38 protein-coding genes are annotated in these 40,863 nt (G+C 41.9%); 16 read left to right on the top strand and 22 right to left on the bottom strand.

Annotated elements, in window-relative coordinates:
* Positions 1-200: 200 nt before the first annotated feature.
* The 5 genes from AC5590_RS24340 to AC5590_RS24320 form a co-directional block, all read right to left on the bottom strand.
* On the bottom strand, positions 201-2,780 hold the full coding sequence (locus AC5590_RS24340) for a WD40 repeat domain-containing protein (RefSeq protein ID WP_248277264.1): 2,580 nt from the start codon (positions 2,778-2,780) through the stop codon (positions 201-203).
* The gene (locus AC5590_RS24335; protein ID WP_169265954.1) at positions 2,780-4,240 is read right to left on the bottom strand and encodes a DUF4062 domain-containing protein; all 1,461 of its coding nucleotides are present in this window, start codon (positions 4,238-4,240) and stop codon (positions 2,780-2,782) included. The genes AC5590_RS24340 and AC5590_RS24335 overlap by 1 nt, the downstream gene beginning before the upstream one ends.
* A gap of 356 nt (positions 4,241-4,596) precedes the next feature.
* Positions 4,597-5,220 carry a DUF4231 domain-containing protein gene (locus AC5590_RS24330; RefSeq protein ID WP_169265953.1) on the bottom strand — a complete coding sequence of 208 codons (624 nt, stop codon included), beginning with the start codon at positions 5,218-5,220 and terminating at the stop codon, positions 4,597-4,599.
* Positions 5,221-5,223: 3 nt separating this feature from the next.
* Positions 5,224-6,579 (bottom strand): adenylate/guanylate cyclase domain-containing protein, encoded by a 1,356-nt coding sequence (locus tag AC5590_RS24325; RefSeq protein WP_211178510.1) that lies wholly within the window; start codon positions 6,577-6,579, stop codon positions 5,224-5,226.
* Positions 6,576-7,118, bottom strand: coding sequence for a carboxymuconolactone decarboxylase family protein (locus tag AC5590_RS24320; RefSeq protein WP_169265952.1), 543 nt, complete (start codon positions 7,116-7,118; stop codon positions 6,576-6,578). The genes AC5590_RS24325 and AC5590_RS24320 overlap by 4 nt, the downstream gene beginning before the upstream one ends.
* 425 nt (positions 7,119-7,543) lie before the next feature.
* On the opposite strand from AC5590_RS24320, the gene pepP reads away from it, so the two are divergent.
* Complete coding sequence (pepP, locus tag AC5590_RS24315) at positions 7,544-8,854, top strand: Xaa-Pro aminopeptidase (protein WP_169265957.1); 1,311 nt, start codon at positions 7,544-7,546, stop codon at positions 8,852-8,854.
* 102 nt (positions 8,855-8,956) lie between these two features.
* Here the strand turns inward: pepP and AC5590_RS24310 are convergent, their stop codons facing one another.
* From AC5590_RS24310 to AC5590_RS24300, 3 genes are all read right to left on the bottom strand, one after another.
* Positions 8,957-10,018 (bottom strand): polysaccharide deacetylase family protein, encoded by a 1,062-nt coding sequence (locus AC5590_RS24310; RefSeq protein WP_169265951.1) that lies wholly within the window; start codon positions 10,016-10,018, stop codon positions 8,957-8,959.
* Positions 10,015-11,667, bottom strand: coding sequence for a glycosyltransferase (locus AC5590_RS24305; protein WP_169265950.1), 1,653 nt, complete (start codon positions 11,665-11,667; stop codon positions 10,015-10,017). Before AC5590_RS24305 ends, AC5590_RS24310 begins: the two co-directional genes overlap by 4 nt.
* Before the next feature lie 107 nt (positions 11,668-11,774).
* Entirely contained in the window at positions 11,775-13,565 is a 1,791-nt protein-coding gene (locus tag AC5590_RS24300; RefSeq protein ID WP_169265949.1) for an ABC transporter ATP-binding protein, read from the bottom strand.
* 869 nt (positions 13,566-14,434) lie between these two features.
* Here AC5590_RS24300 and AC5590_RS24295 point away from each other — a divergent pair.
* The 5 genes from AC5590_RS24295 to rd all read left to right on the top strand — a co-directional run bounded on the left by AC5590_RS24295 (position 14,435) and on the right by rd (position 20,295).
* A complete protein-coding gene (locus tag AC5590_RS24295; protein ID WP_169265948.1) occupies positions 14,435-14,773 on the top strand; it encodes a carbon dioxide-concentrating mechanism protein CcmK in 339 nt (112 codons plus the stop codon).
* Positions 14,774-14,909: 136 nt separating this feature from the next.
* A complete protein-coding gene (locus tag AC5590_RS24290; protein WP_169265947.1) occupies positions 14,910-15,641 on the top strand; it encodes a TIGR04283 family arsenosugar biosynthesis glycosyltransferase in 732 nt (243 codons plus the stop codon).
* A gap of 673 nt (positions 15,642-16,314) precedes the next feature.
* Complete coding sequence (locus tag AC5590_RS24285) at positions 16,315-17,490, top strand: HetZ-related protein 2 (protein WP_169265946.1); 1,176 nt, start codon at positions 16,315-16,317, stop codon at positions 17,488-17,490.
* 744 nt (positions 17,491-18,234) lie between these two features.
* The gene (locus tag AC5590_RS24280; protein ID WP_169265945.1) at positions 18,235-20,019 is read left to right on the top strand and encodes a M61 family metallopeptidase; all 1,785 of its coding nucleotides are present in this window, start codon (positions 18,235-18,237) and stop codon (positions 20,017-20,019) included.
* A gap of 117 nt (positions 20,020-20,136) precedes the next feature.
* Positions 20,137-20,295: a rubredoxin gene (rd, locus tag AC5590_RS24275; protein ID WP_169265944.1), complete on the top strand. Its 159-nt coding sequence runs from the start codon at positions 20,137-20,139 to the stop codon at positions 20,293-20,295.
* Between the two features lie 7 nt (positions 20,296-20,302).
* Here the strand turns inward: rd and AC5590_RS24270 are convergent, their stop codons facing one another.
* Positions 20,303-20,611 carry an antibiotic biosynthesis monooxygenase family protein gene (locus AC5590_RS24270; RefSeq protein WP_169265943.1) on the bottom strand — a complete coding sequence of 103 codons (309 nt, stop codon included), beginning with the start codon at positions 20,609-20,611 and terminating at the stop codon, positions 20,303-20,305.
* 13 nt (positions 20,612-20,624) lie between these two features.
* Positions 20,625-21,020, bottom strand: coding sequence for a hypothetical protein (locus AC5590_RS24265; protein WP_169265942.1), 396 nt, complete (start codon positions 21,018-21,020; stop codon positions 20,625-20,627).
* Between the two features lie 439 nt (positions 21,021-21,459).
* Here AC5590_RS24265 and AC5590_RS24260 point away from each other — a divergent pair, with 439 nt between their 5' ends.
* Positions 21,460-22,503, top strand: a complete 1,044-nt coding sequence (locus tag AC5590_RS24260; protein WP_169265941.1) for a S66 peptidase family protein — start codon at positions 21,460-21,462, stop codon at positions 22,501-22,503.
* A gap of 13 nt (positions 22,504-22,516) precedes the next feature.
* Here AC5590_RS24260 and AC5590_RS24255 read toward each other — a convergent pair whose 3' ends face one another.
* Positions 22,517-22,831, bottom strand: a complete 315-nt coding sequence (locus tag AC5590_RS24255) for a BMC domain-containing protein (RefSeq protein WP_169153698.1) — start codon at positions 22,829-22,831, stop codon at positions 22,517-22,519.
* A 449-nt stretch (positions 22,832-23,280) separates the two neighbouring features.
* Here AC5590_RS24255 and AC5590_RS24250 point away from each other — a divergent pair, with 449 nt between their 5' ends.
* Positions 23,281-23,880, top strand: coding sequence for a response regulator (locus AC5590_RS24250; RefSeq protein ID WP_498824032.1), 600 nt, complete (start codon positions 23,281-23,283; stop codon positions 23,878-23,880).
* On the opposite strand, the gene AC5590_RS24245 is transcribed toward AC5590_RS24250, so the two are convergent.
* A complete protein-coding gene (locus tag AC5590_RS24245; protein ID WP_169265939.1) occupies positions 23,851-24,540 on the bottom strand; it encodes a hypothetical protein in 690 nt (229 codons plus the stop codon). The two genes, AC5590_RS24250 and AC5590_RS24245, sit on opposite strands and share 30 nt — an antisense overlap.
* 80 nt (positions 24,541-24,620) lie before the next feature.
* Positions 24,621-25,697 carry a magnesium-protoporphyrin IX monomethyl ester (oxidative) cyclase gene (gene acsF / locus AC5590_RS24240; protein WP_169265938.1) on the bottom strand — a complete coding sequence of 359 codons (1,077 nt, stop codon included), beginning with the start codon at positions 25,695-25,697 and terminating at the stop codon, positions 24,621-24,623.
* 610 nt (positions 25,698-26,307) lie between these two features.
* Between acsF and AC5590_RS24235 the strand changes: the two genes are divergently transcribed.
* On the top strand, positions 26,308-26,817 hold the full coding sequence (locus AC5590_RS24235) for a TM2 domain-containing protein (protein ID WP_169265937.1): 510 nt from the start codon (positions 26,308-26,310) through the stop codon (positions 26,815-26,817).
* Here the strand turns inward: AC5590_RS24235 and AC5590_RS24230 are convergent.
* The 3 genes from AC5590_RS24230 to thrC all read right to left on the bottom strand — a co-directional run bounded on the left by AC5590_RS24230 (position 26,814) and on the right by thrC (position 29,437).
* Complete coding sequence (locus AC5590_RS24230; RefSeq protein WP_169265936.1) at positions 26,814-27,554, bottom strand: DUF2996 domain-containing protein; 741 nt, start codon at positions 27,552-27,554, stop codon at positions 26,814-26,816. The two genes, AC5590_RS24235 and AC5590_RS24230, sit on opposite strands and share 4 nt — an antisense overlap.
* A gap of 220 nt (positions 27,555-27,774) precedes the next feature.
* Complete coding sequence (locus AC5590_RS24225) at positions 27,775-28,050, bottom strand: MoaD/ThiS family protein (protein ID WP_169265935.1); 276 nt, start codon at positions 28,048-28,050, stop codon at positions 27,775-27,777.
* Between the two features lie 82 nt (positions 28,051-28,132).
* Positions 28,133-29,437 (bottom strand): threonine synthase, encoded by a 1,305-nt coding sequence (thrC, locus tag AC5590_RS24220; protein ID WP_169265956.1) that lies wholly within the window; start codon positions 29,435-29,437, stop codon positions 28,133-28,135.
* A 691-nt stretch (positions 29,438-30,128) separates the two neighbouring features.
* Here thrC and AC5590_RS24215 point away from each other — a divergent pair.
* From AC5590_RS24215 to AC5590_RS24205, 3 genes are all read left to right on the top strand, one after another.
* Positions 30,129-30,686, top strand: a complete 558-nt coding sequence (locus tag AC5590_RS24215; RefSeq protein ID WP_169265934.1) for a helix-turn-helix domain-containing protein — start codon at positions 30,129-30,131, stop codon at positions 30,684-30,686.
* A 355-nt stretch (positions 30,687-31,041) separates the two neighbouring features.
* Positions 31,042-31,290 (top strand): hypothetical protein, encoded by a 249-nt coding sequence (locus tag AC5590_RS24210; protein ID WP_169265933.1) that lies wholly within the window; start codon positions 31,042-31,044, stop codon positions 31,288-31,290.
* Between the two features lie 169 nt (positions 31,291-31,459).
* Positions 31,460-31,990, top strand: coding sequence for a hypothetical protein (locus AC5590_RS24205; protein ID WP_169265932.1), 531 nt, complete (start codon positions 31,460-31,462; stop codon positions 31,988-31,990).
* Between the two features lie 6 nt (positions 31,991-31,996).
* Here the strand turns inward: AC5590_RS24205 and AC5590_RS24200 are convergent, their stop codons facing one another.
* The 4 genes from AC5590_RS24200 to AC5590_RS24185 form a co-directional block, all read right to left on the bottom strand.
* A complete protein-coding gene (locus tag AC5590_RS24200; RefSeq protein ID WP_169265931.1) occupies positions 31,997-32,251 on the bottom strand; it encodes a MoaD/ThiS family protein in 255 nt (84 codons plus the stop codon).
* A 177-nt stretch (positions 32,252-32,428) separates the two neighbouring features.
* Positions 32,429-33,040, bottom strand: a complete 612-nt coding sequence (locus AC5590_RS24195; RefSeq protein ID WP_169265930.1) for a J domain-containing protein — start codon at positions 33,038-33,040, stop codon at positions 32,429-32,431.
* 234 nt (positions 33,041-33,274) lie between these two features.
* Positions 33,275-33,865, bottom strand: a complete 591-nt coding sequence (locus tag AC5590_RS24190; protein WP_169265929.1) for an ATP-dependent Clp protease proteolytic subunit — start codon at positions 33,863-33,865, stop codon at positions 33,275-33,277.
* Positions 33,866-33,897: 32 nt separating this feature from the next.
* A complete protein-coding gene (locus tag AC5590_RS24185) occupies positions 33,898-34,596 on the bottom strand; it encodes an ATP-dependent Clp protease proteolytic subunit (RefSeq protein WP_169265928.1) in 699 nt (232 codons plus the stop codon).
* A 274-nt stretch (positions 34,597-34,870) separates the two neighbouring features.
* On the opposite strand from AC5590_RS24185, the gene AC5590_RS24180 reads away from it, so the two are divergent.
* Both AC5590_RS24180 and gloA2 read left to right on the top strand, forming a co-directional pair.
* The gene (locus AC5590_RS24180; protein WP_169265927.1) at positions 34,871-36,118 is read left to right on the top strand and encodes a vWA domain-containing protein; all 1,248 of its coding nucleotides are present in this window, start codon (positions 34,871-34,873) and stop codon (positions 36,116-36,118) included.
* A 129-nt stretch (positions 36,119-36,247) separates the two neighbouring features.
* Positions 36,248-36,634, top strand: a complete 387-nt coding sequence (gene gloA2, locus AC5590_RS24175; protein ID WP_169265955.1) for an SMU1112c/YaeR family gloxylase I-like metalloprotein — start codon at positions 36,248-36,250, stop codon at positions 36,632-36,634.
* A gap of 95 nt (positions 36,635-36,729) precedes the next feature.
* On the opposite strand, the gene AC5590_RS24170 is transcribed toward gloA2, so the two are convergent.
* Together AC5590_RS24170 and AC5590_RS24165 are read right to left on the bottom strand one after the other, a co-directional pair.
* The gene (locus AC5590_RS24170) at positions 36,730-36,915 is read right to left on the bottom strand and encodes a DUF8622 domain-containing protein (protein WP_169265926.1); all 186 of its coding nucleotides are present in this window, start codon (positions 36,913-36,915) and stop codon (positions 36,730-36,732) included.
* Positions 36,916-36,920: 5 nt separating this feature from the next.
* Positions 36,921-37,997: a PIN/TRAM domain-containing protein gene (locus tag AC5590_RS24165; RefSeq protein ID WP_169265925.1), complete on the bottom strand. Its 1,077-nt coding sequence runs from the start codon at positions 37,995-37,997 to the stop codon at positions 36,921-36,923.
* A gap of 251 nt (positions 37,998-38,248) precedes the next feature.
* On the opposite strand from AC5590_RS24165, the gene hemW reads away from it, so the two are divergent.
* Positions 38,249-39,433 carry a radical SAM family heme chaperone HemW gene (gene hemW / locus AC5590_RS24160; protein WP_169265924.1) on the top strand — a complete coding sequence of 395 codons (1,185 nt, stop codon included), beginning with the start codon at positions 38,249-38,251 and terminating at the stop codon, positions 39,431-39,433.
* A 48-nt stretch (positions 39,434-39,481) separates the two neighbouring features.
* Positions 39,482-40,861 carry a tetratricopeptide repeat protein gene (locus AC5590_RS24155; RefSeq protein ID WP_169265923.1) on the top strand — a complete coding sequence of 460 codons (1,380 nt, stop codon included), beginning with the start codon at positions 39,482-39,484 and terminating at the stop codon, positions 40,859-40,861.
* Positions 40,862-40,863 lie beyond the last annotated feature (2 nt).

Here is a 40,863-nt window from a genome sequence, read left to right as displayed (position 1 = left end):
GTTCCCCCCGTTGTGCGACCTGGCGTGGTTTCCCCCATGAGCGACTGGCGAACCCGGAGGGTGCAAGATAGCTGACAGAAATCCCCAGAACCAGAATCCACCGACTTCCAGTAGCGATCCCCTGGCAAACTTTATCGGTGCAGTATCTCACGGCTCGCTAGCAGCCAACTTAGACGATAACACACAGAACTTTTTTCCACCTACTTAATCCCATCACACAGATGTCTATCGCTCTCACTCACATTCGGGTTCGTCTGCAAATAATCACGCACCCAATCACAACCGCGCACCAGTAAATCGTCGAGATTCAAATTCCACAAAATCACCGTCTTGTCCCAACTTGCCGAAGCAATTGTCTTACCGTCGGGACTGAAAGCTACGCGAATGATCCCAGAGCTATGACCATTCAAGGTTTTGAGCAATTGCCCTTGCAAATTCCACAACCGTACCGTCTTGTCAGAACTTGCCGAAGCAATAGTCTTGCCGTCGGGACTGAAAGCTACGCCAATGACCTGATCGCTATGACCACTCAAGGTTTTGAGCAATTGCCCTTGCAGATTCCACAACCGTACCGTATTGTCCCAACTTGCAGAAGCAATTGTCTTGCCGTCGGGACTGAAACTGACGCCAATGACCTCAGCGCTATGACCATTGAAAGTTTTGAGCAACTGCCCTTGCAGGTTCCACAACCGTACGGTCTTGTCCGAACTGGCGGAAGCAATTGTCTTGCCGTCGGGACTGAAACTGACGCCAATGACCGCACTGCTATGACCGTTGAGGGTTTCGAGCAACTGCCCTTGTAGGTTCCACAACCGTACCGTGTTGTCCCAACTGGTAGAAACAATCGTCTTGCCGTCGGGACTGAAACTAACGGCCCGAACCGTATTGCTATGTTTTTCTAAACGATTGCGCTCCCTGATACCATAGACTGCTTGCCGTAGCGTGGGCACAACTTGTGCCAGAAGTTGGGTTTCGGCTATTCCCCAGGTTGCTTTTTGCAGTTTTGTTCCTGCTCTCAGAGCTTCCAGCAAAGCATCCAACTGTTGGTTGGAATAAAAAAACGCTTCTGAGGATGTTCTGAAAGCTTTGATTTCATTTTGTTGAGCTTGGCGGTATTGAAAGAAAGCCGCCAGCCCAAACCCAGTGGCAGCAAGAAAACCAACAAGTAGAGCAATCAGGGCTTTTCTTTGAAGTTGAATTTTCTCTTTTTGTCGCCTCAGTTGCTCTTTCTGTTGTCGCTCTTTCTCAACCTCCTCAACATCACGAGTTCTAGCACTCTCATCTAAAAACTGCATTGCCTGTTCAAACTGCGGGTTATAACGCCCAGCCCAAGCTTGATTCGGTTTATTGCGTTCTCGCCATTTCAAAGCAATCGTAAGTTCTGGATCACGCCAGAGTCCGGCTTGCTTTTCCTGGTACAGTGCTGAGGTTTCCGCCAAACGGCGATAAATTCGAGCTGACTGTGCTTCTTCTTCCACCCAGTCTTTTAACTTCTGCCAAACCCGCATGAAACTTTCATGGGAAACATCCAGTACCAAATTTTCATCCAACCTCACACCCACAGGCGGCATGAGAAATGAGCGACCAGGAGCGCGGAACTGCTCTACAATATCGATAACTGCTGCTTCTGTCGCTTCCGCAACTGCACAAATTTCACTCAGTTTTGTCGGACGGCGAATCCCGCGACTATCGGAACCTTTCTCTGTGAGACATTTAAATAATTTTTCGGCAATTTTTTTGCAGTTCTCATCTGGTAATTGGTTATAAATTTCGTCCGCATGTTGGGACAGCGCCTTATCCATCCCACCAATCGCCTCATAATGTTGCAGGTCGATTGGTTCTCCAAGTTTGTGGTAATTCCAAGTCCGCATCAGCGCGTGTTGCAAAATCGGCAACTGGTCTGGGTTATCGCCCACATCATTAATCAGCCGATTTACTAAGCGTGGCGTGATTTCCTCTTCGCCAACGCCAACCGGACCTGTAATTGCTGCTCGCAGTTGGTCGCGCGTTAAGCGTGGAATCAAGTACTGACTGTCATTCATCTTTTCCGGTAAATCCCGGAATTGCGCACAATCGCCCAAAAAATCCGAGCGCATTGTCAGCACAACATAAATTGGCAACTCCTGCTGTTGATACCGAGTTGCGTTCACAGGTATCACCTCACCCCTGCCCCTCTCCTTAGTAAGGAGAGGGGTGCCCGGAGGGCGGGGTGAGGTTTGTGAATCCAACTTAGTACGAGTTGCTTCCAAAAGCAGCTTGACAAATGCGGCGGCTTCATCCCCAGAATCTTTCCTAGGAGAGTTTTGCTTGAATCGAAACAATTCCTCAAATTGGTCAACCACAACCAGCAAATTTTCATCACTGGGTTTTCTCGCCTGCTGGACAACTTCGATTAGTCCTAAAGCACCGCGTCGTAAAACTGTTTCAGTAATAATTGTTTGAATTAGGGCATCTTCTGTATCTAAACCAAAAACATCTGGATGATTCAGCGCCTGTGCCAAATTCGCGATGGGGTCATTTCCCGGACGCATCACCGCCACCCGCCAACTTGAGCCAGCCTGTGTCATGAATCCACCCAACAGCGCCGGAAGTAACCCAGCTCTCACCAGCGAAGATTTACCACTTCCCGATGTGCCGACAACTGCTAAAAACCGATGACGCCGCAGCCTGCGGAGTAACTCATCCGTTTGCCCTTCCCGCCCAAAAAACAAATAGTTTTCATGCGCTTCAAAAGGTCGCAATCCCGGAAAAGGATTCAGGCGAGTTTGGGTTTCCAGCATCACCGTTGCCCTCCCTGGATGAGTTGGGCTACGAATAATTCCAATTCCTTGACATTTGTGATTAACTGTGCTTCGCGAGTGCGACACCACCGTTGCTTTTGTGGCGTATGCGGTTCACCCATGTAAATTCCCTTAGCCAGCATGGGTTTTGAGCGACCATAACCGTAAATTTTTCGTAAGTCTCCCAGCTTTGTTCGCAGCCAAGGTTCTTGAATATTACCACAGTAGATAATCACCACATCACACATTTGTAATTGCTCTTGATGATCTTGACGCACCTGCGCTTCATCTCCTTCAAACAAGGGTAATATGACTTCAAAGCCTTGGTTGTAGAGATAGTCATCTAATGGGGCGATCGCCTCCAAGTCCCGCTGGTCACAAATCAAGTAAACTCGTAATGGTCCATCTTCTGCAATAACCTCTTTTGGTGGCTGCGGCTTAGAATTAAGTTTATCTTTAATAATAGTCTTGAGTTCTTCCAAGCTTGTCTGTAGCAAGTTAGGTTCACTTTGCAGAGATTGAATCAGTTCTTCCTGACGCGGTTCTTGTGGTTGTAATCCCACTGGCATCCAAACCAAACGCAAAAATTCCGGAGACTTTTGACTGTGCTTAACTGCCAGTTCATTTTGTAAAACAACGACTGACTTATCTGCTCCTTCCGGCACGATACCATACTTAGCACCAATCAAATGAATCGAAAGTTTGCAGCGCTCTAAATTTTCACACACAACCTGTTCAAAATCCGGATAGTAAGGAGAGAGAGATTGTTCTGGCAAAACAACATAACCCCGTTGCTGCAACTCTCGCTTAACTTTGTTTCGTTCTTCAACAAGATCAAAAGTCGTTTCTGCTAAATAAATAGTGGTTCCAGTAGATGCAACAGGATTTTGTTTAGCCGCACCGTTGTCATCATGACTGGAAAAACTATCTAGCATTTGTTTAATGTCATAAGCCAAATCGTTGATTTTCGTCCAATAATTGCGTTCAGCTTCAACACCAAATATCTTACTATATTCAATTGGACGCCCAGACTGATCCAACTGATAAAACTCATACCCCAAAAGTTCTTGCACTTCCGGGGGATGTTCATTTCGAGCAATTGGGGTTTTGATGACTTTAAAAATCCGTGATTTCTCCGCAAGACGAACGCCACCAGTCATCGCAGCAGCCTCACAAAATTTCTGCAATTCCTTGATACACCACTCTGACTTCACATACCTGGGTGAGAGTACAGAAAGCAGCAACACCACCTTGGGAAATCGTTCTACAATCGTATCGCCAAAGTAATCATTGCCTTGCAATTTTTCATCTCGCCAAATTTTAGGTTTTTCTCCCCGTAGTTGTGCCAAACGGATTTCCAACGCGCGATGAAAATCCGAAATCCATCCTTCCTGCCCTTCACTCAGCGGCTGGTTATCAATGTGGGCGTAGCTGATAAAGATGTCATTTTCAAAACCCATCACTTTTTCGACTTATACTGCTTCTCGGCTGCGTGCAATACACGGCTGTAATGAAAGTGCATACAACATCTCTACACTAAACAATGCCCACTTTACAGAAAATAGCTGTAAATTAACAGTACTGCTTTTATTTATCAACACCCGTAGGGTGGGCATTGCCCAAAAGCAAATCAGATGAGTGCTTTAGATATTTGTAGGCAATGCCCACCAAAGCAGAAAAATGCTGTAAATTAACAGTACTGCTAATAAAATATATAGGAATCCTATTTGATTTTTGAAACACACATAGGTGGGCACTGCCAGTTAGATCCTGCCCACTATATGAGGGTTAATATGGCAGTGCCCACCCTACACTACTACTTTTTCTCCTCTGAAATGTTCTTCTCCGAAGCCTTGTTCTCTGTCGGTGATTGAGGAATGATTTGTTTAATGAACGCCTGCTGAGGATCTTCTTTTTGCTTTTCCTTGTTTTGCACAACTTCGGTAACATAGACATTAACATCACGCTGGAGGATATCTTCAACCTGAGTTGCAAAATTAGAAAAAGCTTCTTGATGAGTGTTGTAATCACTGTAGAGTCCACTCAATTGAGAGAATTGCCAGCCTTGAGTCTTCAGAGACTCCGCCGTATGCCGATAATGCCGCCAGCGTTCCCCATAGTGAAAAAACTCTTCTACAGCGGAACTGATAGCAACGACTCCGCTGAGAGCGATCGCACCCCACCGAACAGACGAAGCAACATTTTTGTCGTTAATATTTAAACCCACTAATATAGGAACAATAATACCACCTATGATTGCTGTTAGTCGCAGTCTGTAATACCAGTTACGAGACTGCTTAGCCCGCTGTGACGTCCACGAGACTTGTTCTAGCCAGCGAGAACGCAGAAACTGTTTTTGTAAATCAGACAGTTCTAGTGTTTCGATGAGTTTTTCCAAGCTTTGTTTCGAGACTTTACGGTTTAAATCCTGAGATGACATTTCTCACTCCTGATCAATAAGGCTCTCCTCAATTAATGTATCTGTATCTGGTTGGATAGTAAAATATAGATCATTAAATTCCTTATTTGGTAATAAACCTGTCGGGTCTATAGCTAAACTATCTTTAATACCTTTAACAATATACATATCAATTTCGCCTTTATTTTTGGCATTAACTTTGCCTCTAGATTCAACTAGAAAAAGATCTTTAATTAACTCAAAAGTTGAAAGAGAAATATTAATACTTCCAGTCAGACCAGATGATTCCATTCTAGAAGCGGTGTTAACAGTGTCACCCCAGACATCGTAAGCGAATTTCTTGTGTCCAATCACACCTGCTAATAATGGACCTGAATGAATACCGATACGAATATCCCAATATGGTTGATTTAAAAGCGCTTTTTCTTTTTTACGCCATTCCATAAAAGTGCGAATATTGATAGCAGCTAGCACAGCATCAATTGCATGAGTTTTATTGTGAGTTGGAATTCCCCCAACACACATGTAACTATCACCAATTGTTTTCAATTTTTCTAAGCCATGCGCTTCAGTAAACTGATCAAAACAAGAAAAACAATAATCTAGTTCATCGACCAATTCCTGTGGAGTCAACTGTTCTGATAACTTAGTAAAATTCTTAAAGTCTGTAAACAGAACAGAAGCAGATTCATAGTAGAGAGGCTTAACAGCGCCAGTCTGCTTGAGTTCAGAGGCAATATCTATTGGTAGTATATTCAAAAGCAATTTATCTGTCTTGCTTTTTTCTTTTTCTAATTCAAGATACAGCCGATTTAACTCTTCAAAGCGTTCAGCATTACGGATGGCTGCAGATAATTGCACTGCTAGTAAATAGCCAATGCGTAAATCTTCTTGAGTGTAACTTCTTGCTGCTGAGGTGGCAAAGTTGATTGTACCAAGCACGCGATTATCACATTCCAATGGAATGATGATCTGCGATTGGTACTGGCTAAGAAAACCCCTTGTAGGTTTTTCATGAATCAGTCGGGCTTGACCTGTTTTCAGACTAATGCCAACGACACCCATTTCTGTTGTATCAGAAAACTTGACTTCGACAGTAGGACCGAACAGCTTTACGATACGCCAAGAATCATTAGTATCGCTCAGGCAAACACTACAATGCTCAAAGTCTAACAACCATTTTGCTTGTTTACTAACAACTCGCAAAATCTCATCCAGCTTCAGCGAACGATTGATGGCGGTCGCAATTTCATTAACAGCTGCGATCCTACTGGAAAGCGCTTGAGCTTCAGCAAGCAGGCGACGGGAAAGGAACAACAGTTGCTGATAGTCCTGTTGTTCTAGCCGAGTACCAATAGAGACGGGGAGAGAAGAAGTCATAATGTATCAATTTCTAGCGAAATTGAATCCGTGTATTTATTAATACTTGTAAATAAATCTGCTGTGGCGACAATCTCAAATATTTCAGAATTGTCTAAACCTAAGTCATAAAGGTGTTGATAATCTTTACTCGTGAGCGTGTGCGGTTCAGTCGCGGCTTTCAAACCAAAGCTGATCACTGCTTTTTCACGTTCAGGTAGCGGACAGGCTGCAAAATCTGAAACTAGGGTTCTTAAAACTTCTTCGCTCATCCCTAATGATGATAATCCATGCAAATGCACATTCAGTGCATAGGGACTATTATTAAACTGGGAAATAGCAATTCCTAGCATTTCCTTGAGTGTGCGTGGAACATCTCCTTTGAGGATAGTACTGCGAAATTTCTTCCAATTCGCTTCCAATATCTCAGGATTGATTGTCATGGATTTGAATAAATTTGGCACTATGCCAAATCCAAGTTCAACCTGAATTTCTTCATATATTGCTTTGACGTAGGGATCACTGAGTTGGTCGTATTCGATGATGGGAAATTTAGCCATTCTTATCTATCGCTTGAGTGAGGAACTTGTTTTAAGCTATACTTTGCACGCTTCAAAACTGAGTTTTTTTGATTTGGGCAAGAGCAACACTAACTCAAGATACTAACCTTGAGTTCAAAAGCGCAATCTTTGCTCGTGCAAAACATACTTAACTTAAACAGTTTTGTACAACTTAATACAAGGCATATCTTATTCTAGAGTAACAATACTGTAGCGACCACCTCATCAGTAAATAGTATTATTTTTTACTCTATGTTTATAAATGTATCAAGCAAGTATTACCATAGTTGAGGTATAAAAACTACAAATAATTTATCAAAGAGTCTATAATGGGTCTGGATGAGAGTAAGTACAAACTAACTAAAGAAACTTATAGTTTTGAGTACTTTTGAAACAATAATTAATCAAGAAACACCATTAGAATGATGCAGGCAGAATATCAGCAGCGCCGTGAGCAATTGATGTCAAAAATTGGGAATGGAACTGCAATCTTTCGTAGCGCGCCAACAGCGGTGATGCACAATGATGTAGAATACGCTTTTCGCCAAGACAGCGACTTTTATTATCTAACTGGGTTTAACGAACCACAAGCAGTAGCAGTTTTAGCACCATCACACCCAGAACATCGGTTTGTGTTATTTGTCCAACCTAAAGATAGGGAGCGGGAAGTCTGGAGTGGTTATCGCTGTGGGGTAGAAGCCGCAAAACAAGTGTATGGTGCAGATGAGGCTTACCCGATCGCCGAACTCGATGAAAAGTTGCCACAGTATTTGGAAAAGTCTGATCGCATATATTACCATCTCGGACGCGATCGCACTTTCAACGACACAATCCTTAATCTTTGGCAACGTTTAATGCGGACTTATCCCAAGCGCGGTACAGGACCAATCGCGATTGAAGATACTGGTCCAATTCTGCACAGCATGAGATTAAGGAAAAGTCAAGCAGAATTGGACTTGATGCGTAAAGCTGCGGATATTGCAGTTGAAGCACACAATCACGCCATCAAATTTACACAACCAGGGCGGTACGAGTATGAAGTTCAAGCGGAAATTGAACACATCTTTCGCCTCCGTGGTGCACTCGGACCAGCTTACCCTTCAATAGTCGCTTCTGGAGTCAATTCCTGTATTTTGCACTACATTGAAAATGACCGACAAATGCAGGACAATGAGTTACTGCTGATTGATGCTGGTTGTGCTTATAGTTATTACAACTCTGATATTACGCGTACATTTCCGGTGGGTGGCAAATTTACGCCAGAACAAAAGAGGCTTTATGAGATTGTTTTGGAAGCACAAAAGCAGGCGATCGCCCAAGTTCAACCAGGTAATCCCTACAAACAAATTCACGATACAGCCGTACGTGTCCTGACAGAAGGCTTAGTTGAACTTGGTATACTCAAGGGTGAAATTGACAAGCTCATTGAAGAAGAAAAATACAAGCCATACTATATGCATCGTACTGGTCATTGGCTAGGTTTAGATGTTCATGATGTGGGTGTTTATCAACATGGTGAGGATAACCAACAGATTTTACAACCAGGTCAGGTGCTGACAGTAGAACCAGGACTTTATATAGTACCAGATACCAAGCTAGCAGAAGACCAGCCACAGACAGATCCACGTTGGGTTGGTATTGGTATTCGGATTGAGGACGATGTTTTGGTAACATCAACAGGTCATGAAGTGTTGACAGCTGGTGTACCTAAGGAAGTCGCTGAAGTGGAAAGTTGAAGAAGAATTCAGTCGTCAGAATTCAGTATTCAGAAAAAAGAAATAAAGAATTCTGACTTTTGACTTCTGACGACTGACGAATGATTCTCTTTGATAAACCGTTTAGCTTGCTCTCCACTCAGACAACTGTTTGGCAAACTCTTCACCATCCCAGTCCTCAACGACAACGCGAGGTAATTGAAAGCGATCGCACTGCCTCCGGACAGTACGAGGATAAGTCGTGCAAGCACTCATAAATCCCGCTTCCCGCACCAAACCTGCTGTTTCTTCAGAATAGTTGCCGTGAGGATACGCAAAACTCACCACTTTTTGTCCTATAATCTCCTCAAGATGAGTCTTGCTGTCTTGAATCTCTTCCCTCTGTCGGGCAGTAGGTAAGAAAGATAAAAATGGGTGTGTTACAGAATGTGCACCAATTGAAATTAACTCACTTCCCAGAGTAGACACTTCCTCTAAATTCAAAATGCGGTGATTTGGGCGCAGTGTTGGAACACAATCACCCCACGCCAGCATTTGATCCATAACCTTTTGTCGTGCTTCTGGCAGCAAAGGTGATAACAGCCAGTAAAGTGTGCGATAAAGAGTATGGCGAGGAGTGGGGTTATCTTCCCCTAACGCCCTCCAGTGGCGATGTCTGACGACAAGCCGCTTTGCGTCTACGCGCTGATATTCCTCCTCACTGTAATTGGCTGCTGTACCTAATTCCCAGCGATGGGTTGTACCGTTAATCTCTAAACAAAGAACTTCTGGTAAACAACCAGGTTCCAGCAACAACCTATTAAGTTCATCCCACCACAAATCACGTTTTTGTTCCATATATCCACTGGTTAAAAACATAGTGGCAGGAATATCGTAACGTTCTAACAGCGGTTTGGCGTTATAGAGATTATCTGTATAACCATCATCAAAAGTGACTGCTATCTGCCAATGAGGAGTTTTGCCTTGTTGCAATGTCTGGTTTAATTGCTGTAACGAAACAACTTCGCCAAACTTGTGTAAGACTTCCATCTGTTGGGCAAAGTGGCGAGGACTAACACAAATTGACCAGGGGTCAGATTCCACTTCTGTGATACGATGGTACATCAAAATAAGACCCCCCGGTGCTAAACGCCCCCGCAAGCGTTTAGCCATTCGCCGCAGTTTACTAACTCCAGGTATTTTCATACAGTATCTGGTTTGACTGCCCTGATAGTAATTGTGACTTGGTAATTGCGATCGCGATAATCTAATTCTTCCTGACGCAATTCTTCACTTGCGATCCCATAGAGAAAAGCATTAGCAACGAGTACATTCCCGTGAGTTTCAATTTGGAGATTTTCTGCTGGGAAGAACTCTTCAAACATACGCTTAACTGATAAAGCAGTAAAACTCCAACACCAGTAATCAGCCCACTGATAATCACCAATATGACTAATGCCAGGAACTGTCACCAAAGCGACTCCTCCAGGCTTAAGGATGCGGTGAACTGTTTTAATCGCCGCCCGTACATCGTAAATAAGCTGGATTGTATGCGTCAGAATAAAGCAGTCAAAGCTATTTGATGGAATATTGTCCCCACAAGTAAGATCTCCAACGATCGTCGCCTTGGGATTGCCTTTTGTCACATGAAGTACGTCGCTTTGGGTGATGCGTTGAACAGAGTCCTTGCTAGAGACATAGCCACCAAACTGTCTGGTATAGTTATCATCACCAATCTCTAAAACACGCCCACGAACATCCTCTTGATAATGGGCAAGGAAGTTTTCAATATAATAGCGGTCAACAGGCTGACCTCTATCATAGCCAAAGGCTTGACTCATGGGCGTAACCCGTCGCAAGCTACCAAAATCCATAGCCCCTGTAGGAGGAATATATTTATCACCAAGCAATTGCGTTCCTAAAAAGCGGTGAACAGAACCAGGAAATTTTTTGCGTGCAATTCGCGCGACTTTGTTTTTTACTCGCAATAGAAAGTACAACATAGGATGGTGATAGGGGTAAAGAGCCTTTTCTAGTGCATTCGAGAGTTCAGCGTCTTGCACTCGGTGTGTAGTGATGTACTTCTGTAGCCAGTTCAAATAAATCTGATGTGCAGGATTAGGTTTCAAAGGATGATACTTTCCTGTTTGGATTGCCTTAGAACAACTAGACTCTGAGTGTTGGCGATATCTATCCCAGCAGTTACTATCTACATATACAGGAGCATGCAAGCAAATTTTTGCTAGCAACACTTGATCCTCAAACATATGTTGAATAGTGTCATCGAATCCGGAGACAGCTTCTATAACCTCCCGTCGTATCAGCAATCCGCAGGTGCAAGGTACGATTCCAACAATTTTTAAAAACTGAGTTACTAAGCTTGGTGGATGAAACAAAGTATTCGGCTGAACTCCAAGTGGTCTAATATTGTCACGTTGGTAATCTTGTTGTTCACCGGTCCAACTATACCAATGTTGAGTTGGTCCATATACCATACCAGTCTCAGGTTGAGATTGTAAAATTGCCACCTGCTGTTCTAGTTTTTGTGGCAAGAAGACATCATCAGCGTCCAGAAAAGCAATATACTTGCCTTTTGCCTTGCTGATCCCCAAGTTTCGAGAAGTACTTTTACCAAGATTTTGGTGATCATCATGCTCAAAATAATGCACTTTTTCTAGATACAAATCTGCATAATGCTGAGCAATGACAGTACTTCCATCACTGGAACCATCATCTATTAATAATAACTCCCAATTTTGATAGGATTGGGTGAGCACACTTTCTATTGCTTCCTGGATAAACTTTTCAGTATTGAAAAAGGGAGTGATAACAGAAACGAGAGGTTGACTTTCCATGATTTTCCATAACCTAAATATTTAAACTTGAGCTTGAAACAGTGAACAGTAAACAGTGGTAACTGGTAACTGGTAACTGGTAACTGATAACTGGTAACTGTTAACTGTTAAACTTGAGTACTACCAGATTGCAGATTATAAAGCTTGGCAAATAATCCATTGAGTTTAAGTAAATACTGGAGATTGCCTTGTTCAACAATCCGTCCTTCTTCCAGGACAATAATTTGCTCTGCCTGCTTAATAGTAGATAAACGGTGGGCAATCACAATCACGGTACGATTTTGACTAAAGGAATTGAGAGCTTCCTGAATGAAATTTTCAGAAAGACTATCTAAAGCATTAGTTGCTTCATCAAGAATCAAAATCTCTGGTTCGCGAATGATCGCGCGGGCTAAGGCTATGCGTTGCTTTTGTCCTCCTGAAAGCCGAATGCCGCGATCGCCAACTATAGTATCGTAACCTTCAGGTAACTGACTAATAAATTCGTGGGCACTCGCTTTTTTAGCGGCGGCGATAATTTCGCTTTTTGTTGCATCCAAGCGACCATAGGCTATATTTTCTCCTACTGTTGTATTAAAGATATAAATATTCTGACTGACAATAGCAATGCGACTGCGCCAAGAAGATAAATTTAACTTTTGTAGAGGATGATTATCAACAGATATCTCTCCATATTCAGTTTCATAAAAGCGACAAATTAACCCAATGACTGTAGATTTACCTGCACCTGAAGGTCCAACTATTGCAGTAGTTTTACCTCGGGGTATAAAAAACGAAATATCCTGAAGTGCAGGTTTTTCGGAAGTATTGTAGTAAAAGTTAACAGCTTCAAAAGTAATTCCTCCTTGTAAACGTTGAAATTCAATATCACCGGAGCAAATATTATGTTTCTCAGTTATATCTAAAAATGACATCACATCTTCTACAGCACCCAATAAACCAATCAAATTCACACGCTCAGTATCTAACCGCCTCACGACGGGCTGGAGACGATAAAGCATAAAAATAAATGTTAATAATGTAGGAACGTTAGACTGTTGTTGCAGAGCGATCATCAAAATAAATACTAATAAAGCAACTGCTAAAACTTCCGACAGTGGTCCAGTAATTGAATAAAGCTTAGCCAAGTTCAGAGCGATAATACGTGAATGGATTGTTGCTTGTTCAAAACGTTTGAGTTCGTAAGATTCGTGACCAAAAGCGCGAATCTCCCTCATTCCGTAAAACCCTTCCATAACCCGATTAGCGAGATTATTGTGTGCCTGTACTGACTCTCTACCCAGCTTTGTTGCCCTGCGCGTTACATACTGTATAGTTAGTGAAATAAGCACCAAGGCAACAGTAACCAACAAACTTAGTTGCCAAGATGTCAGCATCAGCAGAATCACAAAAACAAAAACTGTACACAGACTGATAGCGATATTAACGAGCAGAAAAATAGCATCGCAAGTTCGCCAAGTTTCGATATCCAGTGTATTCAGCAATTTACCTGATGCATGAGAGTCCAAAAAACTATAACTCACGCTTAAAAGCTGCTGAAAAATTTTGCACAGCAAACGCTGTCCAATATGCCAGTACAGCCAATGACCAAGAAGAGTACTGATGTAGGCAAGGCAGTTTTTTAGTATAACTAACCCCAAAATACACACTGGTATTATGAACAGATGTTTATCTTGTGGGATGTTGATGAATATTTGATTAAGAAAATTAACTAGTAAATTACTAGAGCCTCTTTGTGAGTTTGTTGTATCTAGAGTCTGGAGAAAAGGTATAAACAGACTAATTCCTAATCCCTCAAATAAAGAGGAGAATATCCCTAGAATGATAATTACTGGAATGACCCAAGGATACAATCTTAGAAGTGGTAATAAAGTCTTAATTGCCTTTACTTCTTGCATTGTATTTCCTTCTGATGTAAAAATATTGATAGGAAATCATGAATATGTTTATTTGTTATTTCTTTGAGCAAGAGCTACAAAAATCGACGCTGTAAGATATCAGATACTTTAGTTTTGACATTCCCATGCCTAAAAACCGATAAGTTTGCGGTAGCCTACCCGCCAAGAGTGCCTGTTCGCAGGACTTACTAATTGGATCGCAGCACCCTACGCTGTACCAAGGCACATAAACGGTGAACGCGATACAGGTAAGCGCAAGCGGACGCCCAGAAATGGAGTCCCCTAAACCCCTATACCCTTATTCCCTTACACCCCTAGTTATTACAGCACCGCAGCTTATTTCAAAGGGTTTGCCTTTGAGATAAACTCCTGGCTGTCTCACCGCTCTTTAAGCATTTAGGACAGTTCTTTGCCGTATTAGTTTGTAACTTTTAATGCTGTATAACTTCTCTCCTAATTGTCTTTATGTGCTATACGATACTTAATTTTAAAAGATAATTGCTTTTTGAGGTGCAGTATATTCACTTATAATTCTTTAACTATTAGGCTTTATCTACAAATTTTTTAAATCTATACTCATTGAGTTAACGAGTTTTCGTTTCAGTATATACACTAGGCAAAATCTATCAAATAACAGATGCTACTTATGGTCTAGACTCATGGACACAAATACTATCCGGCGTTGCAGGTTGCCTTTCGGTTGAGTCTGGAGTCGCGCTCCGTTTTTGGTACGTGTTTGATCGCCTTCAATTCGTTCTGGATGTATGAGCGGTTGAAAACAAAGATCATGGACACCTACTATGAAATCTGTGGGAAGATTCGTACAATGATTCAGTAGCGCCACATACGTTTGACATAGGAGACAACCAATGCCACTACAGGCAGTTGGATCAATTGAAACAAAAGGTTTTCCTGCTGTGCTAGCAGCAGCGGATGCTATGGTGAAAGCAGGTCGAGTCACTCTTGTAGGATATATAAGAGTGGGTAGTGCTCGCTTTACAGTTAATATTCGTGGGGATGTATCAGAGGTAAAAACCTCGATGCAGGCTGGTATTGAGGCTATAGAACATGTTCATGGCGGAACCCTTGAATCTTGGGTGATCATTCCTCGTCCCCATGAAAACGTTGAAGCTGTCTTGCCTATAGGTTATACACAAGAAGTCGAACAATACCGACAATCAGTGGAAAATCCAATTGTACGCAGGTAGTTGGTGGTTAGTTGATAGTCGGTCGTTCACAGTCAAAAGTTTCATGTTTACTCATGAGTAGCTAACAAGCTAAGTTCATCGTAAGCAAACGGTGTTAACCAGAGTATCAGCTATCCTAGTGACTCATGACTAATCTATGTCTAGTGTCTCAATAATTATTCCTACCTTAAACGAGGCGGAGTGTCTGGCACGCACTCTCCGCCATCTTACTATATTGGTACCTCCAGTTCAGGAGGTACTAATTGTAGATGGTGGCAGTTCTGACGAAACCGTTACTATAGCTCAAAAGGCTGGAGTTTCTGTTATTGCTGCCAAAAAACGTGGACGTGCTGCACAAATGAATCAAGGCGCGGAGGTTGCAACCGGAGAAATCCTTTGTTTTTTACATGCAGACACCTTAGTTCCAGACGATCTTGTCGCAGTCATTGAGCAAACACTAGTAGACAAAACTGTTGCCGGGGGAGGTTTTATTTCTTTGATGACAGGTGATAGAACCACTCGATGGGGAGTATCACTGCACAACTTTGTAAAAAGTTACTACGCGCCATTACTTTTTCGCCCACATCTGTTTTTTCAAGGACTGCGCTTGTTGTTTGGTGATCAAGTCATATTTGCACGTCGTGCTGATTTTTGGAAATGTGGAGGTTTTGACAGCAATATTCCAATCATGGAAGAAGCTGACTTATGCCTGAAGCTGGTGCGACAGGGGAAAATCCGTCTGGTGAACCGCATTGTCCAAAGTAGCGATCGCCGTGTGGCACATTGGGGTTTTTTCAAAGCGACAGGCATATATCTTGCCATTGGCTTTCTTTGGGGTATAGGCGTCTCGCCACAATACCTAAAGCAGTTTTATGAGGATGTTCGCTGAAACTTTAGCCGATTGAACAAGCCAGTAGTTTTTAAAGGTATCCATCAGGGTACCTCTTAATTTTTCATAGCTTTTTGCTAACATTAGGTATACATTTTGACTCGTCATTTTTTGCCGATAAACGACTGCTCTTTTTTTCAAAATTATGTAAGCCTTTTAAAGATGAATACAAACTCACAATGTCTGGATTCATTTATGTTGTAAAATTCAAATGATATCCTGCTGAGTTGTTATAGATACACAATCTAGCTAATTTTTAGTATAAAAATTAGCTAGTATACTGTTTGAAACATATATTGTAAAACAACGTCTGGAGAGGTGGATCAAATTCGCCAAAATTATCGGGTGCAAAATGTTAGTTTTTCCTGATCCCTGAATCAAAATATCTTGTCACCTTATATATTTTGGGTAGATCGTTTTTCTGAGTCAAGACAACATATTCTAAGTTTACAAAAATTTAACTTTAGAAAAAGTCGTCAGAAAAGCTCAGAAAGCTTGATTTGCCGTAGTTCAAGATTGTGAGGATGCATCGAAATTTAAAACTACCTGCATAACTTTAGTGAGTCAAAACGTAATAACAGAGGAGACACATCAGATGTCATCATGGACATCATCAAATCGGGTGCAGCTGGCAGTAAAGAAATAAAGAGGGACGGAGAAAAAGGGGGTTGTGATGCAGACTTTAAAACAGGGTTTCGAGGAGCGCAATCTCACTATGGTTTTGGAGGCGGAAAAACTGACACAATATTGGCTCAAACGCCTGGATATCGAATGTCCAGAACAAAGTTTTGCCAATAGAGAAAGTATAGTCAAATGGCTTGTGGGAAATGACTTAGATCGGTTTGAGGTACTGAACTCTAAGGAACTGGAGATCGCCAAACAAGCTATGGAGTACCGCTACAAGATTTTGCGTCAGCGTTACTTAGGATTTGCAAGAGTTCGTGCTTACCGCAACCTGATCACTCGATTGGGGAGTTTGGTGACGTTACGTCATAAGATCCAAACTTGGGTTGCCTTGAGTCGCGATCGCCAACGGACAGTGCTGGATGTACTTCAAGAAGTGATCCAAGAATTACTGCAAAGCGATAGTTACATACAACAACAAATGGTTTCTATTTCAGAATTGACAACTGATGATAGACTCAAGAACGCTCTACTGTTTGCCAGTGTAGAAGAGTATTGTTTGCGACCAGTACGTAACCAACCTCTACTGGCGTACCGTTTCGTGAATTTCTTGAGAAGAACTCAACGTGGTGGTTTAACCCAAGTACCAACTCAAGACTTAGTTAGGCTTGTCTCTGCAGAAATTCTTACTGATGACAGTGATAATCGAATCAACTTGGTTGATACTCAGGCAGTAGCTGAATATCAAGAAGCTCAAGAGATAGAAGAGCAACAAGCACTGCGTAAAACAGTTCAGCAGGAATTTGAGGATTATTTATACGAAAATCTTGGTTCAGAAGCTATTGACTGGTTGCGACTCTATCTACAAGGTAAGCCTCAAGATGAAATAGCCAAAAAACTAAATAAGCCGATCAAGGAAGTCTATCGACTCAGAGAGAAAATTAGCTACCATGCTGTACGTGTATTCGCCCTCAAAGGGAAACCAGAATTGGTAGATAGCTGGCTGTCAATTTCTTTAAAAGAACATAACTTGGGATTGACACCTAAGCAATGGCAACAATTTCATGAACAATTAACCCCCATGCAGCGCCAAGTCCTAGAGTTGCGTAAAGCAGGTTATTCGATAGAAGACACAGCTTCAGCGCTAAAACTCAAAATGCATCAAGCAATGGGTGAATGGACTAAAGTTTACCTGTTAGCCCAAGCTTTGAGGAGTCAAGACTGAGGTCATCCTGAAAAGGAAATTGGTAATTGCTCAGTGATTTTAAATTTATAGTCTAGTAGGTTTTAGCTGCTGAACTATAAACTCACAATTACCTGTTTCCAATTCCTAAATAATCTTCTGATTATTTGTCATTCTTTTATTTTTATTTATATAAAAAAATTTTTGTTGACCAAATGATAATAATATTAACATAATAGTGGTAAATCTGTTATAAAAGTATAAACTAGTACTACATAGCATTGATTGCTACTTTGTATCTCCCTTGAAAATTCTCTAAATCCTTTGGTTCTCTCCTGTGTGTTCTACGGAAGTTCTGGTAAAGTAAGTCTATTGACTTGTCTGTGTATCATTGGTACTTTCATGATTACGAAAAATGGTATAGTCTATATCAGGTAAGTTGATATGGAAAACGGCAACGAAGTAAAACTCAGCATTGGAGAAGCAACTGAGGAATTGACGTTAAAGTCAAAATCCTAAGATAATGAGCTAATCCAAAAAAGATGAAATAAAAACTTTCCGAACTCAGTTACGAATGCTAGAAAAAAGTAGACAATAGCAAAATCGTGGTTTATTTCATCAATTTCAGGTCGTTCATCTACTGAAGCGATAAAGTATACAAAAGTCTCAAGTGCTGAGGCAACAGTAGTAAGCAAGTTTTTTTACTTACGACTATTGACTATTGACCATTAACTCTTAACTATTAACTAATAGTTAATAACTCAGAATTCTTACTCATAAACAAAGATGACTGAAGCAACTGCACCTCGCACTAACATTTATACCAAGGAAACTGCACCAGCAATTCACTATCAGGTGGCAATGCCCAAACCAGAAACGCACTTATTTGAAGTGAGTTTACGTCTGGTAGACTACTCGTTGCCGACTTTAGATTTGAAATTGCCAGTGTGGACTCCTGGATCTTACTTAGTCCGGGAATATGCCAAGCACTTACAAGATTTTGCGGCTTTTGCTAATGACAAGCCTTTGTCCTGGCACAAGATTAGTAAAAATCACTGGCAGGTGGAAACAAGTGATGTATCAGAAATTGTTATACATTACCGTATATTTGCAAATGAGCTATCAGTGCGAACAAATCACTTGGACTCTAGCCATGGCTATTTCAATGGTGCAGCACTGTTTTTTAGAATACGGGCTTGGGAAGGACAACCAATACAAGTCACTGTTTTAGCCCCACACAGAGAGTGGCGAGTCACTACAGCATTACCATCAGTTCCACACAAGACAAACACTTTTAGTGCTACAGATTTTGACACCCTTGTAGATAGTCCTTTTGAAATTGGTGTCCATCAGTTACATCACTTTGAGGTATTGGGAAAATCCCATGAACTGGCAATTTGGGGGAAAGGCAATTTCCAATTGCAGCAGATGATTAGTGATATTGAGAAAATTATTGAAGTAGAAGCACGGATGTTTGGTGGGTTACCATATCAGCGATATGTGTTTCTGCTGCATTTATTTGCTCAAGCTTATGGTGGTTTGGAGCATAAAAACTCCTGCACACTCATTTATCAGCGCTTAGGTTTCCGCGATCGCGACAAGTATGAACGCTTCCTGCAATTAGTCGCACACGAGTTCTTTCACTTGTGGAATGTCAAGCGCATTCGCCCAAAAGCACTAGAAGTCTTTGATTACGACCAAGAAAACTATACATCGTCACTGTGGTTTTGTGAAGGGACAACAAGTTACTACGATTTGCTCATTCCCTTACGCGCAGGAATTTATGATGCAAAGTCATTCTTGAATAATTTGAGTAAGGAAATTGCTCGGCATGAAACAACTCCAGGACGCAAGGTACAATCTCTTGCAGAATCGAGTTTTGATGCATGGATTAAACTTTACCGTCCGGATGCCAATAGCGGTAATAGTCAAAATTCCTACTATTTAAAAGGGGAAATGGTGTCGTTGTTGCTAGATTTGCTGATTCGTTCACGATCTAGAAATCAGCGATCGCTAGATGATGTCATGGTGAAAATGTGGCATCAATTTGGCACAGATGAAATTGGTTATACTCCAGAACAATTGCAATCGGTGATTGAGTTTATTGCTGGTATAGAGTTGACTGATTTCTTCAACTCCTACATTGATAAGACTGAAGATTTGCCTTTCAACGAATACCTGGAACCATTTGGCTTGCAACTGGTGGAGGAAAAGGGTGAAGAACCTTATCTAGGAGTTAAAGTTAATAGTGACAATGGACGGGAACTGATTAAGTTTGTTGACGCAGATTCACCCGCACAATTTGCAGGAATTGATCCGGGAGATGAGTTGCTGGCTATTGATGGTTTGCGTATCACAGCCAATGGGTTCGGCGATCGCCTGAAAGATTACCGACCAATGGATATCATTCAAATCACTATTTTCCATCAAGATGAACTCCGTACCTTACCTGTCACCTTGGCGTATCCTCGCGTTAGTAGGTATCAGATAAAACCAGTAAAAAATCCTTCTACGATACAGAAAGAAAACTTTGCTGGATGGTTAGGTGGGTCTTTGACGACTCTTTATTAACAATTCGTCATTGATAATTCGTAATTCGTAATTAGTCAATGAATTACGAGTTACGAACTGAATTCAATGTATATAATATTGAGGCAAAGAAGATCCTTAATTTAGAGAGAGAGAAAGATGGAAAACTATGTATGTTCTGTCTGCAATTACGTATATGATCCAGAAAAAGGCGATCCAGATGGTGGTATAGAACCGGGGACAGCGTTTGAAGACATACCAGATGACTGGGTATGTCCTGTGTGTGGAGCAGGAAAAGATTCTTTTGCTCCAAAATAATAAGCAATTATTCACTGCAGTGATACTGCAATACCCCTTCAAAATGCTCAACCGTGGGAAATGGGTCGTAGAAATGGTGGAGTAACTGCTTCCATTGATCATATTGAGGTGACCCACGAAAACCAGTAGTATGGTCTTCTAAGGTTTGCCACCGGACAAGAAGCAGATAGCGGTTTGGAGCTTCGATGCAGCGGTGGAGTTCATGCGAGATGTATCCTTTCATTGAAGCAATGATAGGAGATGCTTTGGCGAAAGCGGCTTCAAACTCGTTCTCCATACCGCTGGGAACATTGAGTATTGCAACTTCTAGAATCATAAAATCTTGTTTTTTAATACCAACCACATTCTGACGTAGTATATGGCTTATATTCGTTAGGAACGACTTGTTTTTGACCAGCAAATTTCTTTCCATTATAACCGTCATCAAAACCACGACTAAATTCTCCACCAGCAGTACGCGGCTTGTAGTTGTTTCCTCTTGTTGCACTCTGTTTTCCTTGACGGTAGCCATCAGCATAAGCTTGAGGATGATACGCAGGATCTTCGTCAACAAGCCACTGAGTGGCAGGATAGCAAGAATTTATTGGACGTCCAAAATACGGATAGTATCCATATGGGCGAAAGTGATAGTAACCGCGAGAGTGAGCTTCAACTGCTTGATTGTTAAGTAAAAATCCACCAGCAGTGGCTAAAACGACTAGACTAGCCGTAATAATCTTTTTCATAGTTTTAGTCTCAAATGTTAATTAAGTATTTATATCTTTAAGATATCGCTCCAAATCTTTAGGCAACATCACCTGATAGTATGAGCAAACCGTTTATTGATAAAGAGCTTTTCATCTGACAACTGCTACCATAAACATTTGAAGCGCAATACTAAAGGAAATTACCAATTGGACTGGACCACTTGCATGGGGTGTTTTGGCAGCAATATCAGGTTCTATAACTGGTTTATTTGGAGCTGCATGGGCATCATATTGTGACCATATTTACTCACAAAGAGAGTCTCAAACAGCTTGACTCAACGTATATGACTTGGCTAAGTTTATATGCACCAGAACTCATAAGTCAAAACAGAGATCCAAGTACCAACAGAGGTTTGTATTTGCACCTGCTGTTACATGGTGGTTTAATGGCAGTTACTCTAAGTGTAAAAAACTTTTTATGATTAACCGCCGTAATTTTCTTTTAAGTTTAGCTGCTACCCCTTCAGTATTTGCCTTTCCCTTTCAGTTGGCAAAAGCAGCAGGTAAACCACTATTGAAACCCAAGCGTTTGCAGCCAGGATCTATTGTGGGTATTGTTGCTCCTGCTAGTGCAGTTTTTGTCCGTGAAGAACTTAATATTGTCATAGATGCAGTCAAGGGATTGGGACTTGTCCCGCGACTGGGACCGCATCTACTTGAACGATATGGTTATTTAGCAGGTAAAGATAAAGACCGTGCTGCTGATATTAATCAGTTTTTTGGTGATTCCTCTATCGCCGCCATTTTACCAGTTCGCGGTGGATGGGGATGTAGCCGGATGCTACCTTATCTTGATTACCAGCGCATTCGCAAAAATCCCAAGATTCTAGTTGGTTTCAGTGACTTAACTGCTTTAATTCTCGGATTGAATGCTCAAACAAATCTGGTGACATTTCATGGTCCTAACGGATTAACCTCTTGGAAAAAGACTCAAACAGATTATTTTCGCCGCGTTTTATTTAACGGTGAAGCTGTAACTTTTCAAAACCAAAAAGATGGCGATGATTCTGATCGTCTCATGCAGGTGAAATATCGCAAACAAACTATTACTTCTGGTAAAGCAAAAGGTCGGCTGATTGGCGGAAATCTTTCTGTTTTATCCGCCATTGTAGGTTCTCCTTATTTACCCGATTTGAATGGTGCGATTCTATTTTTAGAAGACACTCGCGAAAATATTTACCGCATTGATCGCATGATGACTCACTTGAAAATTGCGGGTTTATTTAATAAACTTGCAGGTTTTGTGTTTGGACAATGTTCCGATTGTTTGCCAGACGCTGACTATGGTTCTCTCACCTTAGAAGAAGTTGTGTGGGATCACATTCAACCACTCGGCATTCCTGCTTGGTATGGTGCGATGATTGGACATGGTGTTGAAAATATGACATTACCTATTGGTTTAGAGGTAGAAATTGATGCTGATGCTGGGACAATTCGGATGTTAGAACCTGCGGTGGAATGATCAGCCTGTCCATTCACATTATTCGGAATGGTTCTGATTTTTGAGTGAAATGAATTGGCAGAATACTTTCTACATTTTCAGGGGGATTAGGAACAATGTAGTGGGTAATGACCGTACCACCGTTAGATTGGTTATTACCAGCTTCAATACCAGCTTCAACTGCTCTTTCTACCTCAGCTGTGTGTCCCCGAACAGCAACTAACATGCGAGCGCTTTCCGCTAATCCATAATAAACAATGGTAACTGCAGCAGCTTTTACCATTGCGTCCGCTGCTGCTAGCACAGCCGGAAAACCCTGAGTTTCTATGACTCCAACCGCCATTGGCATGGCTTAACACCCCTTAATGAAAGATTGGTGATCATAATTGTACAAGAAAGCACAGTGAACAGTGAACAGGGAACAGTGAACAGTGAACAGTGAACAGGGAACAGGGAACAGGGAACAGGGAACAGGGAACAGGGAACAGGGAACAGTGAACAGGGAACAGGGTTTCTTGCGCTAGTTAAATGCTCACAATTGTGAATTTAGAAGTTTTTACTCCCAACTTCAAATTCTCTTGACCTCGAAAATCTTAAGAAAGTCTTAAATTTCATTGAGCTTTACATATTCATCATTCTGTCGATAGATAAATTGATTCAATCTCATACAAAATAATAAGAAAACTCACTAAATTTCATAAAAACTTATGATTTGTTAAGCAATAATAAGTAAAATCACGATTCCCAACGTAAGCAAGCACATTCAGGCTAGAGTTCACGCATATGGATACTTCACAGTTGTTAGATGGGTTGCGGGTGCTGGTGGTAGATGATGATACCGATAATCTTGATTTGATTAAGGTTATTTTTGAAGAGTACAACGTTCAAGTGACTGCGGTGACATCAGCAGGGGAAGCCCTTGAAGCAATTACGCAGTTAAAGCCAAATATTCTGATTAGTGATGTTGCCATGCCTGATGAGGATGGCTATTCACTGATTCAAAAAGTTAGAAACCTTGCAGCCGCAGTTAGCCAGATTCCTGCAATCGCTTTGACAGCACACGCCTCTGAAGAAGCAGGCGCTCTTGCTCTGGATGCAGGATTTTCCATAAGATTAGTTAAACCATTTGACCCTGACGATTTAATTACAGTGGTTTCTAAGCTCGTTTTAATTGCTCAATACGATCTTTGTCCTGTCTGCACCAATAAACAACTATCCTTTATCGAGTGGGAATCACTCAACAAAATTAGGTTTCATTGTCGCACCTGTAAATGGAATGAGAGTTACGGGTTAGACAAAGCGAAAGTTGCTGGATTTATAAATCGATACCACTTTAAAAATAAAATGGATGGTTTAAACAAGCCTATTTTAGGGGAGCCACTCAAAAACAATGCCTAAGCGAGTCTCTTTATTTTGTTTACTATTTTGCTGTTCAATATCTGTTGATATACGGATGCTTGAGGTAAGAGCATAACCGACTGATATTGTTGTTAAACCAACTTCTTCTCCAGTACCCAAACCAACCCAACTTTGGGTTAAAGAAATATCTCCTGCACCACCGCGAGACAACACCAACAATAGTTTTGCACCAAGATTCACTCCATTTGTGGAGTAGCTGTCAATTTCCAGATGCCGATAGCCCACCACAGGTGTAATATTGATGTAGCTACCCAAAGGACGCAGATAATAATGCAAGTCCGCACCATAAATCTGGCGTTGACCATTGAACACCGCTTGATATTCACCACTGACTGTTAAACTAGTACGACCAATAAACAGGTCCTCCACACCAATATTCACCCCAAATGCTTTCTCAGAAGAAAAGTAAGAAGACCCCACTCGTATCTTGGTAGAAAAACTAGGGTCATTCTTGATATCTTCCAACACGTTAGGTACTTGACGCCGCCAACGTTGCAAAACTGGACTATTTTTAATAATTTCTGGACTAATATCTAAATCCTGGGCATTTTTTGAAGGTGTATCACACAAAACAGGAGCTGTGATCACAAACAAATTCACACCCACTCCAAAGCATAAAGCTGATAACAGCCTTCTCATTGTTTTGCGCCTCTGTAATTCATAAAAAAAGTGGCTCTGTATAATACAGAACCACTTAAGTTTTAGCAAAAGCTTACAACTTAGTGAACAGTTGCTTGGATTTTAGTAGCGTCAATTGGTTTAAGGAAATACAACCGCGAAATCTGCCAAGCGTTGGAGATGTAATAGGGCAGCTTTTGGAAGAATTGGAGGAATTTGGGAGTCTTTGAGGTAGCGATCGCCGTCAACTTCTCGTTATTCTTCACACAAACTTCTAAGCGCTGATAAAACTCAGGATGCTCAACATCCAGTATGACTGGGAACACTCTTCCCGCAGTTTCATTGGTCTTTTCAATCACGTAGATGTCATATTCTCGTGCATCTAAACCAATTGATTCATAGAAGTCTTTGCGCTGGACGTCGTTAAGGTACATCGTCGCAAACACCGACAGCAGGAAGAACCGACTCCACAACCGCGCCTTCCAATCATTTAACATTTGCGGCTGGGATCTCATGATCGCATCAAAGAAATCCCCGTGGCGGTTTTCATCCTGACACCAGTTCTCAAACCAGCGGAAAATCGGATAAACCCGGTCTTCTGGATGTGCTTCTAAGTGGCGATAAATTGTGATGTACCGCCAATAACCAATTTTTTCCGACAGATAAGTCGCGTAGAAGATGAATTTTGGCTTAAAGAAGGTGTAATTACGGCTCTTGGTCAAAAACCCTAAATCCAGCGCCAGATTGAAGTCCGACAGCGCTTTGTTCAAGAAGCCAGCATGACGCGCTTCATCCCGAGACATGAGGTTGAAACATTCCGCCAAAACAGGACTCTTGTCCTTTAAGCGACGACCGAGTTCTTTGTACAGCAAGAAGCCAGAAAACTCTGCCGTACAGGAACGCTCTAGAAATTCGACGAACAATCGGCGAGTTTCCCCGTCAATATGATCCCAGGATTGTTCAAACTCGGCATCCCGAACAAAGTGATGACGGTTGTAGTCACAACGAAACTCTTCCAGAATGGCTTTCAACTCATCTTCGTTTGGTGAGATGTCCATTTTTGCCATCTCATCAAAGTCGGTCGTGTAGAATCGGGGTGTCAGTAGGGTTTCTTTGGCTGGGATTTTAATCCCGGACCGCATTTCTTCAAAGCCTGGTTTTTTGAGGGAATCTACCATGTCTTGATTGCCACGAGTGTCTTATTATCTTGAGTGCCTGCAAAAGTCAACAGTAATACTTTTACCCTTACGGGAAAGCCTGAGCCGGCACAAGGGAAACCGTCCCTTTATGCTACCTCACCGCCTGTAGGACTGGACTCACAAGGCACGGTATAACGACAGTATTTTATTCGTTTAGTTAAGTGTACCAAGGTGTAGGGCGACAACAGACACTTCATACGTTAAGAGTTGCAACAACACTTCAATTTTTCGGGAAATCCTTAATTAAGGATGTGTAGCTTGTAATAGAAGCTCATGCGAACTCAAATCATCCAGTTGAATCAATCCACTGGGTGAAGTAAGGTACGCATAAACCAGTCATATTGTAAATATATCGGAGCCTTATTGTTTTTGTAGCAACTGTAACATTATAGACCAGTAAATATTTAGTTTAGTTATTTTAAGAATGAGAACTATCCAATCGCGCTCGTTGCTTGTAACGCGGTTGCTTTGCTCAGTTGTGGTGATATGAAAACTCAAACAACTCTGGCAGCCCATCCTGATATGAAAAAAATAAAGTAGGAAAATTGTAATTAGGGAACAAGAGTAAATTAGAGGGGATAAAAACAAGATGAAAGCAGAAAACAGTAATAATAACAAAGACCATCAAGAACGTCTTCTTGTCTCCTACATCTTGAGTGGCGGACTTTTTTTTGGATTAGGCGGATTACACCGTTTATACAACGGTAAGATCGGGACGGGTGTATTGTGGTTGTTAACTGGTGGTGTGTTTGGTATCGGACAGTTTGTAGACTTGTTCATTATCCCAAATATGGTAGATGAACAGGAAATGAGACTCAGAGCAAAAGCAGGTTTATCACCATTGGGTGTTCCTTTGAATCAGCCAGCTGTTGCTACTCAACTTTACCGCTCTCCTCAGGAAAAACTAACGATGGAATTGCTTAAAGCTGCACAAAGAAGGGGCGGTCAACTCACTGTTACTCAAGCAGTTATGGAAACAGGCGCTACTTTTGCCGAGATCGAAGCTGTTTTCAGAGAAATGTTGAAGTCAGGTTATGTAAAGATAGACAACGACCCCGAAACTGGAGCCGTTACCTACCATTTCCACGAACTAAATTAATTTCTACCCAACCACTTTTGACCGTTCAGGCGCTGCATGAGTCCATAAACTAGTAAGTCAAGAGTGACTTTGCGTTCATCAATTAAGAATGACTCAAGAGTACTGGGCTTTTTACCTTCATTGCAGGAAAAAGCCTTTTTCCCTTGAATATCTTCTTGTGTAAAATACAGGTTAAATTGACGTAAGCCGTTCTGCCAAGTACCGATAATTTGCCAGCATTCCTCAGACTTGTCAAAACCAACGATGGAAATTTTTTGCTTGGCAAAATTCAGCGCTACATCTTGCACTCCTTCTTTGGCGATCGCCTTTTGCACAGCTGGTAAGTAATCTTGCTGGATAAACTCTGCAAATGGCTTATCCTCAACAGCCGGTGCTTTCTCTTTTTTTGCCTTGGCGGCTGGTTTTTCTCCGGCTTCACCTTTAGCTGCTGGCTTATCTCCAGGTTCTTTAGCTGGTTTGTCTTTGGGTTCACCTTTAGCTGGTGGCTTATCTTCTGCTTCGGCTTTAGCTGGTTCTGCTGGCTTTTCGCCTTTGGGTGCAGCACTCGTTGTTTTTCCAGCATCCGGATTCGCTTCTGAGTTCGCCGATGCTGGTTCAGGCGCATTTGCAGAAGGAATGTCTGTCGCTTCGGGTGAGTCTGTACTGGGAGCGTGTTCTTCAGCGACACTGGGGGCCTGCTTATCTACAGTGCTGGGAGCAACTTCCCCAGCTTCATTATGATTTGTTTCTTCTGCCATTGCTCAGCTCTATCCTTTGTCTTGCTATTAGAACTCACAAGCGTGGTTAAGTCACTTTCATTTTGACACAGCCACGCCTCCCAATAGCGATGGCATTTTCTGGTAACCAAAGCCATGCTCCTACAGAGCCACAAATCCATTCAAATTCCAAAATCATTTATTCAAAATAATTCTTTTGACTTTTGACTTTTAAATTTTGAATTTTGAATTTTGAATTGTACTAGCCTCCAGCCACTGCTGGGACAATGCTTACTTCATCACCATCATTCAATGGTGTATCTTTTCCTTCCAAAAACCGGATATCTTCACTATTGACGTACAGATTCAAAAACCGCCGTGGTTGTCCAGCTTCATCGCATAAGCGCGACTTGATACCAGGACAGTTTTCTTCTAAAGAGTCAAACAGTTGTGCGATCGTGTCACCTTTACATTCTAAGGTGGCTTGGTTATTGGTGAATTTTTGCAGAGCAGTAGGAACTAAAACTTTTACAGTCATAAATCCGGAGGGAGAGTCGTGAGTTAAGAGTTGTCATTTGTGATCAGTTTAGAACTTTGAACAAATGACTCATAATTAATGATTAAACCAAAACTTGCTGCCATTCTAGGCGATCCAGTGTCTGGGAACGCTCTAGCGCTCGTTCAAAGCTATCAAGTTTTGCCTCGATTGTTAGAGGTTCGCCAATGTAACCTTGTACCGCTTCTTGGGTTTTCAAGCCGTTTCCGGTAATATATACCACGGTGGTTTCATCTGGGTTAATCTTACCAGCTTCTGCCAACTTTTTCAGCACAGCAACAGTTGTTCCACCAGCGGTTTCTGTAAACATACCTTCTGTTTCTGCCAAGAGCTTAATGCCTTCGATAATTTCACTATCCGTGACTGATTCTATATGACCACCAGTTTTCTTGGCTAGTTCTACAGCGTAGACACCATCTGCTGGGTTACCAATTGCAAGAGATTTGGCAATGGTGTTGGGTTTGACTGGCTTGATAAAGTCGCGTTCTTCCTTATAAGCTTGAGCGATGGGTGAACATCCCTCAGCTTGTGCGCCGCTAAATCTAACATCTTTTGCTTCCACCAAACCAACTTCAACAAATTCTTGGAAACCCTTGTAAATTTTCGTGTATAAAGAACCAGATGCTAAAGGTGCGACAATGTGGTCAGGTAGCTCCCAGCCAAGTTGTTCTGCTACTTCAAAGCCCAGTGTTTTAGAACCTTCGGAGTAGTAGGGACGCAAGTTTATATTGACAAAACCCCAACCATGTGTATTTGCGACTTCCGAACAGAGGCGGTTGACTTGGTCGTAATTGCCCTTAACAGCCATGAGAGTTGGACTGTAGATCAGGCTACCTAAAATTTTTCCAGCTTCTAAATCAGCAGGAATGAACACGCAACAGTCCAAACCAGCGTGTGCCGCGATCGCAGCAGTAGAATTTGCTAGGTTACCAGTGCTAGCGCAAGAAACTGTCGTGAAACCTAATTCCCGTGCGCGGGTAAGCGCAACTGATACTACCCGATCTTTGAAGCTGAGGGTAGGCATGTTGACGGCATCATTCTTGATATACAGCTTATTTAACCCAAGGCGACGTGCCAAGCGATGGGAACGAACCAACGGAGTCATACCAGTTCCCACATCAATGGGGTTCTCACTAGCCACAGGTAAAAACTTACGATAACGCCAGATAGAGTTTGGTCCGGCTTGAATTGTTTGACGGGTGACTGTGGAACGTAGGGCGCTGTAGTCGTAGGTTACTTCCAATGGACCAAAGCAGAACTCACATACATGAAGAGCCTTGAGTTCATACTCCGCGCCACATTCCTTACACTTCAAGGATTTAAAAGTGGCTGTGGTGGCTTGGGTGTTGGTGGTTGTCGCCTGTGTCATAAGTCTTCCCTGGATGTCCGTCAACTTAGGATTGATGTTACCACGAGCGTTTTTGCTCGTCAAACATACCCGACCTTTTTTGTCGGGTTTAATAGAACTAAGACTTACGCAAGAGTTGCCAAAGAAATTGTGAGATTACTTCCTTACGTCGCAACGGGTGCAACTACGTTATTTTTGCGTAAGTGCTATCAAAGATAGTTATTGAAGAAGAATTCAGCAACTCCTGATTCAAAAGTCAGTAAGGCAATCAGTAGGGTATGGGGACGCCTAAAGGCTCATGGGGATGAAGCTAAGTGCATAAGTCGTTGATACTCACATCTATATAGAAAGTGGGGATGAAATAATCTTTTTTGGTACTACCAATCACAAAGTTGGTTGTCCTCAAGCTAGATGGCTACTTACCAATGGGTGTAAGGATACCACTTTCAATTCCTGAAAAGGACACCGCATTTTTTCAAATCCATAAGGATTGAAAGAAAACACGCCGTATAAGTATGTAATAACACACTTATATCTAGCCTGTTGCGACAGTTAAAGCAAAGCCTTAAGTACTTTGCTGATACATAACTGGTGACAAAAATTAGACTGCTCACTTAATAATTTCTTCTTAACTTTATAACTTCAGATACAAGGTCGTTACAGGTGATGCAATCTTATCACGTGAAAACTCTATTAAATACTAGGATAAAAAATGACTAATTTTTTACTGATAAATGAGAATCAGGAAACTAAAAACCTCTTAGTAAAATGCTTGGAGACAGCAGGGTTTGAGGTGATTGGCACAGAAAATAATCTTGTTCGTATTCAGCTAGTACAAGAGAAATTGTCTACAACTGAGTCAAGTCAAAGATCAAATACTCCTCAGTTTATATTTCCATCTATTCCCCGACTGCGTGACGTCTTCGAGTTTATCGAATTGAATTATCATCAAAGTATTAGCCTAAAAGAAGTCGCTCAAGCGGTTGGTTATTCCTCAGCTTACTTAACCAACTTGGTACGAAATATTACTGGAAAAACCGTCAATGATTGGATTATTGAGCGTCGGATAACCCAAGCATGCACCTTACTTTTATCAACTAACGACTCCGTTAATCAGATTGCTTTACAAGTAGGCTATCAAAATATCAATCATTTTTACTCTCAGTTTCGCAATTACCATAAAAATACTCCCCATGCTTGGAGAGAAGCACAGCGTTGTAAAGTCAGTCATAACAAAGCACTGCAACCATTAGAAGGTATTGCTAGTTAAATAAGTCTTATATTCTGTTAGCACGAGGCTTGTTTAGCTTACGTTCCTGTATTTCCTCAATTATCAAGCACGCTTATTTGTAGATTTATTAAGTTGTGAATAAAAAGCAGGAGTAAGCGATCGCTTACTCCTGCTTTTTTATATAAGTTTTTCATATTAAGCATTTCTGCATACTAAAAAACGATAGTTTTTGAAACTAGCAAAATTATGACTATCTAAAAATAATTAATTAGCACTTGTCTTGAGACCTAAAAATAGTTAATTACCAATCGATATTTGAAAGGATACTATTTGTATAAGGAAACAATCAAAGGATTAAAAAATAATCCATTCTTTAAGGAGTAACGAGCAATTTATGTCTACATACAACCCCGAATACTACCCTAACGCCTGCGAATTCACTGTTCCCATTAAACTGAACATTCCAATTTTCATCGAACCTACACTGGCAATTAAAGCTGTTGAGGCTGTGAAGGAGAAAGTACGTGTCTATCTCGAACCAGATATCTACCTTCAATCAGAAGTAACGGCGACTCCACCTGTTTGTGTTCCTCAAAATGGATATAACAAACAGCAGCTGCCGGCTTCACAGACCCAAGCATAATCATAACCTTAATAGTCAATTACTTGACGTTAAGTCGTTAATTCTTGGTTTTGCATTGTTTATTCTAGATAGTTTTTTTACTACCTAGAAAAAGGTGATCAGGAAACTGATCACCTACTTTCTTATCCCAAAATTATAAATACACAAACTCTAGAATTTATTACAACTTATGTCTACACTCCCCGATTCCACACAAAAACGCAAACTTAATGTCTCTATGATGTTAAAGGTGCCTATCAATTTTGAAATAGAAGTCTTGGGAGTACCGCCGACAAACTGCCACAAAGCTGAGGATAAAAAAGAGGAGAAAAATTTTTATAACCTCATAGGAGATTCTAAGCCAGAAGTTGTTATTAATGAGGCGAATCTAGCAAACCTTGATGAAGATAGTCAAGCTTTAGTCACTCAACTTGTAGATCAGCTTGAGCAAACAGGCAAGATATTTTCTACGTTGTCCCAAACCCAACATGAGCAAGACAATCCAGAAAATTATGAACAGGGAATTGCACAGAAGCCCCAATCTGTAAATACTTTGTTATCTAAGGAAGACTTTGCAGTTATTCAACCACAAACTCCACCGCATAACAAAAAAATTATCGGACGTGCCTTGGACTCAGTCAACGATGGTTTTACCCTTGTCGCGAATATTATAGGAACAGTTTTGTTTTTAGGCAAAGTTGCTAATTATAGCTGGGAGTAGAGTTCCTTACCCGCCACTCACTGGTGGAATTAACACCACCTCATCGCCGTCTTGCAAGATGCTATCTGGTTCAACAAATTGCAAATTCACGCCAAAGCGGGTAAAATCCCGCAATTGAGTTAGTTCAGGATGTTCACTCAGCAGGCGATCGCGCACCACAGCAACTGGTGTATCCTCAGGAAATTCCAGTACCAGTTCAGGAACTCCGTAAGCTTCTTGGTAAGCAGCAAACAATTTAACGGTAACGGTAATTTCAGACATAAAAATAGAATATAAATCGCTAGGGTAATTATCTTTCCCTAGCTAACAACTTGAGCAAAAAACTAGTATACAAACAATCATTCAATCAGTGAACAGTGAACAGTAAACAGTTAACAGTGAGTAGGGAACAGTAAAACTGATAACTGGTAACTGATAACTGATAACTGTTAAAGAACCTCAAAACATATTTTCTAACATCTGGAAATCACGCTGTACCTCATCCCATAAAGACTTATTATAAGGGTCTGTTTTTAGGGCTTTTTTGAGGTAAATTCTTGCTTTGAGAGGCTGTTTTTCTGCAATCAGCGATCGCCCCCAAATTTGATAAGAAATAGCTTGCCACTGACGCACTTCTGCATCTTCTGGTAAACGTTGTGCTAAGGCTTCCGCTAAGGATATTGCTTGTGGGAAGCGTTTTTCTTTCAAAAACTGCTGTAACTGCTCGTAAGTCCTCCACTTCAACCGCTGTTCTATTTCCGAAAAACTGGGCGGCTTCGCTTTCTCTTTTAACTTTTCCTTCGTTGCTGTTTGAGGACGCGTTGCTCGTGTTGGCTGATTTTCGACGACTGGTGATTTATTAGAAGGCTGTGCTGTCTCTTGTTGCGGAATTTTATGCAACAGTAGCTTGTATGCCTCAGTCACGGCAATAAACTTTTCTTTTGCTTTTGTGTCATCTGGATTGATATCAGGATGATACTGTTGCGCCAATCGGCGATAAGACGCTTTGATGTCGGCGAAAGAGGCTCCTGACCTTAAACCTAATAAACGGTAGCAATCTTCAAGATCCATCTTGAGTTATTAGCAATGGCGAGTGTCGGCTATCAGCTTAATGCCTAAAGTTTAAATCATAAAGACTTCAATTCTAATTTAAAGTTCGTACTTCACAGTTTTTTGACACCCTGCCATGCCTAGAAGGGGGGAGTGGAGAAGATTTTTCTCGCTTATCTTCGTCATCCCCACAGCAGCCGCCATGAGTCGAGGAACCGACTCATGGCGCTCTGCCTCCTCATCCGGACTTCACGACTAACGTTCTTCAATCACACGGTCAATCAAACCGTATTCCTTTGCTTCTTGAGCAGACATCCAAAAATCACGGTCTGTGTCTTTTTGAATTTTTTCTATGGGTTGACTTGTGCGAGCAGCTAGCATTTCATTAAGCTGCTGCCGCATTCTCAGAATCTCCCTAGCTTCAATCTCAATATCGGTGGCTTGCCCTTGAGCACCGCCTAGAGGTTGGTGAATCAGAATTCGGGTATTAGGCAAAGCCAAACGTTTGCCTTTGGTGCCAGCTGCTAGCAGGAACGAACCCATAGAAGCTGCCATCCCGACACAAATTGTGACCACATTTGCTTTAATGTGCATCATAGTGTCATAAATGGCAAGACCTGCTGTCACCGAACCTCCAGGGGAGTTGATGTAGATACTAATATCCTTGCTTGGGTCTTCGGAATCCATGTAGAGTAATCTGGCAATGATGGCATTAGCCATACCGTCGCTCACTTCTCCACTCAGGAAAATGATGCGCTCCAAAGCAAGGCGTTCGTAAAGATTAATCCACTGGGTATAAGGTTCCCCAGGAAAGCGAAAAGGGACTCTAGGAATACCAATCGGCATAAGATTCTCTTGTTTTTAACGAATAATAAGATTTAACGAGGAACAGCAGCAGCCAATGCTTGAGGAAGTTCTTTGGTACTTTCTAGAACCCGGTCAATCAAGCCGTATTCTTTGGCTTGTTGGGGTGTCATGTACAATTTGCGATCTAAATCTTTGGCAATTCTCTCCGTAGGCTGCCCTGTATTCCGTGAGAGAATATCCAGGATCATTTGCTTGTTTTTTAGCACTTCTTGTGCTTGGATTTGAATGTCTGTCGCTTGAGCGTAGCCAGTACCACGTTTCGCTTGGTGCAGAACAATCGACGCATTCGGTAAACTAGCACGGTGTCCCTTCGTTCCAGAAGAGAGAATCATCGCCGCTGTACCCATAGCAAAACCCAGACAGATCGTATTGACTGGTGGCTTGATGTATTTAATGGTATCACAGATGGCAAAAGCTTCTGTTTCAGATCCTATGGCATCACCAGTGTACCAAGAAGTGCCCGTGGAGTTGATGTAGATAGAAATGGGCTTATCTGGATCTTCATACTGTAGGTACAGAAGCTGAGCAATAATAAGTTCTGTTACGTCTACTCCCAGTTGCTGCTTATACTCATCTGGTGAAACCAAGGGCAAGCCCAAGTATATGATACGTTCTTTTAACATTAGAGAAGGTAAATCTGGCGGCGGTGTTCGGTAGAAGCTGTCGCCGCCGTAAGCCGCTTGCACAGCCTTGATGATGGAATTTTCCATAGCAACTGTTGCCTAAATTCATACCATTAACTGTAGTACATCCTAGCGCTATGCTTGCTCGCTTGCAGGTGTGGATTTCTCTCTAGGGTATAAGGTTCCAAAGAAGTTAGGGTATAAAGGAAAGTACAAAAAGTATTTTATTAGCTTATTTGCTCGCCTAGTTTATTGGGAAAATTATTTAAAGTTTTTGTTGGATAAGTTTTCCGAAGTGCTAATACTGTACTTTGAAGTTATTTATAAATATGTATGGTCAGTTTAGGAATCTTGGGGGGTTATGAAGGTTAACTTACAGCCTGCTCTCAATGATGGCAACTTGGATGCCAGTCAAACCAACAGTCAACGTCAGTTGGCAATTTCCATTTCTGCGATCGCACAAGATCTGGATCGCAATGTTCCACTGAATTTATGCCTAGTTCTCGACCATAGTGGTTCCATGAATGGGCGACCTTTAGAAACTGTCAAAAAAGCAGCGATTCGTCTTGTTGACAGACTGAATCCTGGCGATCGCCTCAGCATTGTTGTTTTTGATCACCGTGCCAATGTTTTAATCCCTAATCAAATTATTGAAAACCCAGAGCGAATTAAACAGCAAATTAATCGCCTTTCTGCCGATGGTGGAACTGCTATTGATGAAGGTTTACGCTTAGGTATTGAGGAATTGGCTAAAGGAAAAAAAGAAACAATTTCTCAACTTTTTCTTTTAACTGACGGTGAAAATGAACACGGTGACAATAACCGCTGTCTGAAATTTGCACAGTTGGCTGCTAGCTATAACTTAACTTTGAATACTTTAGGATTTGGCGATAATTGGAACCAGGATGTTCTGGAAAAAATCGCTGATGCTGCAAGTGGGACTTTGTCCTACATTCAGCAACCCGATCAAGCAATAGATGAGTTTAGTCGCCTTTTCAACCGTATTCAAACAGTAGGATTGACGAATGCTTATTTACTATTTTCTCTGGTACCTAATGTACGCTTTGCAGAACTAAAACCTATTGCCCAAGTTTCCCCAGACACCATAGAATTGCCAGTGCAACCAGAAGCGGATGGACGTCTTGCTGTGCGCTTGGGAGATTTGATGAAAGATGTGGAACGGATCGTTTTGGCAAATATTTACTTGGGACATTTGCCACAAGGTAGACAGACGATCGCCAGGTTGCAAGTCCGCTACGATGATCCAGCCCAAAATAAAACAGGGTTACTTTCAGAAAACATCCCAGTTGAAGCGAATGTGGTACAAGGCTACCAACCTTCAGCGACTCCTCAAGTGCAGCAACATATTTTGGCGTTAGCCAAATATCGGCAAACACAACTAGCAGAAGCAAAATTGCAACAGGGCGATCGCGCTGGTGCAGCAACAATGTTGCAAACTGCTGCCAAAACTGCCCTGCAAATGGGCGATAAAAGTGCAGCAACGGTGTTGCAAACTTCTGCCACTCGCCTACAAGCTGGTGAAGAGTTATCGGAGAGCGATCGCAAGAAAACTAGAATTGTGTCCAAGACTATTTTGCAGGATTCTTAGTTTGTCGGGCAGGCAAAAGCCTGCCTTTAGGAGAAATGAACCGCAGAGAGCGAATTTGCGGTGTGGATGTTCCTCCCGCACTCGTTCGCGGTGGACGCACCAGAAAGCAGAGAAAGAGAAAACAAAAGAATGAGAATTACAAGGATTCATCATATAGCTGTTATTTGTTCTGATTATGATCGCTCTAAGAAGTTTTATACAGAAATTTTAGGTTTCCCTATTATTAATGAAACATACCGTGCTCAGAGAAATTCTTATAAATTAGATTTAAAGGTAGGAGAAAATCATCAAATCGAGTTATTTTCTTTCCCTAATCCTCCAGAAAGAAGCAGTAATCCAGAGGCATGTGGTTTAAGGCATCTGGCTTTTGAGGTTGATGATATCGAGCAAACGGTTAGTTATTTAGAATTGAAAGGGGTAGAGGTGGAAGATATTAGGATCGATGAAATAACTGGTAAAAAATTTACTTTTTTTAAAGATCCAGATAATCTACCTCTTGAGATTTATGAGCGGTAAGGGAATTTGAGCGATTTTTAACGCAATTCCACGGAATTCCCCTCCCTGTTCCCTGTTAAGCGTTCCCTGTTAAGCGTTCCCTGTTCCCTGCTCTACTAATGCTTTTTCTTTGCCTTCCACGTTCCGCCATAAACATAAAACGGATTATCCTGACTCACGTGTTGCCAACATTCAGGACAAACAAAAATCCAATCTCCATCTACTTCACACTTTACCCGATAAAGAGTCGGTGCAGCCAAGCTGCACCGAGCACAAAGTTTAACTCGAACTGGACGTGCCATTGCCTTCATGCTAATGCTGAAGCTTGGGGCTTAGCGAAAATCATTCTTCCTGCGGAAGTCTGTAAAGCACTTGTAACAACGACTCGGAGTTCGTTTCCTACATAATTGCTACCTTCCTCAACGACAACCATTGTGCCATCATTTAAATAGCCAATGCCTTGACTGGGTTCTTTACCTTCTTTGAGAATCTTAAGGTCAATGTTGTCACCAGGTAGATAGGTAGGACGCACTGCGTTCACCAAATCGTTAACATTCAATACAGGTACTTTTTGGACGCTAGCAACTTTGGATAAGTTGTAGTCATTGGTTAGCAGTGTAGCGTTGATTTCTTGAGCAAAACGCACTAGCTTAGCATCAACTGTGGTAATATCCTCATAATCAATTGAGTTGATCAGGATACGTTCAGGATATGCTGCCCGAACTCTGTTGAGAATTTCTAGTCCTCGTCTTCCGCGTACTCGCTTTAGATCTTTGTTTGCATCTGCTACTTGTTGCAATTCTTGCAAGACAAACTGCGGCACGATAATTTGTCCTTCTAAAAATCCAGTTTCTAGCAGTGTTTCAATGCGACCATCAATAATACAACTGGTATCTACAACTTTAGTGTTGGCAGGTTTGAGAGTTCCCTCCACAACCATTGTTTCCACAGTACTGGGATTAATCAACCTTAATAATCCACGTCCGTGGCTATCTGCTAAATTCATACCAGTGTAGGACAGTATGATACTACCAACAACAGCAACCAGCGGTTTTATAAAACTAAAATCTGCTGGAATTGGTAGCAAAAACAGAGGCGCAAGCATTAAGTTTGCTATCAACAGTCCAATGACTAATCCAATGGCACGAGTTAAAATAACTTCAAGTGGTAGTTCTCGGACTTTAGCCTCCAAGCGACGATATGCTGTTTGGAAACTTAATCCAAATGCACCCCCAAATATGGCGGCAAAAATAGCGACAACCAGGCGTAAAGCTTCCATGTTAGAAACTTTGGAGAGTGCCGCAGCAGGTAACAGATCCGTGCTGTAGTAACCTACGCCCGCCGCTGCTAGGATGAATGAGAAAATAATGATGGCATCAAACATTGTTGTATGGCTTTCCTGCAACTGTAGTTAATTGAAAAACTCAAGTATTTTTTGTTTCCTCGGTTGTGGAAATTTCTAAGCATTTACAGTCATACTAAGCGCTTAGTATGACAACATCTGCAATCATTATAACCAAAGACTTTTATGCTTTATCTTTTTAATCTTTTTGTTGTAAAACGATAAAAAAATATAAATGACATAATTTGGGTAAATTCGTCATTGTGTCAAACACAATTTAAATCTTTATTAAGATGATTCAAAAAGTTTCCACTTCTAGCATTCCCAGTTCTGCTTACATTCATATTCCCTTTTGTAGAAGGCGATGTTTTTACTGTGATTTCCCTGTATCCGTTGTGGGGGAGCGTTTGCGAGGTGAAACATCTGGCACTATCTCCCAATATGTTAATGTGCTATGTCAAGAAATTGCCATCACGCCTGCCCTAGCTCAACCATTGATAACAATTTTCTTTGGCGGTGGAACTCCTTCTCTTTTGTCTACAGAACAGTTAGGACGGATATTGGAAGCGCTTGACAATCGGTTTGGTGTATCTGCTGGGGCAGAAATTTCGATGGAAATGGACCCAGGTACCTTTGATTTGGTACACTTACAAGGCTACCGCAGTGCAGGCGTAAATCGGATAAGTTTAGGTGTACAAGCGTTTCAAGAAGACTTATTGCAAGCTTGTGGGCGATCGCACTCCGTCTCTGATATATTCGCAGCTGTAGACTTAATTCGGCAGGTGATGATTCCCGAATTCAGTATAGACTTAATTTCGGGTTTACCGCATCAGACTTTAGATAGGTGGCAGGAGTCTTTAGAAAAAGCGGTTGCGATAGCACCCACGCATATATCAATATACGACCTTACGATTGAGCCTGGAACAGCTTTTGGTCGTTACTACAAAGCCGGGGATCAACCTTTACCAACTGATGAAACTACAGTCAAAATGTACCGCATGGCACAGAAAATTTTGACTGGTGCAGGTTACAACCATTATGAAATTTCCAATTATGCACAGCCGGGACATCAATGTCGCCATAATCGAGTTTATTGGGAAAATCGCCCGTATTATGGCTTTGGTATGGGTGCTGCAAGTTACGTAGAAGCAAAACGCTTCACCCGTCCGCGTAAAACGAAGGAGTATTATCAGTGGGTGCAAGATGGCGGTGTGATTGATTGTGAAGTCACATCACCAGATGAAGTTTTATTAGAAACTTTAATGTTGGGGTTGCGTTTGGCAGAAGGTGTGAGTTTGACAGTTTTGGCGGAACAGTTTGGGGAAGAGAAGGTAGAGAAGATTCACGAGTGTTTGCAACCATACTTTGATAAAGGTTGGGTGGAAGTTGTGCAACAAAGGTTGCGGTTGACTGATCCCGAGGGATTTTTATTCTCTAATGTGGTGTTGGCGAAGTTGTTTAAGGAGTTGGGCGAATAAAGTGAAATTGCTAGAATACAAGATAAATGCGATACACAAGTGCGGCAGATGCTCAGGCGACTTTGGCAGTGGCTCAAAAGGTTTTTTCAGCGGTTATTTGGCAGTAAGCAATCTCCTCAGACGGGGGAACAGACGAAGGTAGAATCACGCAGACAGCCGACAGATGCTGAGTATGAAACGTTGTTCCTTCAACTGTTGGCGGGTGTGAATGAGGGCTGGAGTCGCGGACGGGTAAAAGGTTTTTTGGATGCAAAGAATATCACTCAGGCTGCTTTGGTGGAGTGGTTGCGGCGCTTTGGGGAAAGATTGTTGGTATCAAGTGCTGAGAATACAGAGTTAGCTGAGCGTATGGTGCGGTTGAGAGAGTTGAGTGTTGGGGAAGTGGGTGAGGTGGCGGGTGAGATTGGGAGGCGGTTGTTGGGGAGGGGAGGAGAAACGAACCGCCAAGACGCCAAGAGCGCAGAGGCAAGAGAGGAGGGAGAAGCAGAAGCTTGGTTTGACAGAGGTAATGAGCAATTTGATGCTGGGGATTTTGAAGGTGCGATCGCATCCTACGACAAAGCCGTTGAATTCAAACTCGACTACCATGAAGCTTGGAACAACCGGGGCGGGGCGCTTTTTAACTTAGGGCGATTTGAAGAAGCGATCGCATCCTTTGACAAAGCCGTTGAATTCAAACCTGACAAACATGAAGCTTGGGACAACCGGGGGTTGGCGCTTCGTAACTTATGGCGAATGGAAGAGGCGATCACATCCTACAACAAAGCAATTGAATTCAAACCCGACGACAATGCAGCTTGGAACAACCGGGGCGTGGCGCTGTTTAACTTAGGGCACTTTGAAGATGCGATCGCATCCTACGACAAAGCCGTTGAATTCAAACCCGATTATCATGAAGCTTGGAACAACCGGGGCAATGCGCTTTCTGAGTTAGGGCGATTTTCTGATGCAATCGCATCCTACGACAAAGCTATTGAATTCAAACCCGACAAACATGAAGCTTGGTACAACCGGGGCAATGCGCTGGTTAACTTAGGACGATTTGAAGATGCGATCGGATCCTACGACAAAGCTATTGAATTCAAACCCGACGATGATGCACCTTGGTACAGCCGGGGCGTGGCGCTGGGTAACTTAGGGCGAATTGAAGAAGCGATCGCATCCTACGACAAAGCTATTGAATTCAAACCCGACAAACATGAAGCTTGGATTAACCGAGGTTTTGCTGCGGGAAGTTCAGTGAGTTGTGATCCCCTGCTGGCTTTTATGAGTGCAATTGCTAGAAACAATCCCCATCTTAACCAGCGCGGCTATGAAGGTAAATTGGCAAGCTATGAGGAAGGTTTGAAGTATTGTCACCAACATCTTGCATCTGCGGCTGAGTACGCCCAGAACTCAAGTTCTGGGCTAATAAACCAAGTCCGTTAAAA

This window comes from Brasilonema octagenarum UFV-OR1 (assembly GCF_963888615.1).
GTDB lineage: Bacteria > Cyanobacteriota > Cyanobacteriia > Cyanobacteriales > Nostocaceae > Brasilonema > Brasilonema sennae.
Note: the sequence above shows the minus strand (reverse complement) of the source record. Positions and strands in the feature narration are given on the sequence as shown.

Excerpts from the sequence above, each read along its gene's own strand:
- AC5590_RS24340 (WP_248277264.1), bottom strand. The coding sequence starts at position 2,780 with ATGCTGGAAACCCAAACTCGCCTGAATCCTTTTCCGGGATTGCGACCT.
- AC5590_RS24335 (WP_169265954.1), bottom strand. The coding sequence starts at position 4,240 with ATGGGTTTTGAAAATGACATCTTTATCAGCTACGCCCACATTGATAAC.
- AC5590_RS24330 (WP_169265953.1), bottom strand. The coding sequence starts at position 5,220 with ATGTCATCTCAGGATTTAAACCGTAAAGTCTCGAAACAAAGCTTGGAA.
- AC5590_RS24325 (WP_211178510.1), bottom strand. The coding sequence starts at position 6,579 with ATGACTTCTTCTCTCCCCGTCTCTATTGGTACTCGGCTAGAACAACAG.
- AC5590_RS24320 (WP_169265952.1), bottom strand. The coding sequence starts at position 7,118 with ATGGCTAAATTTCCCATCATCGAATACGACCAACTCAGTGATCCCTAC.
- pepP (WP_169265957.1), top strand. The coding sequence starts at position 7,544 with ATGCAGGCAGAATATCAGCAGCGCCGTGAGCAATTGATGTCAAAAATT.
- AC5590_RS24310 (WP_169265951.1), bottom strand. The coding sequence starts at position 10,018 with ATGAAAATACCTGGAGTTAGTAAACTGCGGCGAATGGCTAAACGCTTG.
- AC5590_RS24305 (WP_169265950.1), bottom strand. The coding sequence starts at position 11,667 with ATGGAAAGTCAACCTCTCGTTTCTGTTATCACTCCCTTTTTCAATACT.
- AC5590_RS24300 (WP_169265949.1), bottom strand. The coding sequence starts at position 13,565 with ATGCAAGAAGTAAAGGCAATTAAGACTTTATTACCACTTCTAAGATTG.
- AC5590_RS24295 (WP_169265948.1), top strand. The coding sequence starts at position 14,435 with ATGCCACTACAGGCAGTTGGATCAATTGAAACAAAAGGTTTTCCTGCT.
- AC5590_RS24290 (WP_169265947.1), top strand. The coding sequence starts at position 14,910 with ATGTCTAGTGTCTCAATAATTATTCCTACCTTAAACGAGGCGGAGTGT.
- AC5590_RS24285 (WP_169265946.1), top strand. The coding sequence starts at position 16,315 with ATGCAGACTTTAAAACAGGGTTTCGAGGAGCGCAATCTCACTATGGTT.
- AC5590_RS24280 (WP_169265945.1), top strand. The coding sequence starts at position 18,235 with ATGACTGAAGCAACTGCACCTCGCACTAACATTTATACCAAGGAAACT.
- rd (WP_169265944.1), top strand. The coding sequence starts at position 20,137 with ATGGAAAACTATGTATGTTCTGTCTGCAATTACGTATATGATCCAGAA.
- AC5590_RS24270 (WP_169265943.1), bottom strand. The coding sequence starts at position 20,611 with ATGATTCTAGAAGTTGCAATACTCAATGTTCCCAGCGGTATGGAGAAC.
- AC5590_RS24265 (WP_169265942.1), bottom strand. The coding sequence starts at position 21,020 with ATGAAAAAGATTATTACGGCTAGTCTAGTCGTTTTAGCCACTGCTGGT.
- AC5590_RS24260 (WP_169265941.1), top strand. The coding sequence starts at position 21,460 with ATGATTAACCGCCGTAATTTTCTTTTAAGTTTAGCTGCTACCCCTTCA.
- AC5590_RS24255 (WP_169153698.1), bottom strand. The coding sequence starts at position 22,831 with ATGCCAATGGCGGTTGGAGTCATAGAAACTCAGGGTTTTCCGGCTGTG.
- AC5590_RS24245 (WP_169265939.1), bottom strand. The coding sequence starts at position 24,540 with ATGAGAAGGCTGTTATCAGCTTTATGCTTTGGAGTGGGTGTGAATTTG.
- acsF (WP_169265938.1), bottom strand. The coding sequence starts at position 25,697 with ATGGTAGATTCCCTCAAAAAACCAGGCTTTGAAGAAATGCGGTCCGGG.
- AC5590_RS24235 (WP_169265937.1), top strand. The coding sequence starts at position 26,308 with ATGAAAGCAGAAAACAGTAATAATAACAAAGACCATCAAGAACGTCTT.
- AC5590_RS24230 (WP_169265936.1), bottom strand. The coding sequence starts at position 27,554 with ATGGCAGAAGAAACAAATCATAATGAAGCTGGGGAAGTTGCTCCCAGC.
- AC5590_RS24225 (WP_169265935.1), bottom strand. The coding sequence starts at position 28,050 with ATGACTGTAAAAGTTTTAGTTCCTACTGCTCTGCAAAAATTCACCAAT.
- thrC (WP_169265956.1), bottom strand. The coding sequence starts at position 29,437 with ATGACACAGGCGACAACCACCAACACCCAAGCCACCACAGCCACTTTT.
- AC5590_RS24215 (WP_169265934.1), top strand. The coding sequence starts at position 30,129 with ATGACTAATTTTTTACTGATAAATGAGAATCAGGAAACTAAAAACCTC.
- AC5590_RS24210 (WP_169265933.1), top strand. The coding sequence starts at position 31,042 with ATGTCTACATACAACCCCGAATACTACCCTAACGCCTGCGAATTCACT.
- AC5590_RS24205 (WP_169265932.1), top strand. The coding sequence starts at position 31,460 with ATGTCTACACTCCCCGATTCCACACAAAAACGCAAACTTAATGTCTCT.
- AC5590_RS24200 (WP_169265931.1), bottom strand. The coding sequence starts at position 32,251 with ATGTCTGAAATTACCGTTACCGTTAAATTGTTTGCTGCTTACCAAGAA.
- AC5590_RS24195 (WP_169265930.1), bottom strand. The coding sequence starts at position 33,040 with ATGGATCTTGAAGATTGCTACCGTTTATTAGGTTTAAGGTCAGGAGCC.
- AC5590_RS24190 (WP_169265929.1), bottom strand. The coding sequence starts at position 33,865 with ATGCCGATTGGTATTCCTAGAGTCCCTTTTCGCTTTCCTGGGGAACCT.
- AC5590_RS24185 (WP_169265928.1), bottom strand. The coding sequence starts at position 34,596 with ATGGAAAATTCCATCATCAAGGCTGTGCAAGCGGCTTACGGCGGCGAC.
- AC5590_RS24180 (WP_169265927.1), top strand. The coding sequence starts at position 34,871 with ATGAAGGTTAACTTACAGCCTGCTCTCAATGATGGCAACTTGGATGCC.
- gloA2 (WP_169265955.1), top strand. The coding sequence starts at position 36,248 with ATGAGAATTACAAGGATTCATCATATAGCTGTTATTTGTTCTGATTAT.
- AC5590_RS24170 (WP_169265926.1), bottom strand. The coding sequence starts at position 36,915 with ATGGCACGTCCAGTTCGAGTTAAACTTTGTGCTCGGTGCAGCTTGGCT.
- AC5590_RS24165 (WP_169265925.1), bottom strand. The coding sequence starts at position 37,997 with ATGTTTGATGCCATCATTATTTTCTCATTCATCCTAGCAGCGGCGGGC.
- hemW (WP_169265924.1), top strand. The coding sequence starts at position 38,249 with ATGATTCAAAAAGTTTCCACTTCTAGCATTCCCAGTTCTGCTTACATT.
- AC5590_RS24155 (WP_169265923.1), top strand. The coding sequence starts at position 39,482 with ATGCTCAGGCGACTTTGGCAGTGGCTCAAAAGGTTTTTTCAGCGGTTA.